This window comes from Sphingomonas montanisoli, assembly GCF_008274695.1.
GTDB classification, from domain to species: domain Bacteria; phylum Pseudomonadota; class Alphaproteobacteria; order Sphingomonadales; family Sphingomonadaceae; genus Rhizorhabdus; species Rhizorhabdus montanisoli.
The window spans coordinates 1-52470 of sequence record NZ_VTOU01000004.1 but is presented as its reverse complement, the minus strand read 5'-3'; the positions used below and the strand labels follow the sequence as shown (position 1 = coordinate 52470).

Sequence of the window (52470 nt, the reverse complement as noted above, 5' to 3'; positions counted from 1 at the left end):
CGGTCAGCACCAGATTCTGCGCGCCCTCGCTCGTCGATCCGATGTCGGTGGTGCGGATATCCTCGACATCGATCTTGTCGACGATGTCGAACGGCGCCGGCAGGTGGAAGCGCAGACCCGGCTGGAGCGTCTCGGCATAAGCGCCGAGCCGGGTGACAACGCCGCGCTGCTGCGGACCGATGACGTGCCAGCTCGTAAGCGCGACCCACAGGATGATCAGCGCCGCGATTGCCCAGGCGATCAGCTTGCCACCGTCGGGATCGATGCCCGATCCATCGCCGCCGCCACCGAAGCGTTCACGCCCCCGGCGCAACAGATCGTCGATCGCCGGGTTGCCGGCACGCTTCGCAGGCTTGCGCCGAGGCGGCTGGTTCCAGGGGTTGCGATCATTGTCGCCACCGCCGGATCCGCCATTATTACCGCTACCGCCCCCCCAGGGGCCGCCTTCGTTCATCACCGCGATCGGGCGAGCGCCGGCATCATCATTCGTGTTCATGAAGTCATTATAGGGGCGGTCCAAGGGAAAAACAGTGCCCTTGTCGGGTTGCGGCCGCTATGCGGTTGGCATGAACATAGACACCGTCCTGTCCGACGCGCTCGACCGCGTCGTCGATCCCATCAGCGGCAAGGGGCTTTTGTCCGGCGGCAGGGCGAGCCCGCCCCGCATTTCGGAAGGTGCGGTCAGCGTCGTCGTGGACGTTACCGGCCTGTCGACCGGAGCGCGCGAAACGATCGAGGCGCAGGTGAAAGCATCGCTGATGAGCGTCGCGGGCGTCGACAGCGTGCGCGTTGCACTGACTGCCGAGAAACGCGGGCGCAAGATCATCGCGATCGGATCGGGCAAGGGCGGGGTCGGCAAATCGACACTCTCCGCCAACCTCGCCGTTGCGCTGCGAAAGGCCGGCCGGAAGGTTGGGCTGGTCGATGCCGACATTTACGGCCCGTCGCAGGCCCGGTTGATGGGCACCGAAGGCATCCGCCCGACCGCCGAGGGGCAGAAGATGGACCCGGTCCTCTCCCCGCATGGCGTTCCAATGCTGTCGATGGCGCAGCTGGTGAAGCCGGGGCAGGCGATCGCATGGCGTGGACCGATGGCGGCGAACGCACTCGGCCAGTTGATCGACGCCGAATGGGGCGACACCGAATTGCTGCTGCTCGATCTGCCGCCCGGCACCGGCGACGTCCAGTTGACGATGGTGCAGAAATACAAGCCGGTCGGCGCGCTGATCGTCTCGACGCCGCAGGACCTCGCGCTGATGGACGCGACCCGCGCGATCGACTTCTTCAACCAGGCGCACGTCCCGATCATCGGCCTGGTCGAAAACATGGCCGGTTACGAATGCCCGCATTGCGGCGAAGTCTCCGACCCCTTCGGGCATGGCGGCGCGCAGGCGGCCGCGATGTCGATGGAATTGCCGTTCCTGGGCCGCGTCCCGCTCGACATCGGCATCCGCACCGCATCCGATGCGGGTACGCCGCCCGCGCTGGCCGACGACGATGCGATCTTCGCGCCAATCGCGCAAAAGCTGTCTGACTGGTTGAACCCGGCGAAGCCCGCATCATTTTAAGTCCCTACATATCGGGAGAGTGATGATGCCGCTGCGCAACGATGACGAGATCGCCTACCTGCTCACGTCCGCAAAGGTCATCGCCATGGTCGGCGCGTCCGACCGGCCTGAACGCGCAAGCTATGGCGTGATGCGCTTCCTCCAGTCGCGCGGCTACAAGGTTATCCCGGTCAACCCGACGCTGGCGGGGCAGACGATCCACGGCGAGCCTGTGCTGGCAACGCTGAAAGAGATTCACGCACCCATCGACATCGTCGACATCTTCCGCAACTCGAGCGCTGCTGGCCAGGTGATCGACGACGCGATCGCGGTTGGAGCCAAGGCGGTGTGGACGCAGCTGGGCGTCCATAACGATGAAGCCGTCGCCCGCGCCGAGGCTGCTGGGCTGAAGGCCGTTGTCGATCGTTGCCCGAAGATCGAGATTCCGCGGCTGGGGCTTTAACGCACCACAGCCTTCGCCGCGCGCTCCGCCAGCCGCTCGACGGCATCGGCGTGGATGGCGGGGGCAGTCGCGAGGACACCGAACGCCTCCCCCTTGGTCGAGTTGTAGCGCAGCGGGCGGCCGAGCGCGTCGGTAACGATGGCGCCCGCTTCCTGCGCGATCAGCGCGGCGGCGGCGATATCCCATTCGTGGCCCCAGCGGATCGCGGCGAGCAGATCGGCCTGATCGTTCGCGATCATCGCGATACGCAGCGCGATCGAGTTAGGCTTGGGGACCATCGTCAGATCGCCATCGCGGCGTGGCAGGGCATCGGCCGGCACCCGCGAGCCGACGATGTCGGTCCGTTCGGAACTTCGGAGCAGAACGCCGTTGAGCGTGGCTCCCCTGCCCGCCTGCGCGCGCCAATGCTCGTTACGCGCGGGGGCATCGAGCACGCCGATCAGCGGGCGGCCGCCCTCGACAAGCGCGACAGACACCGCCCAGCCTTCGCGACCACGCACATAATCGCGCGTTCCGTCAATCGGATCGACCACCCACACCCGTGCGCAATTGAGCCGATCCGCATTGTCGGCCGTTTCCTCCGACAGCCAACCCGCTTCGGGATCGAGCGCCATCAGCCGTTCGCGGAGAAGGGCGTCGGCGGCCAGATCGATCTCGCATACCGGGCTCGTATCGCCCTTTTGCCAATGCTTGAAAACGCCGCGCCAGGAAGCGTGCGCCATCGCGCCGACCTCGATCGCGACCGCGCTTACCGCATCGAGAAAGTCATCATGCACCAGCGACCATCATCCCTTCGATCCGGATCGTCGGCGCGTCGATCGCGCGACGGAACTCCAGGTCCGATGCCGGCACTAGCTGACGGAACATGTCTCGGAGATTACCGGCGACCGTGATCTCGGCAACGGGTTCGGCAATTTGCCCGTCGCGGATCACGAAGCCCGATGCCCCGCGGCTATAGTCACCGGTGACGCCGTTGACCCCCTGCCCGATCAGTTCAGTCACATAGACGCCCAGCTTGATGTCAGCGATCAGTTCGCCCGGCGAAAGCGTGCCCGCGCTCAGATAGAGGTTGGTCGCGCTCGTCCCCGGCGGGCCGCCGACGCCGCGCGTCGCGTGTCCGGTCGGCTGAAGGCCGAGCTGGCGTGCCGAGGCGCTGTCCATCAGCCAGCCGGTCAGCACGCCGTCGGCAATGATGTCGCGCGCGGCGGTGGGCAGCCCTTCTCCGTCGAAGGGCTTGGAGCGCAGTCCGCGCGGACGCAGTGGATCGTCACGCACTGTGATGCCCTTGGCAAAGACCTCGGTTTCCAGCGCGTCGAGCAGGAAGCTGGTCTTGCGCGCGATCGCGGCGCCCGTGATCGCACCGATCAGATGGCCGAGCAGGCCCGAGCTGACGCGCGGATCATAGACGACCGGAAGCGCGCCGCTGGACAGCTTCCCCGGGTTGAGACGCTTCACCGCCCGATCGCCCGCACGTATACCGATTGCGGTCGCATCCTCGAGGTCCGCGAAATGGCGCGACGAATGATAGGCATAGTCCCGCTGCATCGCCCCGCCCTCACCCGCGATGACGCTGGCCGAGCAACCATAGCCCGTGGTCGCATAGCCGCGCGCGAAGCCGGTGCTGGTCGCCAGCGCGATGACGCTGCGGCTCGCCGTCGCACCCGCGCCTTCGCTGTTGGTGACGCCGCTCACGGCGCGCGCCGCATCCTCGGCCGCCAGCGCGCGCTCGCGCAGTTCGGCGGGCGATGGATCGGCGCCATCGTCGCCGTCGACACCAGGCGCGTCGCCCCGCAGCAGCCGATCTTCGGGCGCGAGCCCCGCCCACTGATCCTCGGGCGCCTCACGCGCCATCGCAACCGCGCGCTCGACCAGCGCGGACAGGGCTTCGGCCGAAAGATCCGACGATGAGACGCTTGCCGATCGGCTGCCGACGAAAACGCGCAGGCCGATCTCCTCGCCCTCCGACCGCTCGACATCCTCAAGCGCGCCGAGGCGGATCGACACTTGCGTCGAACCGCTTCCGGCATAGAGCGCGTCGGCGGCATCGGCCCCCGCCTTGCGGGCTGCGGCGATCAGATCTGCGGTGCGGCTTTCGGCGTCGGCGATGTTCAGCATGCGGCGGACTTAGGTAGCGGAGGGGCCAAGGTCAAACGGGTTGCCCAAACAGATCGAGTGGAGTGGCAGATCCACGGTAGAAATCCTGCTTTCGCGCCAAAATATTGGTCCGGATACGGATCCGCTGCGGAACGAATCCCAAAATTAGGCGTAATGATCCACGTAAGATCATATCGCGGGTTGGGGAATGAAGTGGACGACGACGTCACGCTGGATTTCGAACTGGTGATCGAAACGCTGCGATCGAACATCGCGGCATATACCACCGCGTCTGTCGGCGCGCGGCGCTATCGCTTCTACGCCTTTTGCCGGCATGAGGAGTTTCGGCGGCGCAAGCTGCTCAAGCTCGCTGACGCAGATGTCATGCCACTCCCCATTCCCGTCACTCGCAGGCTCGGTCTGGCCTTTCAACGCATCATGACCGGCATGCGCATTCGCGGTTCGGAAGAACGCGCATCGATCGCTGAGTTGCGCCATGCCGACATCATGCTGGGCGAGTTGATCAACCGTTTGCTCGATCGCTGTGCGACCCTGCCCTATGTCCATAGCTGGCTGGTCGGGCTGAAGGACGTGCTCGACGACGCCGAACAGCAGATGGATGCGATCGAGCATCTCAATCGCCCCATGGCACATGCGATGGCGGCTTAGGCGGTAGCGCCGACCACGAAGCAGGCGAGGAACATCAGCAGCCCAGCAAATCGGTTCGACCGGAACTTTGCCAGCGCATCGGCCGGATCGGCGCGGTTGAGGGCGGCGACCTGCCAGCCGAGGTGCGCGCCGATCGGCAACAAGGCCGCGAGCGCGAGTGGGTCGGGGCGCATCTGCCAGAAGGCCGAAGCCCAGCATCCTATTGCGATGACGTAGCATAAAGCCACCCCGCGCCGCGCATGGCGGCCCAGCGCGCGGGCTGACGACTTCACCCCCGCCAGCGCATCGTCCTCGATATCCTGCAAAGCGTAGATCGTATCGTAACCGATCACCCAGAAGATCGACCCGGCATAGAGCACCCACATAACGGGCGAGAAACCGCCCGTCACAGCCGGCCACGCGACGATCAACCCCCACGAAAAGACGATGCCGAGCCAAGCCTGCGGCCACCAGGTGATCCGCTTCATGAAGGGATAGGCGGCGACCGCGCCGAGGCTCGCGACCGCGACGATCGCGGCGAACATGTTGAGTTGGAGCAGGACGATCAACCCGATCAGGCAGAGAATGCCGAGGAAGGTCCACGCGGCGTCCAGTTCGATCCGCCCGCTCGCCAACGGCCGGCCCGCCGTGCGCGCGACCTTGGCGTCGAGATCGCGATCGACGATGTCGTTATAGACGCAGCCCGCGCCGCGCATCGCCCAGGCGCCCAGACCGAACCACAGCAACAGATCCCAGCGATCAAGCGCATGGCCCGCCAGTGCAATCGCCCACGCGCCCGGCCAGAATAGCAACCAGGCCCCGATCGGCCGATCGATCCGTGCGAGCTGGACATAATCGCGGACGCGCGGGGGCAGCCGTTCGAGCAGGCCGCGGCTCTGGCTGTCGGCGACGATGTCGGGCTTTTCCATCCCGTTCCCCTACCCGTTTGGGTTGCGCGAAGTCGAGACGGGTTGCGCCTTTGCTCCGTCACCCGCGGTGACGGATGGAAATCAGTTCATGATCGCTTCGAGGACGGCCGCGCGCAGTTCTGCGATGCCGAAATCCTTTTCGCTCGACGTCACCAGCAGCTTGGGATGCGCGGCGACGTGCTTGCGCGCTTCGGCCTCCGTCCGTTCGGTGACGGCGGCGAGTTCGCTGGCCTTGATCTTGTCGGCCTTGGTCAGCACGACATGGTATGACACCGCGGCCTCGTCGAGCATCTTCATCACCTCGCGGTCGACATCCTTGATGCCGTGGCGGCTGTCGATGAGGACGAGTGCGCGGCGCAGCACCTGACGGCCACGCAGATAGTCGTTGACCAGGAAGCGCCACTTCTTGACGACATCCTTGGGCGCCTTGGCAAAGCCATAGCCTGGCATGTCGACCAGGCGCAGAACCGGTGGCACATCGCTGGTCTCGTCATCCGCGCCGCCGCCCACATCGAAGAAGTTCAGTTCCTGCGTGCGGCCCGGGGTGTTCGAAGTACGCGCGAGACCGTTGCGGTTGGTGAGCGCGTTGAGCAGCGACGACTTGCCGACGTTCGAGCGGCCCGCAAAAGCGATTTCGGGCGCATCGGCTTCGGGCAGGAAATTAAGGCCCGGTGCCGAGCGCAGGAAGGCGATCGGTCCCGCGAACAGCTTGCGCGCGGCCTCGACCAGTTCTTCCTGCTCGTAGGTGGGTTCGTTCACTTCTTTGCCGGTCCTGCGGTGGCCGCCGCCGCAGCCTTGATACCGGGATGGCGGCTGTAGAGGAACATCTGCTGCGCGATCGTCAGCAGGTTCGACGTGATCCAGTACACCAGCAGGCCCGCCGCGAACGGGGCCATGATGAACATCATGATCCACGGCATCAGGCCCATGATCTGCGCCTGCGCCGGATCCATGCCAGCCTGCGGATTGAGGCGGAACTGCAGCCACATCGAGATGCCCAGCAGCAGCGCCAGAACGCCGATGCCCAGGAAGGCCGGCGGCGTGAAGTTCAGCAGGCCGAACAGGTTGAGGATGTGGAGCGGATCGGGCGCGGACAGATCGCGAATCCACAGAATGAACGGCTGGTGCCGCATCTCGATCGTGATCATCAGCACCTTGTAGAGCGCATAGAACACAGGGATCTGCAGGAAGGTGGGAAGGCAGCCGGCAAGCGGATTAACCTTCTCCTCCTGATACAGCTTCAGCATCTCCTGCTGGAGCCGCGGCTTGTCGTCCTTATGGCGCTCCTGCAGCTCCTTCATCTTCGGCTGGACGGCGCGCATCGACGCCATCGACCGGAACTGCTTCTGCGCTATCGGGAACATCAGCCCGCGCACGATGAAGGTAAGCAGGATGATCGCGACGCCGAAATTGCCGACGAACTTGAACAGCCAGTCCAGGACCCAGAAGATCGGGCGTTCGATGATCTCGAACCAGCCCCAGTCGATCGTGCGGCTGAACTGGTCGATCGCGAACTTATCCTGATAGGCGTTGAGGATCGCGACTTCCTTGGCGCCCGCGAAGAAGCGCTGGGTGGTCATGGCGGTGGCGCCGGGCGCGACGATCGTCGCAGCCCCGCTTTCGACCGCCTGATAGACGTTGGTCTGCGGCGAGAGGAAACCGGCCTCGATCGTCGCCTTGGCGTCGGGCACCAGCGCGGTCAGCCAATATTTGTCGCCGAAGCCGAGCCAGGTGCCCTTGGAGCCGAAGCGGATGCCGGTAACGCCCGATTCCCCGACTTCCTTATATTCGGTGAAAGCGATCTTCTCGTCATCGACCTTATGCATCGCGCCGATGCGGTTGCTGTACGACCAGGCATCCTTCGACGCGCCATAGCGCGAGATCAGGCCATAAGGCCGCGCGGAGACGGGGGCGGTGCCACCGTTCGCGAGCTTCTGCGTGACCGTGAACATATAATCGGTGTCGACGGCGATCACCGTCTGGAAGGTCTGGCCGCGATTGTTCTTCCAGCTGAGCGTGACGGGCTTGGTCGGGGTGAGCGCGGCCGCATCGGCCGTCCACACACTGTTCGGGCCGGGGGCGTCGATGCCGTTACCCGTCCAGCCGAAGCCCGCATAATAAGCGTCGGGCGATCCGTTGGGCGACAGCAGGCGGATCGGTGGCGAGTTCTTCGCGACCGTTTCCTTATAGGCCTTGAGCATCAGATCATCGATGCGCGCGCCCTTCAGGTTGATCGAGCCAACGAGCTTGGGCGTGTCGATCGTGACGCGCGGCGCTTCCTTCAGCACGATCGCGCGGTTGCGGATCGCGGCAGGACCGCTGGCGACGCCCGGCTGCGGCAACACCTGTTCCTTGCCGCCCTGGATCTTGGTCACGGCGGGCTTGGCGACCGGGAAGAAACGGTCGGCCAGCGCCGTCCAGCCGAACAGCACGATCGCCGACAGCACGATCGCAAGGATCAGGTTGCGCTGATTATCCACAAAGGCTCCTGAAAAATATCGGCGTCACGGGACCGGGTCATATCCCGAAGCACCCCAGGGATGGCATCGGCAGATACGGCGAATCCCGAGCCAGCCCCCTTTGACCGCGCCATAGCGCGTCACGGCCTCGATCGTATAGGCCGAACAGCTCGGCATGAAGCGACAAGTGGGCGGAAGGATCAGCGACGGGCCATATTGCCACGCCCGCGCAATCAGGATGATGAGCTTGGCGAACATCAGCCGACCTTGCGCAATGCCTTGACCAGCTCGGCGCGCAGATTCGCGAAATCGCGCTCCACCCCGCCAGCCCGACCGATCAGAACATGATCCGCGCCCGCAATGCCGGCTTCGGCCAGAACATCCCGCGCCAGCGCGCGAAAGCGGCGCTTCATGCGGTTGCGAACCACCGCATTGCCGATCTTCTTGGTGACGGTGATGCCGAGGCGCATGACGGGATCATCGTCCCCGCGCGGGCGCACCAACAAAACGAAGCCGGGCATGGGAGCCCGGCGTCCGTTGTTCGCGGCCAGAAAGTCCGCGCGGCGCTGAAGCACCGCGTAGGACATTGGCGATGTTACGCGGAGAGCTTGTTGCGGCCGCGGCTGCGGCGAGCGGCAAGCACCTTGCGGCCGCCGGGCGTGGCGCTGCGCGCACGGAAGCCGTGGCGACGCTTGCGGACCAGGTTGCTCGGCTGAAAAGTGCGCTTCATCGTTCGTCTCTCGAATCTTCAAAAGTAAAAGGGCCACCGAACGTGCGATGGCCACTGACGAGGGGGCGCTTAGGCAAAATCCGTCCCCGAGTCAATGCGAAGCCAGCCGATCAGCGCGCGACGCGATAGAGAATTCCCGTCCGCCCACGCCACACCGGCGCCAGCCAAGGCTCGGTCGGCCACTGCGCAGGCGGTACGTCGATCAGCCACATATAGTCGAACGCGGCGCGTGGCAGCTGCGCCGTCGCCTGCGCCATGCTGTAACTGCCCGGCTGGCGACAGCGAGCAGGCCTCAGTTCCTGGCTGGGATCGAGCGCGAAGTTCCGCGCAGGCGCATAAGTGATCGACAACAGCCGCCCGCCCGGCATCGGCCACTGCCCGTTCGCGAAGGAATCACGCCGTGCGATCGCCATCGACCCGAGATGGTCGACGCGCGGTTGGCGCCAGTCGTCGGCGCATGGGACGTTCGCCAGCACGAACACCCGGCTGCCGCGCGACACATGATCGAGCGCGGCAAGCTGCGCGCTCCAGGTTCGGTCGACCCGATACAGCGTGGCGCCGCTGACCGCGAACCGCGCCAGCGCGAACAGGATCGCCGCCGCCGCGATCGGCGCGCGCCACCGCTCCATCCCGTCCTTCGGCGTCAAGGCGAGGAGCGCGAGCGCCACCGCATAGGGGATGATCCGCATGTCCGAGAAGAAGGAGCCGAGCGCCGTTCCCGGCATGATCAGGAAGGCGACGAACAATGCGAGCGCCGCCGCGCCCAGCCGCCGCTCGACCCGCAGGACCAGCCCGCCGATCCCCAGGACGATCAGTCCGTAGAGCAGCCGCGCACTCGTCACGTCGATCAGTTCGTCGTCGTTGCGCAGGATCGCCATCGCGAAATAATATTTGGCGGAGATCGTCGACCAGCGCAGCGGCGGCCCTTCGACATGCTGGCCGAGCCAGCCGACCAGCAGCAGGCCGGGCAGCGCAAGCGGCACGATCGCGATCGCGGCGCGCAGCAGTGCGATGCCGGGGGAAAAACCCGCGCGGCGCAGATCGGCCCACTCGAACGCAAAGGCCGCGACCCCCAACATCCCCCACGCGACCCCGTGCGCGACGAATGTCACGAAAGCGATCGGCACGAAACACGCGAAGCGCAGTCGCGTCCGCCCCAATCGCGCCAGCCGGACCCACAGCGCCAGACCGCCGAACATCAGTGCGATCCCCAGCACATAATTGGCGAAGCCGAACATGAAGGGGAAGCACAGGACCAGCGGTAGTGCGAAGGCCGCAGTCGGCGGCACCCGCCCGTGTATCTCGCGCGCCAGCCACAACATCGATGCCGCCGTGAGCGCCGCAACCGCGATCATGATCGCCTTCACCGCCAACTCCAGCCCGATCAGATGGCCGAGCGGTATCGCAATCACATCGACGCCGAGATTGCCGACGAGCGCCCAGCGATAGGCGAACCATTGCTTGAGATAAGGCGACGTCGCGATCGCATCGGCAACGTGCAGACGCCCGATATGCCCCGGCAGATCGACCAGTGGCGGGATGGCGGGCCACAGCAACGGCGCCGCAGCCGCGACGACGAGCGCGGCAAGCAACGCGGGATGCTCCCACCAGTCGCCAGTCCTCTCCATCGCCTTGTCCTATCCGATCTTGATCGGCCTGCGAACTAGTCCCTCGACGGGCGGCACGCGACTTGCCATTCTGCGATGCGATGAGCGATCTCAACAATATCGGCAGCGTCGTCACGGGCGGCATCGTCGCGCGAACGGTAGACAGGCTAGGCCATTCCGCCGGCGCCGACGGACATGACCAGAGCGGTGACTGCGCCAATTGCGGCGCGATGCTGACCGGCACCTATTGCGCCACCTGCGGCCAGCACGGACATGTCCACCGCACAATGATGGCGCTGGTCCACGACATCCTGCACGGCGTATTCCATTTCGAAGGACGGACTTGGAACACCCTGCCGATGCTGGCGTGGCGGCCGGGCGAACTGACGCGCCGCTATGCGCAGGGCGAGCGGGTGAAGTTCGTCTCGCCGATGGCACTATTCCTCTTCTCCGTCTTCATCATGTTCGCGGTCACGGCGTCGCTCACGAAGAATATGGACTTCGGCACCTTCGCTCGGGCCAAGCCGGAGACGGGACTGATCGCCGAATATCAATATCAGGCGGCGCGCCTCACCAAGGCCGAGAGGCGGCTTGCGAAGCCAATCGACACGACCGACGCCGAGGATAGCGAGGACCGCGCCGCCGCCGTCGTGAAGCGCGACAAGGCCAGGGCGCAGATCGCTCAACTGACCGCCGCCGCGACCGCGCTCAAGATCGAACCGGCCAGGCTCCGCACGCCGCCGAAGGCGGAAAAGGCCATGAACCCGATCGAGCATGCCGCCGAAAACCCTGCCCTTGTCGCCTACAAGATGAAGAGCTACGCCTACAAATATAGCTGGGCGCTGATCCCCATCTCGCTGCCGTTCATCTGGCTGCTCTTTCCCCTGCGCCGTGATGTCGGGCTCTACGATCACGCGATTTTCGCCACCTATTCGCTGTCGTTCATGCTGTTGATGGCGACGACGCTGGCGGCGCTCTATTTTCTGTGGATCCCACAGTGGATTCTGTGGACGGCCTTTGCCGTCATCCCGCCGATCCACATGTATCGGCAATTAAAGGGCGCCTATCAGCTTAGCAACACCGCCGCCTTCTGGCGAATGTGCGTCCTGCTGACGATGACCACGGTCACCGCCAGCCTGTTCTTCGCAATGCTGATTTACCTCGGCTCCGCTGAATAAGGGAACGTGTTTTGGCCCCGAGAGTATCTTGATTGATACGATCGCGGAGCAATGCGGTGGCGGATAGCGTATTGGTGACAGGGGTTACCGGCTTTCTGGGCGCGCATGTGGCGCAGGCCCTGCTCAGGCGCGGGCTGAAGGTGATCGGCAGCGCGCGGACACAGGCGAAAGGCGCGGCCGTTCGCAACGCCTTGTCCGCGGAAGGCGCCGATATTTCGCGGCTGCGCATCGTCCCGCTCGATCTGATGAAGGACGACGGCTGGGAAGAGGCAGCCGGATCGTCCGCCTACACCATCCACACCGCGTCCCCCTTCCAGCTCGAAATGCCCGCCGATCCCGATGCGCTGATCCGTCCCGCCATCCAGGGCACGCGCCGCGCGCTCGATGCCGCGCTGGCGGCCGGCCATCGGCGGATCGTCGTCACCTCCTCGCTCTGCGCGATCGATGGCGGGCGGCGTGATGATAGCGTCCGGCTGGGCCCCCACGACTGGGCCGAACTCGAGGGCGAGGACGTCAACGCCTACATGCGGTCCAAGACGCTTGCCGAGCGCGAGGCGTGGACGATCGCCGACCGTGCTGGCGCGCGCGACAGATTGGTGGTGATCAACCCCGGCACGATGCTCGGCCCGCTGATCGACGACGATCCGGGCACATCGGCGCGCACGATCCAGCGTATGCTCCGGGGCAAGGTGCCGATGGCACCCGACATGGTGCTGCCTTATGTCGACGTTCGCGACGTGGCCGAGGCGCATGTCGAGGCGATGCTCGGGCCGAACGCGGGCGGGCAGCGCTTCATCGTCTCCAATCCAGCCGAGCCGCTGATTGCGATCGCCGATGGGCTGCGCGCGGACCTTCCGGAACGTGCCGCAAAGCTGCCGAAGCGCCGCATGCCCGACTGGCTGACCAGGATCGTCGCACGCTTCGATCGGTCGTTATCCAGCAACCGCGCCTATCTGGGCGTACGCCGCCACTATGACCTGTCGGGCGGCATTGCCCTGCTCCAGCGCGCGCTCATCCCGACGCGCGTGGCCGCGCTGGCGACGGCGCAGAGCCTGATCCAGCGCAGACTGGCGTGACTTAGCCTCTCGACAAGTGCCTTCCCCTCGCTAGAACAGGGCGCGAACAGCGGGGGCTGAATGCATGGTGGCGCGCGTCGCGACGGTAGCGTTTCTGGGGCTGGAGGCGCGGGCCGTCGAAGTGCAGGTGCAGGTCTCGCCCGGCCTTCCCAAATTCAATGTCGTGGGCCTTGCCGACAAGGCCGTGGGCGAAAGCCGGGAGCGGGTGCGCGGGGCGCTCTCCGCGATCGGGCTGGCGCTGCCGCCCAAGCATATCGCGGTGAACCTGTCGCCCGCCGATCTGCCCAAGGAAGGGTCTCATTACGACCTGCCGATCGCGCTGGGCCTGCTCGGTGCGATGGGGGTGATCGATGCAGAGACGCTGGCATCCTATGTCGTGGTCGGCGAACTCGGGCTCGACGCGCGGGTGGCGCCAACACCGGGCGTGCTGCTGGCCGCGCTGCACGCGAGCGAGCGCGAGCTTGGGCTGATCTGCCCGGTGGCGCAGGGGCCGGAGGCTGCGTGGGCGGGATCGGCCGAGGTGATCGCGGCGCCCGATCTCCTCTCGTTGATCGGCCATTTCAAGGGAGGCTCACCCCTCCCCACCCCCAAGCCCGGCGAGGCCGCGGTGCCTCCGCCGATCGCGGATCTCAAGCAGGTGAAGGGGCAAGAGACGGCCAAGCGCGCCCTGGAGATCGCGGCAGCGGGCGGACATAATCTGCTGTTCAGTGGTCCGCCCGGTGCCGGCAAGTCGCTGATGGCCGCGTGCCTGCCCGGCATCCTGCCCGATCTGACACCCGCCGAGGCGCTCGAAGTATCGATGGTGGCTTCGGTCGCGGGCGAACTGAACGAAGGCCGGCTGATCCGCGCGCGGCCATTCCGGTCGCCGCACCATTCGGCATCGATGGCGGCGCTGGTCGGCGGCGGGCTGAAAGTACGGCCGGGCGAAGTCAGCCTCGCGCATCTTGGCGTCCTCTTCCTGGACGAGCTGCCCGAGTTCCAGCGGGGCGTGCTCGATTCGCTGCGCCAGCCGCTCGAAACCGGCAAGGTCACGGTGGCGCGCGCCAATGCGCACGTCACCTTCCCGGCGCGAGTGCAGTTGATAGCGGCGATGAATCCGTGTCGATGCGGCCATCTGGGCGACGCCGCGCTTGCCTGCTCGCGCGCGCCGAAATGCGCGACCGATTATCAGGCGAAGCTGTCGGGGCCGCTGCTCGATCGCATCGACTTACATGTCGAGGTTGCGGCCGTCAGCGCCGCCGATCTTGTATTGCCGCCCCCCACCGAAGGATCGGCCGAGGTCGCCGCGCGCGTTGCCGAAGCGCGCGCGATTCAGACCGATCGCTACGCGGCGCACGGCGTGCGCACCAATGCCGAGGCCGACGGCACTATGCTCGATGACGTCGCCACCCCCGACGATGCGGGCCGCAAACTGCTCGCGCAGGCAGCCGAGGCGATGCGGCTGTCGGCGCGCGGATATCACCGCGTGCTGCGCGTTTCGCGAACAGTCGCCGATCTCAGCGGCGCGGAGACTGTCGGCCGCGTCCACGTCGCCGAGGCACTGAGCTATCGGCGACGGGCGGCGGTGAATTGAGATGCACGTGCGGCGCGCGCAGCCGAGCGATGCCGACGCATTGACGGCGCTGATGAAGGCGTCCTCCGCTTATCAGGGCGACTATGCGGTCATCCTCGCCAATTATGCGATCGACGCGGCGCAGATCACCCGTGACCATATCTATATCGCGACCGACGATGACGGGCGGCCAACCGCCTTCTACAGCATCACCACCGATCCCGAGCCCGAGCTCGACCTGATGTTCGTCGTCGACGCCGCGCAGGGAACCGGGCTTGGCCGTGACCTGTTCGCGCATATGCGGCGCGTCGCTGCGCAGATCGGCATCGGGGACCTCAAGATCGTGTCGCATCCGCCCGCCCTCGGCTTCTACCTGCGGCAAGGCGCGGCGCGTGTCGGCACGATGCCGCCAACGCCGACGGCCGCATGGGAACGCCCGATATTGCGGCTGGCGGTGGCATAGGTGTGCGTCGCTCCCCTCTGGCGCCTTGCCCTCGCGATCCTCATCGCGCCGATCGTGCCGATCGCCTTGTTCGTGTGGCTGATCGAGCCGCAGACCTGGGGCAATGCGCGCGATTATGCCACGCTGATCGCCCTGCCCGCCTGGCCCGGGACCGCGATCGTCGGGGTTCCGCTGTGGTTCGTCCAGCGGCGGCGCGAGACGAGCTGGGGGTGGAGCGCCCTTTTTGTCGGCCTTCTCGCGCTCACGCCCTGGGCGCTGATCTGGGCTGTGAGCGGGTGGCTCCCCCAATCGGGCGACGGCACCCACGGCGTGGGCGACCTGCTCGGCACCTACTGGACGACCGGCGAACTCCCCCTGATGCTCGCCCAATGCTTCGCACTCGGCGTGCTGGGCGGCGCGATCTTCCACCTTGCCGCCTTCGGGCGACGTAAGGGACGACCTATTCCAACTGGATAACCCCCGTCGCCATCAGTGTCTGCACCATGCGCAAGATCGGCGCCATGACATCGCGGGGATCCTGATCCCCCTCCGCAATATCCTGCGGCACCAATATCTGCCGACCATCGGACTCGATCAGATAACCGCGCAGGATCAGCTTCTGGACGATCCGACGGACGGTTTCGCGCGGCAGACCCGTTGCCTCCGCAATGCGGCGGCGAGAAATCGGGACGTCCCTGCCCCTTGCCGGCGCCAAGTCATCAGAATGAAAATCCGAATGCGCGAGTTGCCGGAACGCCCTTTGCATATTGGCGCATGATACAACCGAAAAGACGAGATACTCGCTTGGGTCGAATCCATGCCTGTTCTGCGACGACATCTGGATATCGACCGCACAATTATAGACCGCGAAGATATTGGCCTTCCTGTTCCGATCGAAAGCTCCGGAATTGATGCTGACCTTCGGCACGCCACACCTCGTACAATCCAATCGATCGCGACAGGCACCCTAACCGAAACGACATCACTGAAACGCATTTGGTTTCAAACAAGAAACAATGACCCGATATGGGTCGCCTGTCATACAACGCTCCCGCCCGTCCATTATAGGGTGACGCCTCGCCATCAGCGGACCTTTCAAGCGTCTTCGCTGGAGCGAGGCAGGGGGAATGATGGGTCTTGATCGCAGGGAATTGCTGGAGCGCGGGCTGCTGCTCGGCGGGTTGCTCGCACTGGCGCCGCACGCCAGTGCCGACGCCGCCAGCACGGACAAGAAGCTTGGACTGATTGACATTTCGGCCAGCGGGATCACCACCTGGGTCTATCAGATCGCCGTGGCCAACATGACCACACAGCATGCCAAGCTTTCCGGTTTCCAGCGCCTGGAACCGTCGAAATCCGGGTCGCCACCGCCGATCGCGCTTCCGCTGCTCGACGATGTCAGCGCGGCCGGCGTAGCCGCCACCGTCGATCTGATCGCCGGTCGGATCGATCGCCTGATCGAGCTCAAGGTCAAGAAGACCGACATCTACCTCGTGATGTCGAGCGGCGTGGCGCAGCGCGCCATGCCGGTTCTCAAGCAACTGACCCGCGACGTGCGAGCGAGGACTGGGCTCCACCTCGCCACCGTCACCGCGCGCGACGAAGCGCGCCTGCAGTTCGACTGGCTGGTCGCCCCCTCCGATCGCGGGCGCGTCTTCCAGTTCGACGTCGGCAGCGGGAACACGAAGGGCGGTTCCTATGATCGCCGCGGCTGGAAAGGGCATTACGCCGATTTCTCCATCCCCTTCGGCACGAAGACGCTCGCCGCCGCCGTCAAGGAACGATCCCCGGACGTCGACGTCGCCGATTTTCCGGCCAGAACCCGCGAATTCTATGATCAGGCGATCGCGCCGCAATTGACGCGCGAAAGCGCAAAGTCGCTGGGGAAGCTCAAAAATCCGCGCATAATCCTGTCCGGTGGCGCCGTCTGGGCTGCCACGGTGATCAGCCATCCGCGCGAGATGATCAGCGGGCGCGACTTTATCGACATTTCGCCGGACAACCTGAATCAGGTCATCCAGTCGATCCAGAAAGGCATCCCTTATGGGATCGTGCCTTCGGACATCCAGGGCGATGACCGCAAGAAATTACTGAAGATGCGCGAGAACGTTCGCAACGTCTTCAACCCGCACCAGCTTGCCGCCGGCGTCACCCTGCTCGCCTGCATGTGCGAGCAGTTCAATTTCGACAAGGCACCGAAAATCACCTTCCCGACCTTTTCGGGAAACACCTGGACCTCGCAGTTTCTGCTCGAATCCTCCTCTCGTTAGGCGTCGATGTTTAGGAAAGGTCAATCGCAATGACAGCGTTTCGATCCAGGGCCTTGCAGACCCTATCGCTGATCGCCGCCGGCGGCCTGCTATGCGCCGCCGCCCCCGCGACCCGGCTGGACAATTTCAAGCAGCGCATTCTCGACAGCCACAATACCGAGCGCACGACCTACAAGCTTCGCCCGCTGGTCTGGAGCGATGCGCTGGCAGCCGAAGCGGCGAAATGGGCCGCTCACCTGTCCGCCCTGTCGGACCTCGAACATGACGAAAGCCTCGACGTCGAAGGCGAAAATCTGTGGCGGGGGACCAAGGGCTATTACACGCCCGAAGACATGGTGAAGCTCTGGATCTCGGAAAAGAAGATGTTCCAGAACAACCCGATCCCCGACGTCAGCGTCACGGGCGATTTCGGCGATGTCGGGCATTTCACGCAGGTCGTGTGGCACAGCACCGGGTTGGTCGGTTGCGCCGTGGCCGATGCGAAGGGCGGCGATGAGGTGATGGTCTGCCGGTACATGGAAGGCGGCAATGTGCAGGGTCAGCACACCTACTGACCCGGGCGCCTATAGCCGCTTGATGAGGTTATCGACGCTGTCGGGCACGCCCTTGCCGTCCGACCCTCGACCGCATTCGTCCTCGACCTGCTTGCGGATCTTTTCGAGTTCGTCCTCGGTCAGATGCTCGATCCCGATGAAGTCGTTACGCGCGTTATCGAGCGCGCGGATGATCTCGTCGAGCTTGGCCTGCATCGCGGCGGCATCGCGATTCTGGGCATTCTGGATCAGGAACACCATCAGGAAGGTGATGATCGTCGTCGATGTATTCACGATCAGCTGCCACGTATCCGAAAATCCGAAGATCGGCCCGCTAATTCCCCAGAGGACGATGCCGAGCATCGCGATGATGAAGGCCAGCGGCTGCCCCACCGCACTCGCCAGTTTCGCCGCAATCTTCGTGAAGAATTTGTCCATCGACGTCCTATCTCTTTGTGCCGGTCCGGTCGGAACCCGGTCACATCACGCTCGTTCCCGTCACACTATCAATGTCGTTGCGGGGAAAGAATGACCAAGCGTCACATCCTGACGATTACCGCCATCTTGTCGCTGTCGGCCTTCGCTGGCGCCGCGCAGGCGAATGCCGATTTCAACGGCGCCGGCCAGCAGGCTGAGCTCGATTGCGAAGGCGGCGCGGTGGATATCAACGGCGCAAACAACATATTGGTCGTGCATGGTTCGTGTACCCGACTGAATCTGCAGGGCGCGGGCAACCGCGTTACGATCGATCTCGCCAAGCAGGCGTCGATCGCGATTACCGGCGCGAACAACGACATCCGCTGGAAGGCGCCCGCGACGACCAAGCCGAAGATCACCAGCGTCGGCGTCGGCAACAAGATCTACCGGGCGAAATGAAGCAACGCCTGACAAGGGCCGTTGGCCTTTTATCTTGCAGGCGCTATCGGGCGGCCAATGGAAACATCCCAGCTGCGTGTCGCCCTGTTCACGGGCAACTATAATTATGTGCGCGACGGCGCGAACCAGGCGCTCAACCGGCTCGTCGGCTATCTGCTGAAGAAGGGCGCGGCCGTCCGCATCTATTCGCCGACGATCGACGAACCCGCCTTTCCCGCCACCGGCGATCTGGTCGGCGTGCCGGCTTTCCCCGTCCCTGGGCGTGGCGAATATCGCTTCCCGATCGGCCTGCCGCTGCGCGTGCGCCGCGACATCACCCGCTTCGCGCCCAACATCATCCATGTCGCAAGCCCCGAAGTGCTGGGCCACCGCGCGATCAGCCTCGCCCATGCGCGCAACCTTCCCGTGGTGGCATCGGTCCACACGCGGTTCGAAACTTATCCGCGTTATTATGGCCTCGCCTTCCTCGAGCCGCTGGTGCTGGCACTGCTGCGGCGCTTCTACCGGCGCTGCAACGCGATCTTCGCGCCGTCCGAATCGATGGCGCAGCTGCTGCGCGAGCAGCGGATGAACTATGATGTCGGAATCTGGTCGCGCGGGATCGATCGCGAGATCTTCCAGCCGTCCCGCCGCGATCTGGAATGGCGGCGGGGCTTCGGGATCGAGGACGATGTTCCCGCAATCGGGTTCGTCGGCCGGTTGGTGATGGAAAAGGGCCTCGACGTCTTCGCCGACACGATCGACGAGCTCAAGCGTCGGCAGGTGCGGCACAAGGTGCTGGTCGTCGGCGACGGCCCCGCGCGCGAATGGTTCGAAAAGCGCTTGCCCGAGGCGGTGTTCGCAGGCTTCCAGGGTGGCACGGATCTGGGCCGCGCCGTCGCATCGATGGACATGTTGTTCAATCCGTCGGTCACCGAGACCTTCGGCAATGTCACTCTCGAAGCGATGGCGGCGGGCCTGCCGGTGGTCGCCGCCCGCGCGACGGGCAGCGAGAGCCTGGTCGACGACGGCGTATCGGGTCGACTGATCCAGCCGGGCCGCACCCGCGCCTTCGCGGACGCGCTCCGCCTTTACTGCAACGACATCGATGCCCGAACGGCGGCCGGAGTCGCGGGGCTGGAGGCCAGCCGCCCTTATGGCTGGGACGAGGTCAATCAGGTGCTCGTCGACGGCTATCTGCGCATCATCCGCCAGCATTCGGCGGGCGTGAAGGTGCGCAAGAGCCCGGTGCCCTAACCCGCCCGCAGCAACCCCACCGCTGCATCGCGTTCGAACAGGTAGAGCGCGGTGCGGGCGGCGGTGCCACGCACACCCTCCAGCCCACCATCGCGATCGACGAGCAGGCGCGCATCGTCCGTCGCCGCTTGGATCAGCGCGGAGACTGCCTCCGGCCCAGCGAGCCGGAACCCTGCCTCGCCCGACTGACGCGTGCCAAGGATGTCGCCGGCACCGCGCAGGCGCAGATCCTCCTCAGCGATGCGAAAGCCGTCATTGGTCTCGCGCATCAGGGCAAGGCGCGCGCGCGATGTTTCGGACAGGGCATTGCCGCGCAGCAGCAGGCAGGTCGACTTCTGATCGCCGCGCCCCACCCGCCCGCGCAACTGGTGGAGCTGGGCAAGGCCAAAGCGATCGGCGCCCTCGATGATCATCAGGGTCGAATTGGGCACGTCGACGCCGACCTCGATCACCGTGGTCGCGACCAGAACGCCATGATCGCCGCGCTGGAAGGCGGCCATGACCGCATCCTTTTCGGGCCCCTTCATCCGTCCGTGGACCAGGCCGACGCGGTCCCCGAACATCTGCCGCAGCATCGCGGCGCGGCTCTCGGCGGCCGCCATGTCGGACACCTCGCTCTCCTCGACCAGCGGGCACACCCAATAGGCCTGCCCGCCCTTCTCCAGATGGCGGCCGAGCGCACCGGCGACCTCGTCGAGCCGGTCGACCGACATCACCCGCGTCTCGATCGGCTGGCGTCCCGGTGGCATCTCGTCGAGCCGGCTGACGTCCATCTCGCCATAATGGCTGAGCGTCAGCGTGCGCGGGATCGGGGTGGCCGTCATCACCAGCAGGTGCGGCGGGCGTTCGGCCTTGGCCTGCAGCAACATGCGCTGCGCGACGCCGAAGCGATGCTGCTCGTCGACCACGGCGAGGCCGAGGCGTTTGTAGCTCACGGCCTCCTGAAAGATCGCATGGGTGCCGACCAATATGTCGATCGATCCGTCCGCGAGCCCCATCAGAGTCGACTCGCGCACCCGGCCTTTTTCGCGCCCGGTCAGGATTGCGACGTTGACGGGCAAGCCCGCGAGCGTGCGGCTGAGCGTGTCGAAATGCTGGCGCGCGAGGATTTCGGTCGGGGCGAGCATCGCGCCTTGCGCCCCCGCCTCGACCGCCGCGAGCAGCGCCATCGTCGCCACCAAAGTCTTGCCCGCACCGACATCGCCCTGGAGGAGACGCGTCATGGGGGTCGACTGGCGCAGATCGGCCTCGATCTCGGCGATCGCGCGGCTCTGCGCTCCTGTCGGGGCATAAGGCAGCTTGAGCGCATCGCGCAGCCGCCCGTCACCGATCAACGGCACGCCCTTGCGCCGGCGCGACGAGGCGCGGACGAGCATCAGCGCGAGTTGGTTGGCGAACAGTTCGTCATAAGCGAGCCGTTGTCGCGCGATCACGTCCTGCGGATCGGCCTGCGCGCGCGTCACCGCCTCGCGCCAGTCGGGCCAGCCCCGCGCTGCCTTCAGCCCCGGCTCGATCCATTCGGGCAGTTCAGGCGCGCGCTCGATCGCCTGCTCGATCATCTGGCCGAGGCGCCGGTTGGTCAGCCCCTCCGACAGCGGATAGACCGGCTCATGTTCGGGCAGGTCGCCCGCCTCGGCCGGGGGTAGGACATGATCCGGATGGACCATCTGCAATTCCTGCCCATAGAGATCGAGCTTGCCCGATACGACGCGCGGTTCGCCGATCGGCAGCAGCTTCTTTGCCCAGCCCGGATTGCCGCCGAAATAGGTGAGGCTGATGCTATTCCCCTCCTGATCGACCGCGCCGACCCGGAAAGGCCCGCGCCCGCCCGACGCGCGGTAGGATGTCGGCACCAGACGGATCGTCACGATCCGCCCCGCATCGGCCATGTCGAGGACGTCGCGCTTGTGGCGCTCGATCGTGCCGGTCGGCAGGTGCCACAGCAGATCGACGACCCGCTCGAGCTCCAGCCGTTTCAGCGGTTTGGCAAGCGCCGGCCCGACGCCTTTCAGCGCCTCCACCTCGGCGAACAATGGATTGAGAATATCGGGGCGCATGACTATCTGCCCTCATATCGTTTCGTTCGCTGGCGTCCAATTGCCTGCGGGCCTCATCGCTATTGGAGCATCATGGACCGCGACGCCCGTATCAAGCGCCTGCAATTCCGCGCCTGGCATCGCGGCACGCGCGAAGCGGACTATATGATGGGCTGCTTTTTCGATCAGCTCCATCAGGGATGGGACGAAGAATCGCTCGCCTGGTTCGAAGCGCTGCTGGGTCAGGAAGATCCCGACATTCTGGGCTGGGTGATGGGGTCGATTCCTGTGCCCCCCGAATGGCAGGGGCCGATGATGGATCGGATGCAGCGGCTCGATTACATCAAGATCAATTGAGCTACCGCCGTTCGTGTCGAGCGAAGTCGAGACACGTTGGCTGGACGCGAGTGAACGTGTCTCGACTTCGCTCGACACGAACGGAACTCTGAAAAAATGACAGATCTCCAGCGTATCCTCAAAGCCTCCGAACCGCTGACGCTCGCGCGGGCGCCGGCGGGGTTTCAGCCGTGGCTGCTCGCCGATCTGGCGCGCGCGGCGGCGGCGAAGGGCGGCCGCGTGGTCTTCGTCGCGGCGGATGACCAGGCGATGCATGCGGTGGCGGATGCCGCGAGCTATTTCGCGCCCGAACTGTCGGTGTTCCATTTCCCGGCCTGGGACTGCCTGCCCTATGACCGGGCAAGCCCGGCGCTGAAGATGACGACCGACCGGCTCGCCGCGCTCCACGCGCTGCAGGCCAAGCCGAAGGGGCCGGTGCTGATCGCGACGACGATCAATGCGGTAACCCAGCGCACCCTCACCCCCTTCCGCATCCGCCAGCTTGTCGCCAAGCTTGCGCCCGGCGAGCGGATCGATCGCGATAAGCTGGCGGCCTTGCTCCAGGCGAACGGCTATGTCCGCGCCGATACCGTGACCGACCCCGGCGAATATGCCGTGCGCGGCGGCCTGGTCGATCTCTACCCCTCGGGCCAGCCCGCGGCGCTGCGGCTCGACTTTTTCGGCGACGAGATCGAGAGCGTCCGTCAGTTCGATCCCACCGACCAGCGGACGATCGGCCGTATCGACGGCTTCACGCTGCTGCCCGCGTCCGAAGCCTTGCTCGACGAGGAGACGATCAAGCGCTTCCGCGGCCGCTATCGCGAGCGCTTCGGCGCGACCGCGACCGGCGATCCGCTCTATCAGGCGGTGTCCGAAGGCCGCCGCCTTGCGGGCATGGACCATTGGCTGCCACTGTTCGAGGATCGGCTGACCACCATCTTCGATCATCTGTCGGACGACGATCTCGTCCTGCGCGAAGGCGGCAGCGTGAAGGCGGCCGAGGATCGGTTCGAAGCGATCACCGACTATCACGCCAATCGCGTGCGCGCGCTTTCGAAGGAACCGGGCAGCTATCGCCCGCTGGACGCGAACGAACTGTATCTGACGTCGGCGGATTGGGAGAGCGCGGTCGCAGATCGGCCAATCCACCTCGTCACCGCCTTCGACGAGCCGGAAAGCGCGCGCGTCATCGACATGGCCGCCGAAGCCGCACGCGATTTCGCGCCCGAACGCCAGCAGGGCGTCAACATCTACGACGCAGTCGTCGAGCATGTGGAGCAGCTCGGCAAGGCGAAGAAGAAGATCATCCTCGCCAGCTATTCGATCGGTTCGCGTGAACGCTTCGCGGGGCTCCTCAAGGATCACGGCCTCGATCGCGTGCCGTTCGCCGACAATTGGCAGGAGGCACTCGGTCTCGCCAATGGCGGCGGCGCCGCGCTGGCCGTGCTCCCGCTCGATCATGGCTTCACCAGCGGCGATGTCGCCCTCCTGACCGAGCAGGACATGCTCGGCGATCGGCTCGTCCGGCGGAAGAAGCGCAAGAAATCGGCTGACGCTTTTTTGCAGGAATTGGCGACGCTCAGCCCCGGCGACCTCGTCGTCCACATGGAACACGGCATCGGCCGCTATGAGGGGCTGACCTCGATCCCGGTCAGCAAGGCGCCGCACGACTGCGTCGCGCTGACCTACGCCGGCGGCGACAAGCTCTACGTCCCGGTCGAAAGCCTCGACGTTCTCAGCCGATACGGCGCCGAAAACGAAGGCGTCACGCTCGACAAGCTTGGCGGCGTCGCGTGGCAGCAGCGCCGCGCGCGCATGAAGGAGCGGATCCGCGAGATTGCGGGCGAGCTTATCAAGACCGCCGCCGAACGCGCGCTGCGGCCCGCCGAAATCGCCCAGCCCGAGAACGAATATAACGAGTTCGTCGATCGTTTCCCCTATCAGGAAACCGACGATCAGGATCGCGCGATCGCCGACGTGATCGACGATCTGGGTTCGGGCACGCCGATGGACCGGCTCGTCTGCGGCGACGTCGGCTTCGGCAAGACCGAGGTCGCGCTGCGCGGCGCCTTCGTGGCGGCGATGGCGGGGATGCAGGTCGCGATCGTTTGCCCCACCACCCTGCTCGCGCGCCAGCACCACCAGAACTTCATCGATCGCTTCCGCGGTTTCCCGATCAATGTGGGCCGCCTGAGCCGACTGGTGCCCGCCGCCGAGGCGAAGAAGGTCAAGGAAGGGTTGGCGGACGGTTCGCTGGATATCGTCGTCGGCACCCACGCGCTGCTCGCCAAGGGGATCGAGTTCAAGCGCCTCGGCCTCGTCATCGTCGACGAAGAACAGCGTTTCGGCGTGACCCACAAGGAACGGCTGAAGGCGCTCAAGACCGACGTCCACATGCTGACGCTCACCGCGACGCCGATCCCGCGCACCTTGCAGATGGCGATGTCGGGACTGCGCGAATTGTCGGTGATCCAAACCCCGCCGGTGGATCGCCTCGCGGTGCGCACCTATGTCGCGCCTTGGGATGGCGTGGTGGTGCGCGAGGCTTTGCTGCGCGAACATTATCGCGGCGGGCAGAGCTTCCTCGTCACCCCGCGCGTCAAGGATCTGCCCGACATCGAGGAGTATCTCCGCAAGGAAGTGCCCGAGATCAAATATGTCGTCGCCCACGGCCAGATGGCGCCGAGCGAGGTCGAAGAACGCATGTCGGCCTTCTACGACAAGAAGTTCGATGTTCTGGTATCGACCACGATCGTCGAAAGCGGCCTGGACATCCCGTCGGCCAACACGCTGATCGTCAACCGCGCCGACAAGTTCGGCCTGGCGCAGCTTTATCAGCTGCGCGGGCGCGTCGGGCGCTCCAAGACGCGCGCTTACGCCTATCTGACCACCAGCGACCGGCGGATCACCGATACCGCCGAAAAGCGGCTCCACATCCTCCAGAATCTCGACACGCTGGGCGCGGGCTTCCAGCTCGCTTCCCACGATCTCGACATTCGCGGCGCGGGCAATCTGCTGGGCGACGAGCAGTCGGGCCATATCAAGGAGGTCGGCTTCGAACTCTACCAGTCGATGCTGGAAGAGGCGATCATGGACGCCAAGGCCGGCGGCATCGCCGAGGAAAAGCGCGAGGCGTTCTCGCCCCAGATCACCGTCGACGCGCCGATCCTGATCCCCGAGGACTATGTCCCCGATCTCGACCTGCGCATGGGGCTGTACCGCCGCATGAACGGTGCCGAGAACCGCCAGGAACTCGAGGCCTTCGCCGCCGAAATGATCGATCGCTTCGGTCCGCTGCCAGAACCGACCCAGAACCTGTTGAGCGTCATCGAGGCCAAGCTCAACTGCAAGACGGCGTGCGTATCGAAGCTCGACGTCGGCCCGCGCGGCGCGCTCGTCACCTTCCACAACGACAATTTCCCCGATCTGCCGGGGCTGTTGGCCTATGTCGACCGGTTGAAGGAGGTCGCCAAGCTGCGCCCCGACAGCAAGCTCGTCATCAACCGCGGCTGGCCCGACCCCAAGGCGCGCCTCCACGGCGCGCTGCAACTGTCGCGCGGACTGGCGAAAATTCTTTCTTAGTCGCCCCCTTTTCTCGTCATTGCGAGCGCAGCGATGCAATCCAGTCCGCGGTTCGGAATGGATTGCCGCGTCGCCTCCGGCTCCTCGCAATGACGAGGCTTTATGCCGCCGTCGTCAAAAACCCCGGAAAACTGGTCGTCAGATAATCGAGAAACACCGGGCTCACCCCTTCGGCCGGCATGCGGGTGCGATCGATAGGGGGCGGGTCCATCGCGAAGGCCCGGTCACTGTCGACCCGATGCGCAAAGTCGTGGTTCACGATCGCCGCGCGACCGATCAGAACGAAATCCGATCCGGCATCGAGGCACGCCTGCGCCGTCGTGCCCGACCGCACCTGCCCTGCCACGCCGATACGGGTATTGCGCCGATCGAAATCAAGAAACCAGCTGAGCAGCGGCCGCCCCTTGAACGCTTCCTCCTCGGGATCCTTGAACGCATCCCACAGCGACATGTCGATATAATCGAGCTGATCCTCGGCGCAGAGCTGCTCGCACAACGTCCGCACCTCGGCCATCTGCATCCCCATACGCTCGGCCGAAAGACGCAGGCCCAGGGTGAAGTCCTCGCCGCACCGCGCGCGGACCCCGGCGATGATCTCGCGGATGATTCGGGCGCGATTGTCGAGCGGGCCACCATAGCGATCGTCCCGCCGGTTCATCTCAGCACTCAGGAAGGCGCAAAGGATATATGTGTGCGCGCCGTGCAGCTCGACGCCGTCGAAGCCTGCCTGCTGCGCGCGCTCGGCGGCGCGCACGAATGCCTCAACCAACGCCTCGACCTCCTCGAGCGACATCGCCCGCGCGCCACTCACCGCATCCTCGGACGGCCCGATCGGTTGCTCGCCGGTCAGCCCGGCATTGGTCCGCAATCCGGCGTGATAAAGCTGCACATAAGCCAATGCGCCATCGGCCTTGATCGCGCTCGCCAACCGGGTGAGGCCGGGCAGGCATATGTCGTCATGGATGCCGAGCTGCCCCTGAAAGCCCTTGCCGTTGGGCTGGACGAAGGCGGCGGCGGTCATCACCGCGCCGAAGCCGCCCTTCGCACGCATGACCAGCCAGTCATGCTCCTCCTGCGAGAGCGTCCCATCCTCATGGCTCTGCCAGTTGGTGAGCGGCGCCAGCATGAAGCGGTTCTTCATCGCGGGCCCCCGCGTAAAGCGCAACGGCGCGAACAGATCCTGCATCCCCATCTCCCTTTCGTCCGCTTGAACCAGCGTGCGCGCGAAAGGTCAATTTCAGGCGGCGGGAGATGCTTCCGAGCGCTCACCGTGAAGGAGATGGATCAGGGCGTCGCTGTCGACGGCCCGCGAACAGAGATAACCCTGATAATAATTGCAGCCTTCGCGTGCGAGCAGGCCAAGCTGTGCGGACGTTTCGACGCCCTCTGCCACCACCGCAAGGCCCAGCGAGCGCGCCATATCGATCACACCGCGCACCACGATCCGGTCGCGGGTCGACCCGGAGATGTCGGCAGCGAGCGCCTTGTCGATCTTGAGATAATCGAGCGGTAGCGCCTTCAGGTAAGCGAGGCTCGAATAGCCCGTGCCGAAATCGTCGATCGCGACGCGCAGTCCTGCGCCGCGCAGGTCGCTTAGGATCATCGCTGCGTTCGCCAGATCCTCGATCAGCCCGCTTTCGGTGACTTCGACGGTCAGGCGCTGGCGGGGGAAGCCGACCGCGTCGACGCGTGCCAGGAATTCCGCGACGAAATTGGGGGAGATGATGTCCGATGCGGTGACGTTCAGCGACAGGCGCAGATGCGATAGCGCAAGCGGCCACCGCGCCGCGAGTTCGAGCGCGCGCCGCTGGATATGCGCCGACAATTGAGTGACGTAATCGGAGCGCGCCGCGGCGTCGAACAGCGTTTCCGCGCCCAGCTCGCCCAGCGTCGGGTGCCGCCAGCGCGCCAGCGCCTCGACCCCGACAATCTCGCCTGTGCCGATCTTGACCTGCGGCTGGAACAGCACATCGATCTCGCGATCGTGCAGCGCGCGGCGCAGGTCGATCTCAAGCTGGCTGCGGCGATTCGATTCTGCCTCCTGGCTGGCATCGAGCATGTGGACGCCCTGGTCGCCATGCTTGGCGGCCGCAAGCGCCGCCCCGGCGCGCTGGAACAGCGACGCGACCGGCTCGCCCCGATCGGGCTCCGCCGCCGCGACACCAACGCGGCAGCTCAGCGGGATCAGACGATCGGCCGACACGAAAGGTCGGCACACCGCGTCGACCAGACGTTGCGCGATCAACTCGGCCTTTTCGGGCGCCATCGATGATCCGATCGCGATCGCGAATTCGGAACCGGCCGTGCGCGCCAGCAGCACGCGATCCTGCCCGCTTTGCCCCATGATCCGTTCGATCCGCTTGGCGACGCCCTGCAGGACGGCATCGCCCGCCACACGCCCGAAGGCGGCATTGACCAGGCCGAAGCGGGTGATGCCGAGCAACATCAGGGTCGCACGCGGCTCCGGTCCTTCTTCATTCGCCAGCCGCTCGGCCAGGAAAGCCCGCACCGTATCGGCATCGGCAAGGCCGGTCAGCGGGTCGCTGGGACCGGCCGGCACATCGCTGTCGTCGCGCGATCCTTCGACCCAGCCGATCACGATCCCGCGATCGTCGTCGAAATGGATATGGTGGGCCAGCCGCTCGCCGCGCGCGCCGACGCCGTGGGCAAAGGCACCCGCGCGACCATTGGCAAGCAGCTTGCTGAGCGCCTCGTTCGCGGCACGGCGCCCCGCACGGTCGATACCCGCCAGCAGCCGCCAGATGTGGACGTCCCGATCGGCAAAACCGATCCGTTCGGCGAAGGCGGAACTCAGCTGCACCGATCGATCGCCCGGACGCCACGACCATGCCTCCGTCTCGGCCAGCCGCAACCGCGCGCGTTCAGACGCGGATTTGCCGCCGCCTGCCACCCGCTCGACGAACCGGTCGGTCATCCGCAGCATGTTGACCAGCGCGTCCTGCCCAAAGGGGCTGACCAGATAATGGGTGACGCCCGCGTCGATGAAGCGATCAAGCACCGCCAGGTCGCCCTGCGAGATCAGAACGAGCAAAGCCGATCCGGTCGACGCGATCGGCAGCGACAGCGCCTCGCATGCCGCCAGCCCTTCGCGCGGGGCGCCCCGCGCATCGACCACCGCGATAGCAGCACCCGAGCCGATAAAGCGGCGCTCGATCATGTCGGACCGGCGCGCCGCGACGACCGGGCGACCCGATTTGCGGATCAGCGCGGCCAATTCATCACGTTGCCGAAACGATAACAGGAAAAGCGGCAGAAATCCGCCACCGGCCATCTGATCGGCCGTCCCTTCAAGCCCAGCGACATTCACCATCGGTTCAGCGTTTACCTTGAAGTGAAGCCTCGGCCAATCGCAAAGCTTCGGCAATGTAAGTAATATGGTTATGCTTGTGGACAGGAAGCCGCCCCTTGCGGGGAGGGTCTCAAGCGAATAGCTCTCCATCATGGAAATGCGTCCCGTCACGACATCTCCGCGACTGACCGACCGGCTCGGCCGGCGGATCAGCTACCTGCGGCTGTCGGTGACCGACCGGTGCGACTTGCGCTGCCGCTATTGCATGGCGGAAGACATGCAGTTCCTGCCCAATGGCGATCTGCTGACGATCGATGAGTTGGCGGTTCTGTCTGAAAACTTCATCCGCCGCGGCGTCCGCAAGATCCGCCTGACCGGGGGCGAGCCGCTGGTCCGGCGCGGGATCGACGATCTTGCGCGCGCCATCGGGCGCCATATCGGCCACGGCCTCGACGAACTGACGATCACTACCAACGGCACGTTGCTCGATACGCATGCCGAGGCACTGGCCGCCGCGGGCGTGCGGCGGATCAACGTCAGCCTCGACAGCCGAGATCCGGATCGTTTCCGTGCGATCACGCGCCGAGGCGATCTCGCCGACGTGCTACGCGGGCTTGAGGCCGCGAAGGCCACGGGTCTCGCGATCAAGATCAATATGGTCGCGCTGAAAGGCATCAACGACGACGAGATCGAGCCGATGCTGCGCTGGTGCGCCGAACAGGGCTTCGACATGACCCTGATCGAGACGATGCCGCTTGGCGAGGTCGACGAGGACCGGGTCGACCGCTTCCTGCCGCTCGATGGCGTCCGGGCGCAGCTGGCGGCGGACTACACGCTGACGCCGATCGATCATCGCACCGGCGGCCCGGCGCGCTATTCGCGGGTCGAGGAGCTTGGCGTCCGCATCGGCTTCATCACCCCGATGACCGCCAATTTCTGCGATGGATGCAACCGCGTCCGCGTGACGGCCAGCGGTGAGATTTTTCCCTGCCTCGGCCACGAAGATGCGATCGATCTGCGTGGAGCGCTACGTTCCGGCCAGTCGGATGCGATCGACGCTGCGCTCGACGAGGCGATGTCGATCAAGCCCGATCGCCATAATTTTCGTATCGCCGAACGCAGTGCTGCCCCCGCGGTGCGACGTCATATGAGCGTCACCGGCGGATGAACCCCTTCGAGAGCATCATTTTATGACCGACCGCCGGATGGCGCTCGTCGCCTCCCCCACGCCGCAGGCCAAGGCGGCGGCGGAGATGCTGCGCGAGCTTTACGAATGGCATCCGATCGACCAGGCCGAACTGGTCGTCGCGCTGGGCGGCGACGGCTTTCTGTTGCGCACGCTCCATTCGATGCTCGATCGACACCGGGTCTTGCCGATCTTTGGCATGAATCTCGGCACCGTCGGTTTTCTGATGAACGAGTGGAAGCCCGACCTGCTTGAGCTTCGCCTACAGCACGCCAAGACGATCACTGTTCTTCCGTTGCGCATGGAAGCGGTGACGATGGACGGTGAACAGGTCTCAATTCCCGCGATCAACGAAGTCTCCCTGCTGCGCGAAACCCGCGAAACCGCGAAGCTGGAGGTGATGGTGGACGGCCGCGTCGTCCTGCCGGAGCTGGTGTGCGACGGCGTGCTGGTGGCGACGCCGGCGGGATCGACCGCCTATAATCTGTCGGCGCAGGGACCGATCCTGCCGCTCGACTCCTCATTGCTCGCATTGACGCCGATCAGCCCGTTCCGCCCGCGGCGCTGGCGGGGAGCGATTCTCCCGAATCGCACGAAGGTTTCCTTCCGCGTGCTCGATTCGGGCAAGCGTTCGGTCAGCGCCGTCGCCGACCAGCGCGAGGTGCGCGATGTCGAGAATGTCACCATCTCGATCGACCGGACCAGCCCGCTCACGCTGCTTTTCGACCCCGAGCACGCCCTCGACGACCGTATCGCGGCCGAGCAATTCGCCACCTGAAAAATACGTAAATAGACGGGTTGCAACTTCCGCCAACCCGCTGCTATAGGCGCGCCTCGCCTCGGCGATACCGGTATTCCCTGATAGCTCAGCGGTAGAGCATTCGACTGTTAATCGAATGGCCGTAGGTTCGAATCCTACTCAGGGAGCCACCGACAACCCATCGAAAACAAAGCACATTTCTCCGTTTGGAGAGGTGTGCTTTCGTGCGTCGTTATGACGCGCTTTATGACATCCGTTATGACAAGCGCCCCACTTATTGTAGATGGCCGTCGTGTCGAGCTTCGTGTGCCGTGACATCGGCCGCGTATCGTCGACGCCGGCATCGCCCATCTCCGAGCGTAGATACCAGCGCCGCAGATGCCTGGCAGCGTCTCAGGCTGCGGCGGGCTTACGCATGATGTAGCACTGGCCCGCCTTCGTCCGGAAGACCGACGCCGAAAACTTGCCATCGCTGCCGCGCACAGTGAAGTCGTCGCCGGCGTCCTCATGGGCAAGCGCCCACTGGCGGGCCCACTGCTCAGCATCGAAGTCGAGCTCAAGGTCGGTGGTGGCAAACGGAAGCTCGGGCCGCGTTGGCGAGAAAAGCTCGTATCTCATCGCGCTCTCCTAGTTCACCGCAAAGCTATTTCGCGCGCTGCGCTCCCTCTCCTGCCGCGCCGCGCGCGCGTGCTGCTCGGCAAGAGCCTCGTGAATGCGCCTCGATTCGCTAGAATGCGCAGCGGCAGCAGCGGCGCGCTCCTCATCCGCACGACGTTCCGAATATGCGATTTTCTGGTTCACGGTGAGCGACAAATCCAAACCCTCCAAAGAGCAATCTGAAGATGCAGAGCCGGCCTATCCTGGCCGCCTCCTGCCAGGGACCGCCGGCCCCCGACGGCAAGCAAAATAATTTCGCGCCTCGGCGCTTCAAGATCATCCCAAAGAATTTTTCCTTCACAGTATCAGTGCGGCCTGCTGCGCTGGGACTAACCGCGCGCGACCGCGCGCCCAAAGCGCCTTTAGCTATCCGCCTGCGAAACGTTCGCAACTAACAGCTCCGCCTGAGGTTATTGCGCCCTCATGGGAGATAGAGATGCCTCGGTACTATGTCCGGGTTACCCACACGGCGGCTGACGTTGACCCGGTCGCCATTGATCTACCGGATGTCGAAACGGCGAAGAGGGAGGCTCAACGGCTGGCCGGCGAACTCCTTCACGACGTCAGAACGGATATCTGGAGCGACGATCTGGCCGTTCTACTTACGGATGAGAACAACCTTTTCGTCGGCATGATCGACGTCGCCGGCCAGCTCTCTCCCGCGTATAAACGCTGACCACCGCATGTCCCGCCGTTGGACCTGAGATCGGCCTCGTTCTCTTATCCGCCTCCGCCGCGGCCGCCTAGAGGTCGAGGGCTGACAGGGTAATCACGGTTCCCTCGGCAGCTACCGACGCGAAGCCGGCTAGCAAAACGGCTGCAGCTGCCGCCCTTATCCGATCATGATGCGAGCGAAGACCCTCCTCAATGAGCTGCAAAGAACTCGATTTCTCGGTCAGGGCCAGAATTGCCGACGTGTCAAACCGAACGATAATCGGCTCTCCGGCTACCTCACCGATCATTGCAGTGATGCCGGGTCCGCGCATGTCGCGGGCCACCATTAACTCTCCTATCGGCGCGCGCGACGCCTTTTGATCCGCGACGGTGGTTGACGTCATCTGCATAGGGAGCTCCGAGAGCGGCAGCTTTCCCGATGCTGTCAGCCGGCCTCACGCTCAAAAGGAGATGCCGATAAGCACGTATATTCGCTTTAACAGGAGAGCGCGCTGATCTGGATCAGTTAGGCAGCGATTGATGCAACATTGCGGAGTGCGCGTTGGTAATGCTGCGCACAGCGCAGTACTCAGTGCCTCGATAATATTGTGACGTGTTCGCGGCGCTTCAGCGCGATCTGGCGCGCCTTTTCAGCCGACGCCTTGTTGTAGATCGCCGTTGTGTCGAGCTTCGTGTGCCCCGACACCGGCCGCATGTCGTCGACGCCGGCATCGCCGATCTCGGTCATGCCGCCGTGCCTGAAGCTGGTCATGCGCAAATCGGCTGGCAGGCCCGCCTTCGCGCGAATCCGGGCGTGAAGCTTCTGCATGTAGTCGAACCTGTACGGCTGGCCCGTGCGCTCATCGCGCACGATCATCTTGCCGCCCTCGCGCTTCATGCGCGCCAGCTCCGCCTCGAGTTCCGGATATAGCAGCACCACCTCGTCGCCGATCGCGGCGGACAGCTCCCAGGTAACGGCCTTCCCCGTCTTCGACTGCACCATGCTGATGCGCTCGCCCGGCTGGTAATCGTCCCAATAGAAGCCGCGCTCGATCCCGTCGGGATCTCCGAACCCGAAAGCGTCCTAGACCCGCTGACAGCATTCGAACAGCAGCGCCGCGGCCGTCGCCATGCTCTGCTTGCCCAGCTCGCGCGCCGTGGCCCGATACAGGTCGTATTCGGCGCGCGTCGCGGCGCGGTTGCCCTTTCCGCCCGTGCTGGCCTTGATCCCCATCCCCGAGAACGGATTGTCCTTCACGCCGGTCGATTTTGAATAGCCGGGGCGGCGCGCCTGATTCCACACGAGGCGGCAGACCTGCATCATGTAGGACGCCTGGCGCTCGCCATGCTTCGCGCGCGCCTTGCGGTAGAGGGCGTCAGAAACGGTGGCATCGACCGCAGCGGCCTTGCGGCCGCCCAGCGGCCCGCCCTTCGTATCCATTGCTTCGATCTGGTCCATCGCGAACCGATAGCCCTTGCGGGTGGAGTGGCGCAGCGCGGTGAACTTCTCCTGCTGGCAGTACCAGCTGAACAGCCATTTGACGGTGCCCGGGGTGCGCGCGGACGCCTCCCCTTCCCTCCACTCCTTGAATGCCGCGTTGAGCGCCTCGGCCTTCGTGATCGCCGCGCCCTGGTTGATGCCGAGGGGCGACGATTCCACCGGGCACGGCTTCCCGTGCCGCAGGTTCGGCGGCGAGGCCCATTTCGGGCGAATCCAGTAATAGGCCGGGGTGCCGTCCGACAGCTTGCGGACGTTGACGTAGGCAGGCAGGCGAAGTCGGGCCATCAGAACTCGATCACGTCATTGTCGGACACAGCGGCGAAGCGCGCACGCAGCGCCGCGTCGAGTTCGTCGCGCAGGACGAGCTTCGCACCGTTCGGGCCGATCGGGAGGAAATGCACCTTCCGGGCCTTCGCCCAGGCGCGGAGCTGGGTTTCGGCGACGCCGGTATAGGCGAGCGCCTCCTCGGTCGTGAGGGCGGCCGGCCAATCAGGAAGCCTTTCAAGCGCAAGCCCCATACCAGCCTCCTTTCGAGCAATGATTTTGGACGACTGAGCCTTGGAGATTTCTCCGGCCACCATATTTCTGTTTCAGAACAACAACCTGGAGGTCTGGATGAAAGACATCGACCCCGGGTCGGGGAACTACGAATTGAAGGTCGAAAAGGCGGCTGGACCTCAAGAATCGCAGCGGGACGCACACGTCTTTGACGCACTCGAAAAGCTTGGTCGCGTTGTCGATGAGGCGGCGCCAAGCGCACAGAACGATAAATGGGGGCCGAGGTGACACCAGAACGCGATAGAGCGAGCCTATTGTTGCTCTGTGCGATTGTTTCTGAGGCACTTCGCGTCCACCAACTGCTCCGTGGATCGACTTATCAGCATCAGCCGATATGCGAATGACCGCCGTATAGTCGGAGACGTCGTTCGATTTGACGCGAAGCATTTCGGTCAGCCCATCTTTATCGACATATGCCTGATCCAGTGGACGGTATTGCGCGACCAGCATCCCGACGCTGCGGATGCTTTCACCACTCTTGAGAAGCTGAGCCGCGACGGCCGCTGGCGCACAGATGATAACGGCGTGCGCGCTCTTTTCGTGACGCTGCCGCCGATGGTCATCGAGCACCCTCGCAACGGATAGAACCTTCACGCCGCCCTCCTGATCTCGGCCCGCACAGCTTCGCCTCGCTCGGTCAGCTTCCCACGGCCATCCAGCAGGCCCATTCCGATCAGCGCGTGACGGCACGGCCAGAATCCACCCCCGGGCATCCTGTCAAAGCCGATCCAGCGGCGCTGCGGGCGCGTGAGCCGAGACGCGAGATCGGCAGTTCGCGCGGCGCGGTTGACCACTTCATCGTAACCGTCGTGCCACGCCTCATAGGTCGCCGCGCCCGGTTGCCGGCGGCACGAGGCGCGCGGCAGACCTGCGGCCGCTGCCCGCGCGCCATCGAAGCGCGCGCGCTTCGCAGCGGTCGAAAGATCGATCGTCACGGCCGGCACCGGGTCAGGCGACCGCTTTTGTCGTATCGCACCCACCGCACCGCTACACGCGCGCGAATCGCGGTGCACGACAGGTCGCGCCCGTCCGCAGTCGCGCACCAGGCGGTCAGGCGCTTGTGGCTGGTGCCGGTGGCCTCGCAGGTCAGCCGGATCGGACGGGCGAAATGCAGCCGACCGAAGCTCGGCGATCGCGTCTCGCGCGCCACCGTGGCGCCGATCGCGCGTGCCATCGCGCGGCGCTGGGCAAACGGGTCACCGGGCACGCACGGCTGGTTCGGGCGGCACGCGCCGTCCATCTCCGTTGCACCGATGCCTTGGAGCCGGATCTTCGCGCCGTCGGCGCAGTGGATCGGGCCGTCGACGTCATGGAGCGCGATAGCGAGACAGATGAAGGGGGTCATAGAGGCACCTTGTAACCGAGCAGCCGAGCGGTATGCCGCCCTCGGTCGAAGCTGTCGCGCACCCGCCAATGGTGCGGCCAGTGCCTACCGTTCATCCCGTCCAAAAATCCGCGCCTCTGCGCATCGGTGGCCACGCACAGCATCGAGACGCCGCTCAGATGGCGCTGCCACATGCCGGTCGTGTACTCGTCGGCCTCGGCGCTGCGGCGCTGCCAGGCGTCATCCGACCGGTCGCCGCGCTGAATCCGGGCTTCGATCTGGGCACAGGCAGCGCAGCGCGCGCGGCCGAGCGGCAGGTTGCAACTGCGCAGGAAGTCGCGCTTGCCGCAGAGCGCTCCGACTATCCCACCAAGCCGGTCGTACTCAGCAAGGTGCATGATCGTCTGATCGCCGGCTGGGTTGAAAAGAAACATCATGCCGGCACTCCATCGTGCGTAACCCCATCGAGAGCCCGGCCGGCTTCCTTCTTCCCGACCCGGCGCATGACGTGGAAGCGTTCACCGTGGAAGCCGCAGCCGCCAGCGAGGTTGAGCCATTTCGTTTTGCCGCGATCGCCAAAATCATTGGTGTAATCGGCGCGCCAATCGGCGTCGTCGCGCTCGCGATCGAGAGCGACTTCCCATTCACCCCATTGCTTGAAGAGGAACGCGACGCCGGCCGCTGTGCATTGATCGCGAAGGCCACGCGCCCAATCCGGATGCATCGGTCGCGCGCCTGGACCGCTTTCGCCGCCGACGATCACCCAATCAATCTTGCGCTGAAGCTGCCCGTCGCCCTCGTTCCGGCGGCAGCCAGGATCGCGCCCGTAAAGGCTATCGCAAGCGCAGTCGCCCCAGCATTCAGGATCAAGCGCAGTGCCGGTATTCGAGACCTCGGCAAGATCGACCGGCCCAAGCAGCGGCTCTATCGATAGGAAGCGGACGCGCGCCGGTGCCGCGAGCAGTTTCGGGATGTCCCGGTCGGCCTCCGCCTGGTTCACGATAGTCGCGCCCAGCCACACGTTCGGCGGGAAGGCGTCACGCTCCCAATCGGCGCGCAGCATCGTGGCCGCGTTGCCGATCCGCTTGGTGAGCAGCAGCCAATCCAGATCGGGCGTCTGATCGATAAGCTCGAACAGGTCCGACCGCCAATCGGGATCGACCGCGTTGTCGAACACATCGGCGAGGCTCGCGCAAAACACGCGCTGGCGGCGCCCATGCTCCGCCAGAAACCGCGCGGCGTCCGCCTGCCACTGACGGGGCTTCCGCCAATTTGTGGCGCTGGTGCGGCGACGGGGCGCCCCCGCCCCCCAATTGATTGCTGAGCCACCCCCAAAGCGCGCGTTCCTCTTCTCGGCGTAGCAGTGGTCGCAGCCCGGCCCGACCTTCTGGCAACCCTCCCAAGGGTTGAAGGTGTGGTCGGTCCATTCGATCTTGCTATTCTCAGCCATAGGGGTTGCTCCGCTTGAGCGATTCCAGCGCGAGGCGACGGATGACGCGCGACCACGCCGGCGCGATCATCCAGGCGGGCGGCTGGCGCTTCGCGGCCGGCCTTTCCGGTTTGAGCGACCCATTGCGAACTCGATCCGAACGAGGATCGTTTTCCGTACCGAGTGCGTTCTGCAGCGCTCTTGTCGCGCCACCTCGGGAAGCCTCCGACGAATGACTATCGATAGCCGATTTATATTGGAGGGGCAGCGGCACGATGGCGAATGGGAGGTCATCCGACGCGCGCTCTGGTTGACCTGTCGGCTGCTCAGCAAGACGGCGAAGAATCGCGCCCGCTACGTCGCATTCCGGATGCGCGACGAGGACGGCGTCCTGCATCAGCTGTGACGCCACCGCCGGGCAGGCATCTTCGGAACGATAAAAGCGCGCGCGTCGTTTCGACGAGCGATGAAGATTACGGGAGAAAAATGAGTGTGGTCGAGCGGATTGAAGCTGAGCAGCACTGTCGCCCGCCCGCCTCTCCCCAGAACAATGACCGACCCGATCGTCTCCTGGGCGATGACCAAGGAAAGTATCGAGGAACTTTGGATCCGAAGGACCAGCAGCTGCAGTGCCAATTCCGACTTGCTCGACCTGTCGCTGGTCGTCCTGCTGAACGGTTGGAACGTTAACGACGGCTCCACGCAGGATCGGGTCCGCGCCAAGTGGCATGAGGTCAAACACCGCTGGTGCCGCGAACTTAGCGAGATGTCCGAGTGCGCGATTGATATTGTGATGCTGAGCGTCGGCGACGATCAGGCGCTCAGAGAGCTGTCGGGCGTGGGCACCCGCCTCTTTGTCGCGTTGTGAGCACAAGCTCATACCCGCCCCCTGCCCTTCTTGATCGACAGGTCGCCGCTCTCGTGGACCAGGTCGCGATAGCCTGACGGACTGATGACCAGGCGAAAGCCGTTCGGGCGATGCTCGAGCACCGGGCACGGCATGACGTAGATCGGCTGGGGGCCGGACCCGACATGCTCCTCGCGATACGTCGCCGTAGAGCGCACGACGACGACCTCGGTGGTTGCGGGGTCCATGCCCAACTGTTCCATCACGCCAAGCTGCGCGCGGGTGAACCTCGCGTCCTTGTCCTTCCCGCCGCGCCAGTTGTTCGGCTTCGACGGGGTGATGTAGCAGCGCTCGGGCAGCCCAATCTCTTCGGGCGGGCTGCCGAAGCGGCCGAAATACGAAGTCATCAGAGCACCTCCGCCGGCTTCAAGCCGCAGTGCGATCGAGCACAGTCCGTCGCGATCGCCTCGGCACCCGCGAAGTCGTGAAGCTCGACAAGGCACGTCGGACAGGTGGCGGCGTCGCTCGCCACGGCACCCGCCGCGAGGTCGGCCTTGAAGCGCAGGCAATCGGAAAGCGAATTCCAGTCGTAATCACCGACGATCGCTTCGGAGTTGCAGCTGAGACAGACCTCGCGCGCACCGTTCCCGATGACGGCCGCAACGATCTGTTCGCCCGGCGCGCCGCACACCTGGCAGGGCTCGCAGCTTCGCGTCAGCACGTCCACGATCAGGGAGCGCGGCTCGTTGTTCGATCCCTTGCGCCAGCGCGGACCGGGAAGATCGCCCAGAACGGCGCGGCAGATGGCGAGCCGTGCCCGAAGCTGGGACCGCGCGTCGATCCGGCCATGGGTCAGGGCGTCGAGCTGGGTCATGCCAGCGCCTTGGGTGCAGGCTCATGCTCACCGCAGCCGCGACCGACCAGCTCGCCATTGTCCCCAGCGGTGAAATCGCGCCAGTGGACCCACCCGCGCTCGCCACAGTCGAAGCCCCACTCGCGAACCTTCGGCCCGGTCATGAAAATGCTGACGCAGGGTTTGCCGCCGATCAGTTCAAGCCGATGAAGGGCGGTCGCCGACCGCGTCACCACGTCGCCCGCCTGGCGGATCAAGATGCCGTCGGGGGTGATTTCCCGATATGCGCCTTCGATCAGGTAGGACGTGTTCTCCCACGGATGATCATGCAGCGCGCGGTCGTCGTCGTCGCGCAGGATCTGGTGGAGATAGAGATTGCACCCCTCGTTGCGCGGCATGATCCACCAGCGCAGCAGATAGGGATTGTCGGCGGGGCCGATGGCGAAGTCGCGTGGACGCTGCATCTTCGCGCGCGCCCACGCCTGCATGTCGGAAAGGCTGGCGTAATCCATCAGCGGGCACTCCCGGCGATCGCCGCGCGCTCAAGGCTGCGGACGAAGTTGTTGACGTAGCCATCGCGGATGCGCGCGGCGGTCGCGCGCTGGAGGCTGGCGATGCAGCCCGCGCCGATGACCTCGGCGAGACAGCCCATCCGCTCGTAATGGGCGGCTGCGCGCTCCGCTGATCGGGAGGTGACCCGGCGGCGGGCGCAGTCCGCCACCGGGTCGCGGTGCATCAGCTGGAGTTGGGGCACTCCGCTGACTGAGACGTCGCCTCCGCACCGCTGGCCCTCATCATAGCGGGTCGCCTGTTTCTTGTGTGCAACACATTGTAACATTTGACCCGGCGGCGTTAGGGAAATCGCCGCCGGGTCGGTTGCGGCCGACGTAGCAAGGGGGGGATTGCTGGCGTCGGCCAGGGGGGCACGGTTGGCGCTCACGAGGTCATCTCGACGAGCAGCGCCACCCACGCCGCCGCGGCGACGATGAGGGCGAAGGTGATGAAGATGCGCATCGGCCGCGATGCCATACCGGCGAGCCACGGTTCGGCCTCGGCAAGCAGACGCTGTGCGAGCGTCAGCTCGTTCGCCGGGCGCCACGCGGCGATCGGGGCGTGCCACGTCGGGAGCATCCAGTCCCAAGTGTAGGCGGGCGTGGCGCGCCGCTTGTCGGCTGCCTCGATGCTCTCGCCGCGGAACTGGACCTTGACCAACGCGAGGGGGTTCGTCGGGCACGCCCGCCCGTCATGCTGGCGCCAGCCGGTCGTTTGCGGGATCTGCGCCGCGGCGAAGGTTGTGGACATCTATTGATCATCCCGAAGCAGGTAGCCTCAGGAACAATAGTTATCTATTTTTATCCGTCAACCTAAAATAGTTTTCTATTTTCAATCTGGCCATTCGTCATCTGGCCACCAGTCCGGCTCAGGCTCCGCCGTCGCCGCCATTGGCGGCAGAACTGGGACACTTCCATCCGTCGTAATCCGGATCGTGGCCCCCCAATCCTCTGCGGACTGAAAAACTGCCCGAATCTCGATTCCCGACTTAATGTATCCGGAAATGAGTTGCGCTCGCTCCGCCCGCACATATCCAATCTGAATGCCCCGCTCACTGAGCACGATGATGGCGTTCGGGTCGGCTGGGTTGTCAGGCTCAAGCTCAAGGTCGACTGGTTCACCTGGACGGCAAGCCGCGATCTCGAAGCGTCGTGGAATGCTACCCTGCTTTCGCGGTCTCCGGTTTGGATGATCCACGCCGACGACCGCCAGCGTCATCGTAGCAATCGCCAATTACAGCTCCCGGCTAAACCAAATCACCCGGCCAGCGATTGAAATATCTTCCGCATCGACGTCCTGGTCCTCAACGGCTGGGTTATCAGAAATGACCCGGACACGCTGGGGGCCGATGGCGCGAAGGCGCTTTATCGCGGCAGCTCCGAAGAGACTGATCGCGTAAATTCCGTCTTGCTTATTAAGCTGCCGCTGCGTGGTATCGATTAACACCTGATCGCCTGTCAGGAGCGTCGGCGACATCGACTCTCCCACCCCGCGCGCCAAACGCAACCGACGGGGCTCGGATCGGGTGAGGCGACGAAGCCAGCCGATGTCGAACCGGTAGGGGACCTCCTCGATGTAGTCGTCGATTGTCGTGCCCGGTCCCATCGAGAACGACAGGTCTAGCTGGGCTACCTCGACGGTATCGTCACCAGCCGACGCATCCTTAACCGCAGGCAGGTCTGGCGTCCGATTTATGGTGCTCCCCCTAAGCCAATCAACCGACACCCCAAGCACCTGAGCGATATCGGGCAGGAAACGCGAACGCGCTGTTTTGCCTAACAGAATCTGGCTGATGGCACCCTGTGTGCAGCCAGCTGCCGCTGCCAAGGCGGGTTGATCCAGCCCCGCGTCCTCCATCGCCTGCTTCAGCCGGCGCACAGTTATGCTCTCTGCCATGCCCTCATCATAGCAGCAGCCGAATAGCTCGCTATTGAAGTTGCCTATTGCAGACACAATAGCAATCTATTACAAGTGGGTCATGGCAACGAAACTCTCACCCCACGCCGAGTTCCGCGAGGCTGTTCGTAAGGCCGGTGGGCAGACTGCCTTCGCCGCTGTCTGCGGCTGCACGCAAGGCAACATCTGGCAGCTGCTTAAGAAGGGCTCGGAGCTGCCAGCGCAGTACGTCCTCCCGGTTGAACGGGCGGGGTTTGGTTCTCGATATCGGCTGCGTCCCGACCTGTATCCGCGCGAACAGACCGCCCGCAGGCGTACCACTGATCGTGTCGCGGTTTGCTCCGTACCGGCCTGCAATCGCCGCGACGACGATCCCGCCGCCCAGTGCTGCGCCGTCCGCGATTGCCCCTTTGCCGTCAAGGAAGCCGCATGACCCGCCGCGAAGCCAAGGCGCTGAGTTTCATCCGCGACTATCAGCGCGCGCATCACGGCGCGTCGCCCAGCCTCACCGAGATCGCGACCGACCTCGGCCTGAAAAGCCGTTCGAACGCGCACACCGTCGTTGACCACCTTATCGCCGAAGGTCGCTTGCGCCGCTCGGCTGGCAGCCATCGCGCGCTCGTGATCGTCGAGGCCCAGCCGGACCTGACCGACGTCGCTACCGACGCGCTCATCGCCGAGCTCGATAAGCGCCTGCCCTTCGGCTCCGTTCAGTTCGCTTTCGACCCTGTTCATGCCAACCGGGCTACCATCGAGGGACGCGCGTAATCATGTTTTCCGATACGATCCTCGCCCGGGAAACCGCGCGCCAGCAGCGCGAGATGTTCGCGCGGTACGTCGGCCCGAACGATCCGAACAAGATTTCCAATCGCGCGCTCGCCAAGGCTACCGGCATCGGCGCGACCACGCTCGCCGAACTGGCGAATGGGTCCGCAATGACCGTCGCCCAGATGCTGGCGCTGCGCAGCGTCCTGCCGCCCGAGGCGATTAACATGCTTCTCGAGGCGGGCGATGCCCGGCTGGTGGATGCCGAGACGGCCGAGACGAATTGGGACGATCTGGCTGCCAACGCGGCTGGGCTCGTGTCCGACGTCTGCGAGGCCCGGCGCGATGGCAAGATCGATCATGTCGAAAAGGGCCGCCTGCGGAAGCGCACGCGCGAGTTGATCGCGAAGGCGCAGCACGCGGTCGAGGACGGCTGATCCGGCGCCCGTAGCGGGGGCTTTCTAAACTGAACCACGCACGTCGGACGCGATTCCGACGGCGATTTCGCACGCCCAGCGCCCGGGGCTTTCGCGCGCACGAAGGAGGACGAAATGGCAGACGAAGACGGCCCGAGCATCGCAGCGGACGGGGGCTATATCCCCGGCGCCTGCAACACGCTGGGCGAGTTCATCCAGACCCTCGAGGACGGCCAGTTCTCGGCCGACTGCTATCAGGCGGTCAAGCAGCTGAACGCGGACCTCTGCGACACCGCGTTCCACAACGGCGGCAAGGCCAAGGGCAAGCTGACCATCGTCGTCGACATCGCCCAGGAGGGCGGCGTCGTCAGCCTGAAGTCGACTTACAAGGTCGTCTCCCCCGAGCCGCCGCGCGCCAAGTCGATCCTTTGGCAGACGCCCGACAATCGCTTCACCCGCCATCGCCCTGGGCAGCGCCAGCTGTTCGGCGAGGTCATCGACGGGGGAGCCCGCGCGGGCGGCTTCCGCGACGCTTCGTAACGCCCGCGATCGGAGATCCCAGCTATGAAGGAAGTCCTGGAAAATGCGGGCGGCATCGTCGCCGAAGCCCGCGACCTCATCGAAACCTATGTGAAGGCCGAGGTCATCAACGTCACCGTCTCGGACGGTGGCCAGACCCTGTCGGTGCCGGCCGTTCGCAGCGGCAATGACGTCACGCTGTTCCGCCCCGCCGACTTCGACGCCTGGCGCACTCAGCCGCGCGATCGGCGCGGTGTTGCCACGCTGCTGACGCTCGACAGCCTGATCGACCACGCCAACCGCTTCAAGGACGGCGAGAGCGTCGTCTTCGCCGACAATGATCGCGCGAAGCCGTCGATTACGGTGGTGCTGGATTACCACCCCGGGGGTGAAGCGGTGAAGGTGGCGCCGCGGTTCGGCGCGCATCGCGGTCATTATGCTTTCCCGCTGTCCGACGAGTGGAAGGCATGGCTCGAGCAGGACGGCAAGCCCATGAAGATGGCGGCGTTTGCCGATCGCCATCCCGGTCTTCAGGAACGACACCTTCTATCGGCTGGCGGCGCGGCTTCGCTATCGCAAGACGGGCGAAGGCATCGTCTTCTGGTATGACCTCTGGCGCGCTGACCCGACGTTCGATGACGCCTTCACCCAGGCCGTCGCGCGCGTCGCCGCTGGCACTGAGCTGCCGGTTCTCTACGGTAAGCCGGAATAAGCCGTGACGGTCCGGGGCCACCACTATCGCGACGGCAGCAAAAGCCGGTTCCTGACGACCAGTCGGGACGGCCGCCCCGCGTTGATCGCACACGTTCGCTGCACCCGATGCCCTGCCGTCGGTGACGTGAACCTGCGCGTGCTCATGGCCCCGGACCAAATCGACAAGAAATTCACCCAGCGCGGCTGGCGCCTCGACCCGGCCCTGTGCCCGGGCTGCGCCGCCCCCAAGCCCAAGGATCCGCTCATGGGAGCATCGCCTTCGCCCGCCGCCATCCGCGGGCAGACCGAAACCCTCAAGCTGCTCGCCCAGCACTTTGACGGCGAGAACGGCCGCTATGTCACCGGCTGGTCCGATGCCACGATTGCGAAGGCCGCCGGTATCTCCACCGAGACCGTCGCCGCGTTCCGCATCGCGGGCTTTGGCGAGATCAAGGAGCCGGCCGAGGTCGCCCTGCTCCGCTCCGACATCAATTCGCTCGAAGCGCTCCAGCGCGACCATGCATCGGCGATGTCCACGGAGATCGCAGCCCTGCGCGGGCGGCTCGTCGATCTGTCGAAGGTGGCGGCATGATCGGCGCCGCGATCCGCCTCCTGCGCGGAGCGAAGTTGGCGGGGGTGTCAAAAACTGTCACCCCCCAGCCTAGCCCCATCGCCGCCGGCATCGATGCCGCGCTCGAAACGCGCCGCCGTGCCCGCGCCGCGCGTGCTGCCGCAGCCGATGCCGGTCACGCCGCGCGCAAGGCCCAGCGCCTGCCAGATCCCGTCGTTTCCGCGTGGAGGAACTGATGCACGCCATGACCACGCCCGCCGACTTCGCCGAAGTCGCCGTCGGCAAGACAAATGCCGAGATCGCCGAGCACTATGGCTGCGGCATCACCATCATCACGCGCTTTCGCAAGGAAGCCGGCGTCGTTGCGAATCCGCCATCGAGGGCCCGCACGCTCCCCGACGATTTCGCCGCGGTCGCGCCCGGCATGACCTACGCCGAGATGGAGCAGCGCTGGGACGTCGGAAGCAAGCTGATCACGCGGTGGTGCCGTGAGGTCGGCGTCGTCTCGAGCGGTCATCGGAGCACGAAGCCGAAGGCGGCTCCCCGCTGCGCCCCGCCGCCGCGCAGGTCAGTCCACCGGGGCGGGCCTGCCCCCACCATGGCGACCGCCGACACGTCCGACGCGGGCATGGCGGCGAGCTACCTGCGGCGCTTCTACCCGAACGTCTATCGGATGAGTGTCCACCCGGCCGACGAACTGCGCGCGCGCAACGTCCCTGACGGTGGCCGGAATCACTTCAACGTCGGCGGCCGGGGCATCATCGCCGCGAACGATCTGATCGAGCTGGCGCGCGCGAAAGGCTGGGCAGCATGACGGCCCGCGCCCTAAACTGGCGCAGCCTCGGCCTCGGCAAGATGGCGCCGCTGCCCGACCGCGCGAAGGCCAAGCGCAAGCGCAAGGTGCAGATCCGTCCATTGAAGGCCGCCCCGCCCGCCCAAGAGGTCGAGTTGGCGCTCGCCGAATTGGGCGTGCCGCGCGGGCAGCGCATCATCTGCGACTATCCGCCGAACGCGCTCAGCTCCAATGCGCGACCGAACCGCTGGGATAAGGCCAAGGCCGCCAAGGCGTACAAGCAGGATTGCTTCGTCCTTGCCCGCGCGGCTTGCGTGACCTTGCCCGCCGCTGGGCAGATCGCTGTTCGCCTCGACGTGTTCCCGCCCGACCGCCGCGCCCGCGACGACGACAATCCCGAGGGCGCCTTCAAGAACGGCCGCGATGGCATCGCCCTGGCGCTGAAGGTCGACGACAACCGGTTCGACATCGTCACACGCCAGTTCCACCGCGCGCGCCCGATCGGCTGCGTCGTCTTCACAATCATCGGGGACGCGGCATGAGCCAGAACCGCTCCACCGCCGTCATGCAGCGTCGTGTCGAAGCTCACGATAGCCTCGACGACTTCCCGACGCCGCCCTGGGCGACCCGCGCGCTGTGCGAGTTCATCGAAGCGCAGGGCATCGACCTAACCGGCATGGTCTGTCGCGAACCGGCTGCAAATCGTGGCCATATGGTCGCGCCGCTGCGGGAGTGGTTCGGCCATGTCGAGGCTGCCGACATCCACGATTACGGCGCGGGCTTCCCGGTGGAGGACTATCTCTTCGGCTTCCTGCCGTCGATGGTGGACTGGACGATCACGAACCCGCCCTTCCGCCTCGCAGCGCAGTTCATTGATCGCATGGCCGCCACGAGCCGCGTCGGCTTCGCAGTGCTGGTGCGCGCCGCGTTTCTCGAATCAATTGGCCGCTATGAGACGATCTTCGCGCACAACCCGCCAAGCTTCGTCCTTCAGTTCTGTGAGCGCGTTGTGATGCATAAGGGGCGGCTGGCGCCTGAGGGGTCAACCGCGACCGCCTATGCGTGGCTCGTCTGGATCGATGGCGAAGATGACACTCGGCTTCGGTGGATTGCGCCATGCCGCAAGCGGCTCGAGCATGCTGACGATTATCCGGCGATCACTGAATGACTTGGGGGTCAATCAGTTTGCGCGGGCTCAGTCCTCGCCGTTGGCCGCGCGCGACGATATCTCGTCGGTCGGCTGGGCTGCTTCTTGCAGCCCATCGCGATCCGCTCGCGCAGCGTTGCGGGAAGCAGCACGAGCGCTGCGATCACGACGGGCGTGAAGATCAGGATGAACGTCGCGAGCATGCCCTGGCAAACGGAGGCGCGAGCGCCGCGTTCCGGCACGCGGGCGCTGTATCGTCGAGCTGCGCCAAACACGCGACGACCCCGCGCACGAAGTGCGCCTCACTCGCCTGCGACGAAGGATGCCCAGATCAGTGCGGCCACGCTCAAGAGCGTGCCAACAATGACGACTGCCACCGCCCAATGCGGCAGCTCGCCAGTTACGTCGTAAATCAATTCCGCCCCCCTCGTGCGTCAGCGCGAGTTGGTCTCGCGTCTGTCGTATTCGGCCTGAACCGTATCGTGATCGCGATATCCAGCGATCGCAGCCGAAGCAAAGATGAATATGCCGATAGCGAGGGGCGACAGCATCGCAGCTGCGCCCCATGCGCTGCCGCCGGCTTCGAGCAAGGCGGCGGCCACTTAGCGCGAGAGCCGTTCGGCGGCGCCGTCAGCGCCTTCCTCGATCGCAGCATCGAGCTTGTTCTGGCGCGTCGCGCGCTCGGACAGGTCGTTCTGCGCGCGGGTCATCCGCCGATTGCGGATCACCGCATACGCGAGCGCCAGGCCAAGCAGCAGCGGGCCGACGATCGTTATGATGCTCCAGAACGAGCCCGCGGGAATGGCGCTTTCCATGTCTCTCTCCTCTTTCGTCGCCAAACGGAGCGCCGATCGGTGAGTTCCTCTCGTTTCGGGGCCGCAGCATGAGCATCAAACTGATGTCCGCCGTGTGGGATCTCGTTCTGCCCGACAGCGAGAAGCTCGTGCTGCTCGCGCTGGCCGATTCCGCGAATGACAACGGCAAGTGCTGGCCATCGATGCCGACGCTCGCGAAGAAGTGCAGCAAGGGCGAGCGCACCGTGCAGGGCGTCATCAAGACGCTGATCACAAAGCGGCTGCTCGCGCGCCGCGAGAAGCCCGGCAAGGGCGTGATTTACTACGTCTATCCGGCTGGTGACGCGCCTGATCTGGGCACCCCCGCAACGCCTGCACCCCCGCAGCCGCTGCGCCCCCGCAATGACCGCACCCCCGCAGAGACTGCGCCAACCCCCGCAGCCGCTGCGGGCAAACCTTCAATGAACCGTAATACCCCCGACAAGGCTAGCGCCTTGTCGCCCCCAGCCGGGGGCCGCGCTCGGCAACGTAAGGTCGAGCAACGGCAAAAAGTGGCGCGGGGCACGCGGATCGCCGCCGATTGGACGCCACCGCCTGCCGATACGCTACCACCGCAGGCCCGGAACCTCGTCAAGAACTGGCCGGCTGGCGCCTACGAGCTGACCGCGTTCACGTTCCACAACCACTTCCTCGCCGAGAGCCGGGCGCAGGGTAGCAAGCGCGATTGGGTAACGACCTGGGCGAACTGGGTGGTGCGGGAGCATCCGCAGGTTCTGCGGAACGTGAAGCTGGGCTTCGACTATGCCGGAGCGTTGCCGAACGGTGGCGCGGCACCGTCGGCGGATCAGCAGCAGGATGCGCTCGAGCGGCAGGCGGCGTTCTTCGACCGCATCGGCCGCCATGACGATGCCGCCGAGATCCGGCGCCGGATGGGCAGCCGCCAGCCGCCGACATGATCGACGCGGCCAGCACGACAATCAGGAACATCGAGAGCGGGACGACGGGCATGAAAACGATTGAACAGGGCAACGGGCAGGCAGCGCGCCGGTGGTGCATTCTGCGGACGGCGGGGGCGCGCACGCTGCTGTTGCAGGAGGCACTCGCGAGCGCTGGTATCGAGGCATGGACACCGCGCCTGGTGGTCACGCGCCGCCGCGCTCGCACCCGCGTTCCTTATGAGGTTGCCCAGCCGATCGCGCCGACATTTGTTTTCGTGCGGGCGGTCCACAAGCCTGAGTTGATCCGGGCTCTGTCGCTAGGAGTGAACCCCTATCCGGCTTTCTCTTTCTTCCGTCACGAGGGGCGCATTCCTGAAATCGCCGATGGTGAAATCGCCGGACTGCGCGTCGAGGAGGAGCGGCACCGGATCGTGCGTCTCAAGAAGCAGCCTCACAGCGTGAAGCGGGGGCAGCACATTCGTTTGCAGCAGGGGCCTTACAGCGGCTTGTCCGGCGTCGTGACGGATGAGCGCGGTCGGTTTGTCGCGATCGACCTCGGCGGCAGCATGCGTGTGCGCGTGGCCTCTTGGCTCCTGAATTCGAATGATGTAGATGATGCGCAGCCCTTCACGGGTGCCGCTGCATAAGCAGCCGGTGAGTTAATGGGATGGGCTTGGCCCCCCTCGCCGATCCCCGACCGGCAGGTGTTGGCCTGCTCGGGCGGGAATCCGGAAAAATGTCCGATGATCCTGAGATTGTAGATCTGCCTTCGTTGCGGGCCCTGGCCACGTCGGGCGTCTACCTACTCTTGCTGGATGGTGTCGTGGTATATGTCGGCCAAGCCGTCGATATGCGCCGCCGAATCGGCCAGCATATCTCCGATGGGCTGAAGGACTTCGACGCGGTGGCGTTCTTTCGATATCGCCCCGATCAGCTTGCCAAACGCGAGCGCGCTCTGATCATCAAATATGCGCCGCGATACAACCAATGTGGAATAACTAAACGGTTTCGGGCGGCCAATGACGGCGCCTCGCGATCACTGCCGCCTCAGCCTGAACCCTCCACGCGCAAGGAGGCGCGCGGCGTGCGGGCGATGATGATCAGGGCGCGCCAGCGCTCGAGCGGGTGTTAGAGATCTGCCAGAAATGACTTCATCGCTAGCTATCAGAGCGCTTGGGCGCATCGCTTGTTGATCTGGTCTTTGATCAGCGCACCGCTGAAATGCTGATCGATATCTTCGTAGCCCTCACGCTTGAGGGCGGTGACGACATGCTCCCAGTTTCGGCACTCGCCTTCGCTGGCGATCTGAAAGGCACGTTCGAGAACTGACATTGGGCTGAGCATGCGTCGACAGAGCATGTCCCGACGCCGCCGTATATGATCTAAGTGAGTCTCACCCACTCCTAGTCGTGAGGCCGACTGCAAACCCTGTTGATCTGCTTCCTCAACAGCGGAGCGCTAAAGTTCAGCTCAGCAGAGGCATAACCCTCTCGCTTGAGCGCAGCGATCACGTCCCGCCAGTCGCGGCATCCGCCTTCCTCGGCGATTTGGAATGCGCGTTCAAGAATCGGTATCGGCGCGGGCATGAGCGGCAAAGACCACATCTTGCCATCACCGTAAATAATGCAGGGCAACCGCATGGGCGATCGCATCCGAGGCTCAGCGGGCGTCAAGGCGCGCAGAAGGCGCCTCGCTCGCACGGGTGGACTCTGCGAAATCTGCGCTGCTCGCGGCCGCGTCACGCTCGCCACCGCGGTCGACCACGTCCATCCGCTCGCCCTGGGCGGCGAGGACGTTGACGAGAACACACGCAACCTGTGCAGCAACTGCCACCGCGACGTGACTGCCGAGCAGTTCGGCTTCGAGAAGGTCAGCGGGTGCGACGCCAGCGGCCTGCCGGTCGACCCCGACCACCCATGGAACCGGCACGGCCCTACCACCCCCCAGGCAAAAGATTGAAAGCCCGGCCCGTTGGACACCGACGGCCCCTCGTCTTTCATCGCTAATACAGGATTTGCTCTTATGGCCCGTCGGCAGCGCATCGATAGCGCGACGGGGGCGGTGGCGACGATGGCTGCGGCCGCGCGCGATCTGTCCCCGCCGGCGCATATTGCCCTTCGGCCCGGCGACATGCCGTTCTGGGACTGTGTCATTTCCGAAAAGCCGAAGTCCGAATGGACCGAAAGCGACTTGCTCGTGGCCGCCAACCTGGCGCGCGCCATGGCCGATGCCGAGATGCTGTCGACCATGTCGGTCGGGCAGCGCGGTAACGTGAAGGGCAAGATCAAGCAGGCGTTCGTGATCAAGAGCATCAGCGCGGTGGACAAGCTCGCCCGCCGGATCGTTACGCTGCGCCGCGCGCTGGGCCTCGATAACCGCGCCAAGAATGGCGAGCAGCGCGACGTCACCAAACGGCGTGGCATCGCGCAGGAGATCGAGGCCGCGCACAACCCGATCGCGGCCGATGGGGACGATCTGCTCGCGAGGCCGTCGATTCTGCAGTGACCCGCGGCGAAAAGGTGATCGCGTTCATCGAACGCTTTTGCCCCGTCCCAGAAGGCAAGCTCGTCGGGAAGCCGATGCGGCTCGACGATTTTCAGAAGCGCTTCATTCTCGAGGTGTACGATAATCCTGCCGGCACGACCGAGGGCATCCTCTCGATCGCCCGGAAGAATGGAAAGTCCGGCCTGATCGCCGGCATCATGCTCGCGCACATCGCCGGACCGGAAGCCCGGCTGAATAGTCAGATCGTCAGTGGCGCGCGATCCCGCGACCAAGCGGCGCTCGTCTTCGGCCTCGCGTCGAAGATGGTGAACCTTAGCCCGGACCTCTGCCGGTTGGTCCGCATAGTGCCATCCGGCAAGCGGCTGATTGGTTTGGCGAAGAACGTCGAGTATCGGGCGCTGGCGGCCGACGGCCAAACCGCGCACGGCTTGTCGCCGGTGGTGGCAATCTTCGACGAGATGGGCCAGGTGCGCGGTCCGCAGGATGACTTCGTTGAAGCCATCGAGACGGCGCAGGGCGCCTACGATGATGCGCTGAAGCTGATCATCTCAACACAGGCGCCAACCGACGGCGACATGTTGAGCATCCGCATCGACGACGCGGTCAGGTCACGAGACCCGAAGATCGTCTGCCATGTCTATGCCGGTGAGCCTGATTGCGATGTGCTCGATCCCGTCGCCCATGCTGCCGCAAACCCCGCCTTGGGGACGTTCAGATCCGCGGTCGAACTGCAGCAGGCCGCGGAGAAGGCGGCGCGCATGCCGTCTTTCGAAAACTCGTTTCGCAACCTCTATCTCAACCAGCGGGTCAACCGGTTCTCGCCCTTCATTTCGCCTGGTGTGTGGGCTGACGGCACTGACGAGGTCGACGAGCAGGCATTTCTCACCGGCCCCGTTTATGGCGGCCTCGATCTTGCCGAAACGACCGACCTTTGCGCTTTCGTGCTGATCGCCCGCGGCGCCGACGGGCGCTGGAACGTCAAGGCGTGGTTCTGGAAACCGGAGCGCACCCTCGTCGACCATGCCAAGCGCGATCGCGTGCCATATGATGTCTGGGTCAAGCGAGGGCTGATCGAAACCACGCCCGGCGTGGCGGTCGATTATGAGTTCGTGGCTGTGAAGATCGCACAGATCTGCGCCGGCCTGAATATCGCGAAGCTCGGGTTCGATCGATATCGCTTCAAAACGCTCGAAGCGCAGCTCCAGAAACTTGGGGTGGTGCTGCCGTTCGAACCATTCGGCCAAGGTCATGTCTCGATGGCGCCGGCCATGGACGTCACCGAGATCGCCTTTCTTAACAAGCAGATGCGCCACGGCGCTCACCCAGTGATGACGATGTGCGCGGCCAACGCCGTCGTCGAGAAGAACGCCGCGGGCGACCGCAAGCTTAACAAGGCGAAATCGACGGGTAGGATCGACGGCATGGTCGCCCTCGTCATGGCGATGGGCATGGTGGCGCTCGACGAGCCCGCCAAGCAACCGTCAGTTTACGCGCGCCGCGGCGTGTTGCGAATTTAGGAGGCGGCATGGCAGGTTTCACGTCGCCGGATGCATATCGCGCTGCCGTTGGCTTTCGCCGAAACGGTGCGCAACCCCAGCGGATGGGGTCGCCACCATTGGCAGGCCCAATCGTGGCCTATGACACCTATTCGCTTAGCGATCCTGCCCTGCTGGAGATGATGCGCGGCACCGGCGGGCGTACGGGATTTGCTGGCGTTGCGGTCAACGAGCGCCTGGCACTTCGAAACAGCACGTTGAATCGCGCACTGACGCTCCAGTGCGGATCGATGGGGATGCTCCCTCTTCACCTCCGCCGTCGAAACGGCCGCGACACCGAAAAGGCGACCGATCACCCGCTGTTCAACGTCCTGCACCGCAAGCCGAACGATTATCAAACGGCATCGCGGTTCAAGAGTTATATGCAGATCTGCGCCCTGCTGGACGGCGCAGCTTATGCGCTCAAGATCAAATCCCGCGGCGCGGTGCGCCAGCTCGTCCCGCTCGCTCGCGGAAGCATCAAGCCGCTGCTTTCGGACACGTTCGATCTGACATTCCGCTATAACCGGCCAAGCGGCGGCACGACGATCCTTCAGGCCGACGACGTCTTTCACTTCAGCACGCCCCTGACGCTCGATGGCCTCAACGGCATTTCTATCCTCGATGTCGCGGCCGACACGCTGGGCATGGCCGTGCGAGCGCAGCAAGCGGC

73 protein-coding genes and 1 tRNA gene (1 of these 74 only partly in view) are annotated in these 52470 nt (G+C 65.0%); 37 read left to right on the top strand and 37 right to left on the bottom strand.

The features are described from left to right. Positions 1-496, bottom strand: partial view of an FtsH protease activity modulator HflK gene (gene hflK / locus FYJ91_RS16780; RefSeq protein ID WP_149523478.1) — the 5' portion only. It extends 575 nt beyond the left edge of the window; the window shows 496 of its 1071 coding nt (coding positions 1-496); it begins with the start codon at positions 494-496; its stop codon lies off the left edge, out of view. Between the two features lie 70 nt (positions 497-566). Between hflK and FYJ91_RS16775 the strand changes: the two genes are divergently transcribed. Then, positions 567-1568 (top strand): Mrp/NBP35 family ATP-binding protein, encoded by a 1002-nt coding sequence (locus FYJ91_RS16775; protein ID WP_149523477.1) that lies wholly within the window; start codon positions 567-569, stop codon positions 1566-1568. Between the two features lie 25 nt (positions 1569-1593). Further along, entirely contained in the window at positions 1594-2010 is a 417-nt protein-coding gene (locus FYJ91_RS16770; protein WP_149523751.1) for a CoA-binding protein, read from the top strand. Here FYJ91_RS16770 and FYJ91_RS16765 read toward each other — a convergent pair. Then, positions 2007-2789 carry a 3'(2'),5'-bisphosphate nucleotidase CysQ gene (locus tag FYJ91_RS16765; RefSeq protein ID WP_425474071.1) on the bottom strand — a complete coding sequence of 261 codons (783 nt, stop codon included), beginning with the start codon at positions 2787-2789 and terminating at the stop codon, positions 2007-2009. The two genes, FYJ91_RS16770 and FYJ91_RS16765, sit on opposite strands and share 4 nt — an antisense overlap. Continuing rightward, a complete protein-coding gene (locus tag FYJ91_RS16760; protein ID WP_149523475.1) occupies positions 2779-4125 on the bottom strand; it encodes a TldD/PmbA family protein in 1347 nt (448 codons plus the stop codon). The genes FYJ91_RS16765 and FYJ91_RS16760 overlap by 11 nt, the downstream gene beginning before the upstream one ends. A 192-nt stretch (positions 4126-4317) precedes the next feature. Here FYJ91_RS16760 and FYJ91_RS16755 point away from each other — a divergent pair, with 192 nt between their 5' ends. Then, positions 4318-4773 carry a hypothetical protein gene (locus FYJ91_RS16755; protein ID WP_149523474.1) on the top strand — a complete coding sequence of 152 codons (456 nt, stop codon included), beginning with the start codon at positions 4318-4320 and terminating at the stop codon, positions 4771-4773. On the opposite strand, the gene ubiA is transcribed toward FYJ91_RS16755, so the two are convergent. The 7 genes from ubiA to FYJ91_RS16720 form a co-directional block, all read right to left on the bottom strand. Next, complete coding sequence (ubiA, locus tag FYJ91_RS16750; RefSeq protein ID WP_149523473.1) at positions 4770-5681, bottom strand: 4-hydroxybenzoate octaprenyltransferase; 912 nt, start codon at positions 5679-5681, stop codon at positions 4770-4772. The genes FYJ91_RS16755 and ubiA overlap by 4 nt on opposite strands. Positions 5682-5762: 81 nt before the next feature. Then, positions 5763-6440 (bottom strand): ribosome biogenesis GTP-binding protein YihA/YsxC, encoded by a 678-nt coding sequence (yihA, locus tag FYJ91_RS16745; protein WP_149523472.1) that lies wholly within the window; start codon positions 6438-6440, stop codon positions 5763-5765. Beyond that, entirely contained in the window at positions 6437-8161 is a 1725-nt protein-coding gene (gene yidC, locus FYJ91_RS16740) for a membrane protein insertase YidC (RefSeq protein WP_149523471.1), read from the bottom strand. The genes yihA and yidC overlap by 4 nt, the downstream gene beginning before the upstream one ends. A gap of 24 nt (positions 8162-8185) precedes the next feature. Further along, positions 8186-8398 carry a membrane protein insertion efficiency factor YidD gene (yidD, locus tag FYJ91_RS16735; RefSeq protein ID WP_149523470.1) on the bottom strand — a complete coding sequence of 71 codons (213 nt, stop codon included), beginning with the start codon at positions 8396-8398 and terminating at the stop codon, positions 8186-8188. Further along, positions 8398-8727: a ribonuclease P protein component gene (gene rnpA, locus FYJ91_RS16730; RefSeq protein WP_181008560.1), complete on the bottom strand. Its 330-nt coding sequence runs from the start codon at positions 8725-8727 to the stop codon at positions 8398-8400. Before rnpA ends, yidD begins: the two co-directional genes overlap by 1 nt. Positions 8728-8735: 8 nt before the next feature. After that, a complete protein-coding gene (rpmH, locus tag FYJ91_RS16725; RefSeq protein ID WP_149523469.1) occupies positions 8736-8870 on the bottom strand; it encodes a 50S ribosomal protein L34 in 135 nt (44 codons plus the stop codon). A gap of 110 nt (positions 8871-8980) precedes the next feature. Further along, positions 8981-10498 (bottom strand): hypothetical protein, encoded by a 1518-nt coding sequence (locus FYJ91_RS16720; protein ID WP_149523468.1) that lies wholly within the window; start codon positions 10496-10498, stop codon positions 8981-8983. An 80-nt stretch (positions 10499-10578) separates the two neighbouring features. Here FYJ91_RS16720 and FYJ91_RS16715 point away from each other — a divergent pair, with 80 nt between their 5' ends. The 5 genes from FYJ91_RS16715 to FYJ91_RS16695 all read left to right on the top strand — a co-directional run bounded on the left by FYJ91_RS16715 (position 10579) and on the right by FYJ91_RS16695 (position 15202). After that, entirely contained in the window at positions 10579-11655 is a 1077-nt protein-coding gene (locus tag FYJ91_RS16715; RefSeq protein ID WP_149523467.1) for a DUF3667 domain-containing protein, read from the top strand. 56 nt (positions 11656-11711) lie between these two features. Then, entirely contained in the window at positions 11712-12731 is a 1020-nt protein-coding gene (locus tag FYJ91_RS16710) for an NAD-dependent epimerase/dehydratase family protein (RefSeq protein WP_181008559.1), read from the top strand. Positions 12732-12795: 64 nt separating this feature from the next. Continuing rightward, positions 12796-14304: a YifB family Mg chelatase-like AAA ATPase gene (locus FYJ91_RS16705; RefSeq protein WP_149523465.1), complete on the top strand. Its 1509-nt coding sequence runs from the start codon at positions 12796-12798 to the stop codon at positions 14302-14304. A 7-nt stretch (positions 14305-14311) separates the two neighbouring features. Then, complete coding sequence (locus tag FYJ91_RS16700; RefSeq protein WP_219822613.1) at positions 14312-14746, top strand: GNAT family N-acetyltransferase; 435 nt, start codon at positions 14312-14314, stop codon at positions 14744-14746. Further along, complete coding sequence (locus tag FYJ91_RS16695; protein ID WP_149523463.1) at positions 14747-15202, top strand: hypothetical protein; 456 nt, start codon at positions 14747-14749, stop codon at positions 15200-15202. On the opposite strand, the gene FYJ91_RS16690 is transcribed toward FYJ91_RS16695, so the two are convergent. Next, on the bottom strand, positions 15186-15653 hold the full coding sequence (locus tag FYJ91_RS16690; protein WP_149523462.1) for a helix-turn-helix domain-containing protein: 468 nt from the start codon (positions 15651-15653) through the stop codon (positions 15186-15188). The genes FYJ91_RS16695 and FYJ91_RS16690 overlap by 17 nt on opposite strands. Positions 15654-15852: 199 nt before the next feature. Between FYJ91_RS16690 and FYJ91_RS16685 the strand changes: the two genes are divergently transcribed. Further along, positions 15853-16995 (top strand): hypothetical protein, encoded by a 1143-nt coding sequence (locus FYJ91_RS16685; RefSeq protein ID WP_149523461.1) that lies wholly within the window; start codon positions 15853-15855, stop codon positions 16993-16995. Positions 16996-17048: 53 nt separating this feature from the next. Continuing rightward, positions 17049-17549 carry a CAP domain-containing protein gene (locus tag FYJ91_RS16680; protein WP_246152687.1) on the top strand — a complete coding sequence of 167 codons (501 nt, stop codon included), beginning with the start codon at positions 17049-17051 and terminating at the stop codon, positions 17547-17549. Positions 17550-17558: 9 nt separating this feature from the next. Here the strand turns inward: FYJ91_RS16680 and FYJ91_RS16675 are convergent, their stop codons facing one another. Continuing rightward, complete coding sequence (locus FYJ91_RS16675) at positions 17559-17966, bottom strand: low affinity iron permease family protein (protein WP_149523459.1); 408 nt, start codon at positions 17964-17966, stop codon at positions 17559-17561. 90 nt (positions 17967-18056) lie between these two features. On the opposite strand from FYJ91_RS16675, the gene FYJ91_RS16670 reads away from it, so the two are divergent. Both FYJ91_RS16670 and FYJ91_RS16665 read left to right on the top strand, forming a co-directional pair. Beyond that, positions 18057-18404 carry a DUF3060 domain-containing protein gene (locus FYJ91_RS16670; RefSeq protein ID WP_149523458.1) on the top strand — a complete coding sequence of 116 codons (348 nt, stop codon included), beginning with the start codon at positions 18057-18059 and terminating at the stop codon, positions 18402-18404. Between the two features lie 57 nt (positions 18405-18461). Further along, on the top strand, positions 18462-19640 hold the full coding sequence (locus FYJ91_RS16665; RefSeq protein ID WP_149523457.1) for a glycosyltransferase family 4 protein: 1179 nt from the start codon (positions 18462-18464) through the stop codon (positions 19638-19640). Here the strand turns inward: FYJ91_RS16665 and recG are convergent. Next, positions 19637-21697, bottom strand: a complete 2061-nt coding sequence (gene recG, locus FYJ91_RS16660; RefSeq protein WP_149523456.1) for an ATP-dependent DNA helicase RecG — start codon at positions 21695-21697, stop codon at positions 19637-19639. The two genes, FYJ91_RS16665 and recG, sit on opposite strands and share 4 nt — an antisense overlap. 72 nt (positions 21698-21769) lie before the next feature. Between recG and FYJ91_RS16655 the strand changes: the two genes are divergently transcribed. Both FYJ91_RS16655 and mfd read left to right on the top strand, forming a co-directional pair. Continuing rightward, entirely contained in the window at positions 21770-22033 is a 264-nt protein-coding gene (locus FYJ91_RS16655; RefSeq protein ID WP_149523455.1) for an FAD assembly factor SdhE, read from the top strand. A gap of 96 nt (positions 22034-22129) precedes the next feature. Further along, positions 22130-25594 carry a transcription-repair coupling factor gene (mfd, locus tag FYJ91_RS16650; protein WP_149523454.1) on the top strand — a complete coding sequence of 1155 codons (3465 nt, stop codon included), beginning with the start codon at positions 22130-22132 and terminating at the stop codon, positions 25592-25594. Between the two features lie 100 nt (positions 25595-25694). Here mfd and FYJ91_RS16645 read toward each other — a convergent pair whose 3' ends face one another. Both FYJ91_RS16645 and FYJ91_RS16640 read right to left on the bottom strand, forming a co-directional pair. Continuing rightward, positions 25695-26780: an NADH:flavin oxidoreductase gene (locus FYJ91_RS16645; protein ID WP_149523453.1), complete on the bottom strand. Its 1086-nt coding sequence runs from the start codon at positions 26778-26780 to the stop codon at positions 25695-25697. Between the two features lie 51 nt (positions 26781-26831). Continuing rightward, positions 26832-28925 (bottom strand): putative bifunctional diguanylate cyclase/phosphodiesterase, encoded by a 2094-nt coding sequence (locus tag FYJ91_RS16640; protein ID WP_246152686.1) that lies wholly within the window; start codon positions 28923-28925, stop codon positions 26832-26834. Positions 28926-29055: 130 nt separating this feature from the next. On the opposite strand from FYJ91_RS16640, the gene moaA reads away from it, so the two are divergent. The 3 genes from moaA (at position 29056) to FYJ91_RS16625 (ending at position 31020) form a co-directional block, all read left to right on the top strand. After that, on the top strand, positions 29056-30072 hold the full coding sequence (moaA, locus tag FYJ91_RS16635) for a GTP 3',8-cyclase MoaA (protein WP_149523452.1): 1017 nt from the start codon (positions 29056-29058) through the stop codon (positions 30070-30072). A gap of 22 nt (positions 30073-30094) precedes the next feature. Then, positions 30095-30868: an NAD kinase gene (locus tag FYJ91_RS16630; RefSeq protein WP_149523451.1), complete on the top strand. Its 774-nt coding sequence runs from the start codon at positions 30095-30097 to the stop codon at positions 30866-30868. A gap of 77 nt (positions 30869-30945) precedes the next feature. After that, a tRNA-Asn gene (locus FYJ91_RS16625) sits at positions 30946-31020 on the top strand. A gap of 223 nt (positions 31021-31243) precedes the next feature. Here FYJ91_RS16625 and FYJ91_RS16620 read toward each other — a convergent pair. After that, on the bottom strand, positions 31244-31468 hold the full coding sequence (locus tag FYJ91_RS16620; protein ID WP_149523450.1) for a hypothetical protein: 225 nt from the start codon (positions 31466-31468) through the stop codon (positions 31244-31246). A 475-nt stretch (positions 31469-31943) separates the two neighbouring features. Between FYJ91_RS16620 and FYJ91_RS16615 the strand changes: the two genes are divergently transcribed. After that, a complete protein-coding gene (locus tag FYJ91_RS16615; RefSeq protein WP_149523449.1) occupies positions 31944-32183 on the top strand; it encodes a DUF6894 family protein in 240 nt (79 codons plus the stop codon). A 67-nt stretch (positions 32184-32250) separates the two neighbouring features. On the opposite strand, the gene FYJ91_RS16610 is transcribed toward FYJ91_RS16615, so the two are convergent. The 10 genes from FYJ91_RS16610 to FYJ91_RS16565 all read right to left on the bottom strand — a co-directional run bounded on the left by FYJ91_RS16610 (position 32251) and on the right by FYJ91_RS16565 (position 37370). Beyond that, a complete protein-coding gene (locus tag FYJ91_RS16610; RefSeq protein WP_149523448.1) occupies positions 32251-32571 on the bottom strand; it encodes a hypothetical protein in 321 nt (106 codons plus the stop codon). 179 nt (positions 32572-32750) lie between these two features. Continuing rightward, positions 32751-33164 (bottom strand): site-specific integrase, encoded by a 414-nt coding sequence (locus tag FYJ91_RS16605; RefSeq protein WP_149523447.1) that lies wholly within the window; start codon positions 33162-33164, stop codon positions 32751-32753. An 81-nt stretch (positions 33165-33245) separates the two neighbouring features. Continuing rightward, positions 33246-33947, bottom strand: coding sequence for a hypothetical protein (locus tag FYJ91_RS16600; RefSeq protein ID WP_149523446.1), 702 nt, complete (start codon positions 33945-33947; stop codon positions 33246-33248). Further along, positions 33947-34180, bottom strand: coding sequence for a MerR family transcriptional regulator (locus FYJ91_RS16595; protein WP_149523445.1), 234 nt, complete (start codon positions 34178-34180; stop codon positions 33947-33949). The genes FYJ91_RS16600 and FYJ91_RS16595 overlap by 1 nt, the downstream gene beginning before the upstream one ends. Next, positions 34164-34814: a hypothetical protein gene (locus FYJ91_RS16590; protein ID WP_149523444.1), complete on the bottom strand. Its 651-nt coding sequence runs from the start codon at positions 34812-34814 to the stop codon at positions 34164-34166. The genes FYJ91_RS16595 and FYJ91_RS16590 overlap by 17 nt, the downstream gene beginning before the upstream one ends. Next, entirely contained in the window at positions 34811-35155 is a 345-nt protein-coding gene (locus tag FYJ91_RS16585; protein WP_149523443.1) for a hypothetical protein, read from the bottom strand. Before FYJ91_RS16585 ends, FYJ91_RS16590 begins: the two co-directional genes overlap by 4 nt. Continuing rightward, on the bottom strand, positions 35152-35565 hold the full coding sequence (locus FYJ91_RS16580) for a hypothetical protein (protein WP_149523442.1): 414 nt from the start codon (positions 35563-35565) through the stop codon (positions 35152-35154). Before FYJ91_RS16580 ends, FYJ91_RS16585 begins: the two co-directional genes overlap by 4 nt. Beyond that, a complete protein-coding gene (locus tag FYJ91_RS16575) occupies positions 35562-35981 on the bottom strand; it encodes a hypothetical protein (RefSeq protein WP_149523441.1) in 420 nt (139 codons plus the stop codon). The genes FYJ91_RS16580 and FYJ91_RS16575 overlap by 4 nt, the downstream gene beginning before the upstream one ends. Beyond that, entirely contained in the window at positions 35978-36994 is a 1017-nt protein-coding gene (locus tag FYJ91_RS16570; protein WP_149523440.1) for a phage Gp37/Gp68 family protein, read from the bottom strand. The genes FYJ91_RS16575 and FYJ91_RS16570 overlap by 4 nt, the downstream gene beginning before the upstream one ends. Next, on the bottom strand, positions 36987-37370 hold the full coding sequence (locus tag FYJ91_RS16565) for a hypothetical protein (RefSeq protein ID WP_149523439.1): 384 nt from the start codon (positions 37368-37370) through the stop codon (positions 36987-36989). The genes FYJ91_RS16570 and FYJ91_RS16565 overlap by 8 nt, the downstream gene beginning before the upstream one ends. A gap of 153 nt (positions 37371-37523) precedes the next feature. Between FYJ91_RS16565 and FYJ91_RS16560 the strand changes: the two genes are divergently transcribed. Further along, a complete protein-coding gene (locus tag FYJ91_RS16560) occupies positions 37524-37841 on the top strand; it encodes a hypothetical protein (RefSeq protein ID WP_149523438.1) in 318 nt (105 codons plus the stop codon). 8 nt (positions 37842-37849) lie between these two features. Here FYJ91_RS16560 and FYJ91_RS16555 read toward each other — a convergent pair whose 3' ends face one another. From FYJ91_RS16555 to FYJ91_RS16525, 7 genes are all read right to left on the bottom strand, one after another. Further along, positions 37850-38227, bottom strand: a complete 378-nt coding sequence (locus FYJ91_RS16555; RefSeq protein WP_149523437.1) for a hypothetical protein — start codon at positions 38225-38227, stop codon at positions 37850-37852. After that, positions 38227-38694 carry a hypothetical protein gene (locus FYJ91_RS16550; protein ID WP_149523436.1) on the bottom strand — a complete coding sequence of 156 codons (468 nt, stop codon included), beginning with the start codon at positions 38692-38694 and terminating at the stop codon, positions 38227-38229. Before FYJ91_RS16550 ends, FYJ91_RS16555 begins: the two co-directional genes overlap by 1 nt. Further along, the gene (locus FYJ91_RS16545) at positions 38691-39185 is read right to left on the bottom strand and encodes a cupin domain-containing protein (RefSeq protein ID WP_149523435.1); all 495 of its coding nucleotides are present in this window, start codon (positions 39183-39185) and stop codon (positions 38691-38693) included. The genes FYJ91_RS16550 and FYJ91_RS16545 overlap by 4 nt, the downstream gene beginning before the upstream one ends. Beyond that, positions 39185-39427, bottom strand: a complete 243-nt coding sequence (locus tag FYJ91_RS16540; protein WP_149523434.1) for a hypothetical protein — start codon at positions 39425-39427, stop codon at positions 39185-39187. The genes FYJ91_RS16545 and FYJ91_RS16540 overlap by 1 nt, the downstream gene beginning before the upstream one ends. 182 nt (positions 39428-39609) lie before the next feature. Beyond that, complete coding sequence (locus FYJ91_RS16535) at positions 39610-39975, bottom strand: hypothetical protein (protein WP_149523433.1); 366 nt, start codon at positions 39973-39975, stop codon at positions 39610-39612. 81 nt (positions 39976-40056) lie between these two features. Continuing rightward, on the bottom strand, positions 40057-40443 hold the full coding sequence (locus FYJ91_RS16530) for an HIRAN domain-containing protein (RefSeq protein ID WP_149523432.1): 387 nt from the start codon (positions 40441-40443) through the stop codon (positions 40057-40059). Positions 40444-40458: 15 nt separating this feature from the next. After that, positions 40459-41121: a S24 family peptidase gene (locus FYJ91_RS16525; protein ID WP_149523431.1), complete on the bottom strand. Its 663-nt coding sequence runs from the start codon at positions 41119-41121 to the stop codon at positions 40459-40461. An 82-nt stretch (positions 41122-41203) separates the two neighbouring features. On the opposite strand from FYJ91_RS16525, the gene FYJ91_RS16520 reads away from it, so the two are divergent. The 11 genes from FYJ91_RS16520 to FYJ91_RS16480 all read left to right on the top strand — a co-directional run bounded on the left by FYJ91_RS16520 (position 41204) and on the right by FYJ91_RS16480 (position 46046). Next, a complete protein-coding gene (locus FYJ91_RS16520) occupies positions 41204-41554 on the top strand; it encodes a transcriptional regulator (protein WP_149523430.1) in 351 nt (116 codons plus the stop codon). Next, the gene (locus tag FYJ91_RS16515) at positions 41551-41889 is read left to right on the top strand and encodes a LexA family protein (RefSeq protein ID WP_149523429.1); all 339 of its coding nucleotides are present in this window, start codon (positions 41551-41553) and stop codon (positions 41887-41889) included. The genes FYJ91_RS16520 and FYJ91_RS16515 overlap by 4 nt, the downstream gene beginning before the upstream one ends. 2 nt (positions 41890-41891) lie before the next feature. After that, entirely contained in the window at positions 41892-42323 is a 432-nt protein-coding gene (locus FYJ91_RS16510; RefSeq protein WP_149523428.1) for a hypothetical protein, read from the top strand. 114 nt (positions 42324-42437) lie between these two features. Beyond that, positions 42438-42842, top strand: a complete 405-nt coding sequence (locus tag FYJ91_RS16505; protein WP_149523427.1) for a hypothetical protein — start codon at positions 42438-42440, stop codon at positions 42840-42842. A 24-nt stretch (positions 42843-42866) separates the two neighbouring features. Next, positions 42867-43430, top strand: coding sequence for a DUF2303 family protein (locus FYJ91_RS16500; RefSeq protein WP_246152685.1), 564 nt, complete (start codon positions 42867-42869; stop codon positions 43428-43430). After that, the gene (locus FYJ91_RS20955; protein WP_246152723.1) at positions 43336-43533 is read left to right on the top strand and encodes a DUF2303 family protein; all 198 of its coding nucleotides are present in this window, start codon (positions 43336-43338) and stop codon (positions 43531-43533) included. Before FYJ91_RS16500 ends, FYJ91_RS20955 begins: the two co-directional genes overlap by 95 nt. Positions 43534-43659: 126 nt before the next feature. Further along, the gene (locus FYJ91_RS16495) at positions 43660-44106 is read left to right on the top strand and encodes a hypothetical protein (RefSeq protein ID WP_149523426.1); all 447 of its coding nucleotides are present in this window, start codon (positions 43660-43662) and stop codon (positions 44104-44106) included. Beyond that, a complete protein-coding gene (locus FYJ91_RS20715) occupies positions 44103-44321 on the top strand; it encodes a hypothetical protein (RefSeq protein ID WP_181008558.1) in 219 nt (72 codons plus the stop codon). The genes FYJ91_RS16495 and FYJ91_RS20715 overlap by 4 nt, the downstream gene beginning before the upstream one ends. Next, positions 44321-44899, top strand: a complete 579-nt coding sequence (locus tag FYJ91_RS16490; RefSeq protein WP_149523425.1) for a hypothetical protein — start codon at positions 44321-44323, stop codon at positions 44897-44899. The genes FYJ91_RS20715 and FYJ91_RS16490 overlap by 1 nt, the downstream gene beginning before the upstream one ends. Continuing rightward, entirely contained in the window at positions 44896-45420 is a 525-nt protein-coding gene (locus FYJ91_RS16485; protein ID WP_149523424.1) for a hypothetical protein, read from the top strand. Before FYJ91_RS16490 ends, FYJ91_RS16485 begins: the two co-directional genes overlap by 4 nt. Further along, positions 45417-46046: a methyltransferase gene (locus FYJ91_RS16480; RefSeq protein WP_149523423.1), complete on the top strand. Its 630-nt coding sequence runs from the start codon at positions 45417-45419 to the stop codon at positions 46044-46046. The genes FYJ91_RS16485 and FYJ91_RS16480 overlap by 4 nt, the downstream gene beginning before the upstream one ends. Positions 46047-46054: 8 nt before the next feature. Here the strand turns inward: FYJ91_RS16480 and FYJ91_RS16475 are convergent, their stop codons facing one another. The 3 genes from FYJ91_RS16475 to FYJ91_RS16470 all read right to left on the bottom strand — a co-directional run bounded on the left by FYJ91_RS16475 (position 46055) and on the right by FYJ91_RS16470 (position 46840). Continuing rightward, positions 46055-46267: a hypothetical protein gene (locus FYJ91_RS16475; RefSeq protein ID WP_149523422.1), complete on the bottom strand. Its 213-nt coding sequence runs from the start codon at positions 46265-46267 to the stop codon at positions 46055-46057. 192 nt (positions 46268-46459) lie between these two features. Next, positions 46460-46627 carry a hypothetical protein gene (locus FYJ91_RS20710; RefSeq protein WP_181008557.1) on the bottom strand — a complete coding sequence of 56 codons (168 nt, stop codon included), beginning with the start codon at positions 46625-46627 and terminating at the stop codon, positions 46460-46462. Continuing rightward, a complete protein-coding gene (locus FYJ91_RS16470; protein ID WP_149523421.1) occupies positions 46628-46840 on the bottom strand; it encodes a hypothetical protein in 213 nt (70 codons plus the stop codon). Positions 46841-46908: 68 nt separating this feature from the next. Here FYJ91_RS16470 and FYJ91_RS16465 point away from each other — a divergent pair, with 68 nt between their 5' ends. Genes FYJ91_RS16465 through FYJ91_RS16455 form a run of 3 tightly spaced genes read left to right on the top strand, consistent with a single transcriptional unit; the run spans position 46909 to position 48889 of the window. Beyond that, a complete protein-coding gene (locus tag FYJ91_RS16465) occupies positions 46909-47775 on the top strand; it encodes a helix-turn-helix domain-containing protein (RefSeq protein ID WP_149523420.1) in 867 nt (288 codons plus the stop codon). Continuing rightward, positions 47772-48404 carry a hypothetical protein gene (locus FYJ91_RS16460; RefSeq protein ID WP_149523419.1) on the top strand — a complete coding sequence of 211 codons (633 nt, stop codon included), beginning with the start codon at positions 47772-47774 and terminating at the stop codon, positions 48402-48404. The genes FYJ91_RS16465 and FYJ91_RS16460 overlap by 4 nt, the downstream gene beginning before the upstream one ends. A gap of 26 nt (positions 48405-48430) precedes the next feature. Further along, positions 48431-48889 (top strand): GIY-YIG nuclease family protein, encoded by a 459-nt coding sequence (locus FYJ91_RS16455; protein WP_149523418.1) that lies wholly within the window; start codon positions 48431-48433, stop codon positions 48887-48889. 32 nt (positions 48890-48921) lie between these two features. Here FYJ91_RS16455 and FYJ91_RS20705 read toward each other — a convergent pair whose 3' ends face one another. Further along, positions 48922-49089 (bottom strand): hypothetical protein, encoded by a 168-nt coding sequence (locus FYJ91_RS20705; RefSeq protein WP_181008556.1) that lies wholly within the window; start codon positions 49087-49089, stop codon positions 48922-48924. Positions 49090-49380: 291 nt separating this feature from the next. Between FYJ91_RS20705 and FYJ91_RS16450 the strand changes: the two genes are divergently transcribed. The 4 genes from FYJ91_RS16450 to FYJ91_RS16435 form a co-directional block, all read left to right on the top strand. Then, positions 49381-49716 carry an HNH endonuclease gene (locus FYJ91_RS16450; RefSeq protein ID WP_342788026.1) on the top strand — a complete coding sequence of 112 codons (336 nt, stop codon included), beginning with the start codon at positions 49381-49383 and terminating at the stop codon, positions 49714-49716. A 63-nt stretch (positions 49717-49779) separates the two neighbouring features. Then, positions 49780-50262, top strand: a complete 483-nt coding sequence (locus FYJ91_RS16445) for a terminase small subunit (protein ID WP_149523416.1) — start codon at positions 49780-49782, stop codon at positions 50260-50262. Continuing rightward, positions 50259-51779 carry a terminase large subunit gene (locus FYJ91_RS16440; RefSeq protein WP_149523415.1) on the top strand — a complete coding sequence of 507 codons (1521 nt, stop codon included), beginning with the start codon at positions 50259-50261 and terminating at the stop codon, positions 51777-51779. Before FYJ91_RS16445 ends, FYJ91_RS16440 begins: the two co-directional genes overlap by 4 nt. A gap of 113 nt (positions 51780-51892) precedes the next feature. Continuing rightward, positions 51893-52470 (top strand): phage portal protein (locus FYJ91_RS16435; RefSeq protein ID WP_181008555.1); only part of this gene is annotated, 578 nt, incomplete at its 3' end.

Excerpts from the sequence above, each read along its gene's own strand:
- FYJ91_RS16775 (WP_149523477.1), top strand. The coding sequence starts at position 567 with ATGAACATAGACACCGTCCTGTCCGACGCGCTCGACCGCGTCGTCGAT.
- FYJ91_RS16770 (WP_149523751.1), top strand. The coding sequence starts at position 1,594 with ATGCCGCTGCGCAACGATGACGAGATCGCCTACCTGCTCACGTCCGCA.
- FYJ91_RS16760 (WP_149523475.1), bottom strand. The coding sequence starts at position 4,125 with ATGCTGAACATCGCCGACGCCGAAAGCCGCACCGCAGATCTGATCGCC.
- ubiA (WP_149523473.1), bottom strand. The coding sequence starts at position 5,681 with ATGGAAAAGCCCGACATCGTCGCCGACAGCCAGAGCCGCGGCCTGCTC.
- yidD (WP_149523470.1), bottom strand. The coding sequence starts at position 8,398 with ATGTTCGCCAAGCTCATCATCCTGATTGCGCGGGCGTGGCAATATGGC.
- rnpA (WP_181008560.1), bottom strand. The coding sequence starts at position 8,727 with ATGTCCTACGCGGTGCTTCAGCGCCGCGCGGACTTTCTGGCCGCGAAC.
- rpmH (WP_149523469.1), bottom strand. The coding sequence starts at position 8,870 with ATGAAGCGCACTTTTCAGCCGAGCAACCTGGTCCGCAAGCGTCGCCAC.
- FYJ91_RS16720 (WP_149523468.1), bottom strand. The coding sequence starts at position 10,498 with ATGGAGAGGACTGGCGACTGGTGGGAGCATCCCGCGTTGCTTGCCGCG.
- FYJ91_RS16715 (WP_149523467.1), top strand. The coding sequence starts at position 10,579 with ATGAGCGATCTCAACAATATCGGCAGCGTCGTCACGGGCGGCATCGTC.
- FYJ91_RS16705 (WP_149523465.1), top strand. The coding sequence starts at position 12,796 with ATGGTGGCGCGCGTCGCGACGGTAGCGTTTCTGGGGCTGGAGGCGCGG.
- FYJ91_RS16685 (WP_149523461.1), top strand. The coding sequence starts at position 15,853 with ATGATGGGTCTTGATCGCAGGGAATTGCTGGAGCGCGGGCTGCTGCTC.
- FYJ91_RS16675 (WP_149523459.1), bottom strand. The coding sequence starts at position 17,966 with ATGGACAAATTCTTCACGAAGATTGCGGCGAAACTGGCGAGTGCGGTG.
- FYJ91_RS16670 (WP_149523458.1), top strand. The coding sequence starts at position 18,057 with ATGACCAAGCGTCACATCCTGACGATTACCGCCATCTTGTCGCTGTCG.
- FYJ91_RS16665 (WP_149523457.1), top strand. The coding sequence starts at position 18,462 with ATGGAAACATCCCAGCTGCGTGTCGCCCTGTTCACGGGCAACTATAAT.
- recG (WP_149523456.1), bottom strand. The coding sequence starts at position 21,697 with ATGCGCCCCGATATTCTCAATCCATTGTTCGCCGAGGTGGAGGCGCTG.
- FYJ91_RS16655 (WP_149523455.1), top strand. The coding sequence starts at position 21,770 with ATGGACCGCGACGCCCGTATCAAGCGCCTGCAATTCCGCGCCTGGCAT.
- mfd (WP_149523454.1), top strand. The coding sequence starts at position 22,130 with ATGACAGATCTCCAGCGTATCCTCAAAGCCTCCGAACCGCTGACGCTC.
- FYJ91_RS16645 (WP_149523453.1), bottom strand. The coding sequence starts at position 26,780 with ATGCAGGATCTGTTCGCGCCGTTGCGCTTTACGCGGGGGCCCGCGATG.
- FYJ91_RS16640 (WP_246152686.1), bottom strand. The coding sequence starts at position 28,925 with ATGGTGAATGTCGCTGGGCTTGAAGGGACGGCCGATCAGATGGCCGGT.
- moaA (WP_149523452.1), top strand. The coding sequence starts at position 29,056 with ATGGAAATGCGTCCCGTCACGACATCTCCGCGACTGACCGACCGGCTC.
- FYJ91_RS16630 (WP_149523451.1), top strand. The coding sequence starts at position 30,095 with ATGACCGACCGCCGGATGGCGCTCGTCGCCTCCCCCACGCCGCAGGCC.
- FYJ91_RS16620 (WP_149523450.1), bottom strand. The coding sequence starts at position 31,468 with ATGAGATACGAGCTTTTCTCGCCAACGCGGCCCGAGCTTCCGTTTGCC.
- FYJ91_RS16615 (WP_149523449.1), top strand. The coding sequence starts at position 31,944 with ATGCCTCGGTACTATGTCCGGGTTACCCACACGGCGGCTGACGTTGAC.
- FYJ91_RS16610 (WP_149523448.1), bottom strand. The coding sequence starts at position 32,571 with ATGCAGATGACGTCAACCACCGTCGCGGATCAAAAGGCGTCGCGCGCG.
- FYJ91_RS16605 (WP_149523447.1), bottom strand. The coding sequence starts at position 33,164 with ATGGTGCAGTCGAAGACGGGGAAGGCCGTTACCTGGGAGCTGTCCGCC.
- FYJ91_RS16600 (WP_149523446.1), bottom strand. The coding sequence starts at position 33,947 with ATGGCCCGACTTCGCCTGCCTGCCTACGTCAACGTCCGCAAGCTGTCG.
- FYJ91_RS16595 (WP_149523445.1), bottom strand. The coding sequence starts at position 34,180 with ATGGGGCTTGCGCTTGAAAGGCTTCCTGATTGGCCGGCCGCCCTCACG.
- FYJ91_RS16580 (WP_149523442.1), bottom strand. The coding sequence starts at position 35,565 with ATGACCCCCTTCATCTGTCTCGCTATCGCGCTCCATGACGTCGACGGC.
- FYJ91_RS16575 (WP_149523441.1), bottom strand. The coding sequence starts at position 35,981 with ATGATGTTTCTTTTCAACCCAGCCGGCGATCAGACGATCATGCACCTT.
- FYJ91_RS16570 (WP_149523440.1), bottom strand. The coding sequence starts at position 36,994 with ATGGCTGAGAATAGCAAGATCGAATGGACCGACCACACCTTCAACCCT.
- FYJ91_RS16565 (WP_149523439.1), bottom strand. The coding sequence starts at position 37,370 with ATGCAGGACGCCGTCCTCGTCGCGCATCCGGAATGCGACGTAGCGGGC.
- FYJ91_RS16560 (WP_149523438.1), top strand. The coding sequence starts at position 37,524 with ATGACCGACCCGATCGTCTCCTGGGCGATGACCAAGGAAAGTATCGAG.
- FYJ91_RS16555 (WP_149523437.1), bottom strand. The coding sequence starts at position 38,227 with ATGACTTCGTATTTCGGCCGCTTCGGCAGCCCGCCCGAAGAGATTGGG.
- FYJ91_RS16550 (WP_149523436.1), bottom strand. The coding sequence starts at position 38,694 with ATGACCCAGCTCGACGCCCTGACCCATGGCCGGATCGACGCGCGGTCC.
- FYJ91_RS16545 (WP_149523435.1), bottom strand. The coding sequence starts at position 39,185 with ATGGATTACGCCAGCCTTTCCGACATGCAGGCGTGGGCGCGCGCGAAG.
- FYJ91_RS16535 (WP_149523433.1), bottom strand. The coding sequence starts at position 39,975 with ATGTCCACAACCTTCGCCGCGGCGCAGATCCCGCAAACGACCGGCTGG.
- FYJ91_RS16530 (WP_149523432.1), bottom strand. The coding sequence starts at position 40,443 with ATGACGCTGGCGGTCGTCGGCGTGGATCATCCAAACCGGAGACCGCGA.
- FYJ91_RS16525 (WP_149523431.1), bottom strand. The coding sequence starts at position 41,121 with ATGGCAGAGAGCATAACTGTGCGCCGGCTGAAGCAGGCGATGGAGGAC.
- FYJ91_RS16520 (WP_149523430.1), top strand. The coding sequence starts at position 41,204 with ATGGCAACGAAACTCTCACCCCACGCCGAGTTCCGCGAGGCTGTTCGT.
- FYJ91_RS16515 (WP_149523429.1), top strand. The coding sequence starts at position 41,551 with ATGACCCGCCGCGAAGCCAAGGCGCTGAGTTTCATCCGCGACTATCAG.
- FYJ91_RS16510 (WP_149523428.1), top strand. The coding sequence starts at position 41,892 with ATGTTTTCCGATACGATCCTCGCCCGGGAAACCGCGCGCCAGCAGCGC.
- FYJ91_RS16505 (WP_149523427.1), top strand. The coding sequence starts at position 42,438 with ATGGCAGACGAAGACGGCCCGAGCATCGCAGCGGACGGGGGCTATATC.
- FYJ91_RS16500 (WP_246152685.1), top strand. The coding sequence starts at position 42,867 with ATGAAGGAAGTCCTGGAAAATGCGGGCGGCATCGTCGCCGAAGCCCGC.
- FYJ91_RS20715 (WP_181008558.1), top strand. The coding sequence starts at position 44,103 with ATGATCGGCGCCGCGATCCGCCTCCTGCGCGGAGCGAAGTTGGCGGGG.
- FYJ91_RS16490 (WP_149523425.1), top strand. The coding sequence starts at position 44,321 with ATGCACGCCATGACCACGCCCGCCGACTTCGCCGAAGTCGCCGTCGGC.
- FYJ91_RS16485 (WP_149523424.1), top strand. The coding sequence starts at position 44,896 with ATGACGGCCCGCGCCCTAAACTGGCGCAGCCTCGGCCTCGGCAAGATG.
- FYJ91_RS16480 (WP_149523423.1), top strand. The coding sequence starts at position 45,417 with ATGAGCCAGAACCGCTCCACCGCCGTCATGCAGCGTCGTGTCGAAGCT.
- FYJ91_RS16470 (WP_149523421.1), bottom strand. The coding sequence starts at position 46,840 with ATGGAAAGCGCCATTCCCGCGGGCTCGTTCTGGAGCATCATAACGATC.
- FYJ91_RS16465 (WP_149523420.1), top strand. The coding sequence starts at position 46,909 with ATGAGCATCAAACTGATGTCCGCCGTGTGGGATCTCGTTCTGCCCGAC.
- FYJ91_RS16460 (WP_149523419.1), top strand. The coding sequence starts at position 47,772 with ATGATCGACGCGGCCAGCACGACAATCAGGAACATCGAGAGCGGGACG.
- FYJ91_RS20705 (WP_181008556.1), bottom strand. The coding sequence starts at position 49,089 with ATGTCAGTTCTCGAACGTGCCTTTCAGATCGCCAGCGAAGGCGAGTGC.
- FYJ91_RS16450 (WP_342788026.1), top strand. The coding sequence starts at position 49,381 with ATGCAGGGCAACCGCATGGGCGATCGCATCCGAGGCTCAGCGGGCGTC.
- FYJ91_RS16445 (WP_149523416.1), top strand. The coding sequence starts at position 49,780 with ATGGCCCGTCGGCAGCGCATCGATAGCGCGACGGGGGCGGTGGCGACG.